This window comes from Pseudomonas sp. S60, assembly GCF_016647865.1.
Taxonomy (GTDB): domain Bacteria; phylum Pseudomonadota; class Gammaproteobacteria; order Pseudomonadales; family Pseudomonadaceae; genus Aquipseudomonas; species Aquipseudomonas parafulva.
In genome coordinates, this window is sequence record NZ_JACVVH010000011.1 from 1 (window position 1) to 54150 (window position 54150).

The window sequence follows — 54150 nt, forward strand, 5'->3', positions numbered from 1 at the left end:
ATCGCGAGCTTTGCTCGCTCCTACGCTTGTTTCGGGCCAGTAACGCCTGTGAGGGCGCGCGCGACCGCTCTGTTTGCACGGCAAGAGATCGCGCCATGCGCCAAGGCGTTCGCGCGGCTGGCCTCACACGTCCAACACCACCTCTCCCAAATGCCCCCCAAAGGGCCCGAAACTGCGCTCGACCATCCGCCGCCTGCCCTCGGCATCCACAATCAGCACTGTACTCGCCCGGGTGCCGTAGTTCTGGCTGGCGATGAACACGCTGGACAGCAACCTCTCTGTTGCCAGCCCCACGCCTGTCTCCGGTAATTCACCGTCAGCAGCAGGCTGGTTATCCGCCAGCAATGCCAGCAGCACTTCCGGCTCGGCCGTTTCCAAAAGATTTTCCAGCCGGCTGCGTGCCTTCACCAGCTTTGGCCACGGAGTATCCAGGCCCCCATTGGAAAGCCCGTAGACCCCGGCCCCCAGCAGACGCGGTGCAGCCTCCCGGGCATTCACATAGCCCAGCCGCTGCCCATCACCTACCAACAGGTTGAACCCGGAATACTGGCCGCTACGGCCGGCCACCTCGTCCAGGTATGCCTCAACCCCCAGTTCACCCTGCAGGTAAGCCGCAACCAGCTCGCCCCGTGATCGGGGGCCAAGGGGCTGGCCGGGGTCACGAATGTTGGTCAGCGCTGCGAACCGCCCCCGGGGCCCCACACCCAACCAGGTTCCACCCGCTTCCAGATCGCGGCCCGCATGTACGCCGGGGGCATCACCCCATGGGGCAAGGGCCTGGGTAGGGCGGGCATAGAACTCGTCGCGGTTGCCCGCTACGATCAGCGGCAGGGCATGCCCTGGCCGCCAGGCGAATACGATCAGGCACATGGGCCCGGCCTCCCTGTTTTCTGCCACTGTACCCAGGGTAACAATGCAGATCCATCGTGATGCAGAGTTCACTAGAGCGCCAAGGCCGGCTTCCGTTACCATGCCGGATTGATTTTTCGGGGGATGCCGAATGGAATTCGTGCTCTATCTGCTGTTGGGTGCATGCGCCGGGGTACTGGCCGGGCTGTTCGGCGTGGGGGGCGGGATCATCATCGTGCCCGTGCTGGTGTTCAGCTTCACCTTGCAGGGCTTCGATGCCTCGGTGCTGACACATCTGGCGGTCGGCACCTCACTGGCAACCATCGTCTTCACCTCGATCAACGCCGTGCTCGAACACCACCGCAAGCGCGCGGTGCAGTGGCCCATCTTCGCCTGGATGACATTGGGTATCCTGCTGGGCGCCGGTATCGGCGCCAAGACGGCCTCGTTGATCCAGGGGCCGATGCTGCAGAAGATCATCGGCGTATTCGCCCTGGTCATCGCTGTGCAGATGGCGCTGGACCTCAAGCCCAAGGCCAGCCGTGGTATCCCGGGCAAGCCTGGGCTGATCGCGGCCGGTGGCGTCATTGGCTGGGCCTCCGCCATCTTTGGCATCGGTGGGGGCTCACTGACCGTGCCGTTCCTCACCTGGCGCAGCCTGCCGATGCAGCAGGCGGTGGCCACATCCTCGGCCTGCGGCCTGCCCATTGCCGTGGCCAGTGCGCTCAGTTTCATGGTGTTGGGCTGGCACGAGGCAAACCTGCCGCCCAACAGCGTCGGGTATGTGTACCTGCCGGCACTGGTGGGTATCGCAGTCACCAGCATGTTTTTCGCACGTTTTGGCGCGCGCCTGGCTCATAGGCTGTCGCCACGCCTGCTCAAGCGCCTGTTTGCGGCACTGCTGTTCAGTGTCGGCCTGAGTTTTTTGATTTGAACCAAGAGGAAGTTACATGCTGCCTTACCCGCAGATAGATCCCGTGGCGGTGGCCCTGGGGCCATTGAAGATTCACTGGTACGGGCTGATGTACCTGGTTGGCATCGGCGGCGCCTGGCTGCTCGCCACGCGGCGCCTGAACCGCTTCGATCCCACCTGGACCCGGGAAAAGCTCTCCGACCTGGTGTTCTGGCTGTCGATGGGGGTAATTGTCGGTGGGCGGCTGGGCTATGTATTGTTCTACGACCTGCACGCCTACCTGTCCAACCCCACCCTGATCCTTGAGGTATGGAAGGGCGGCATGTCGTTCCACGGCGGCTTCATCGGCGTGATGCTGGCGGCGCTGTGGTTCGGCAAGCGCAACAACAAGTCGTTCTTCGAACTGATGGACTTCGTTGCCCCACTGGTACCCATCGGCCTGGGCGCAGGGCGCATTGGCAACTTCATCAACGCCGAGCTGTGGGGCAAGCCTACCGACGTGCCTTGGGCGATGATCTTCCCGCCGTTCAGCGACCCGGCGCAGCTGCCGCGCCACCCGTCGCAGCTGTATCAGTTCGCGCTGGAAGGCGTGGCGCTGTTCGCCATTCTCTGGCTGTTCTCGCGCAAGCCCCGGCCAACCATGGCGGTGTCCGGTATGTTCGCCTTGTTCTACGGCATCTTCCGCTTCATCGTGGAGTTCGTACGTGTGCCGGACGCCCAGCTGGGCTACATCGCCTGGGGTTGGCTGACCATGGGTCAGATTCTCTGCGTGCCCATGATCCTGGCTGGCCTTGGCCTGATCTGGTGGGCTTATAATCGCAAGCCCACGGCGACACCCGCCTGATTAATCCCACGGCAGGGGCGATCCCCCTGCCGTATTTGCTACAGGTAAGCCATGAAACAGTATCTGGACCTGGTCCGCGACGTCATCGACAACGGCACGCTGCAGGAAAACCGCACCGGCATCCGCACCATCAGCCTGCCAGGTGCCATGCTGCGCTTCGACCTGCAAAAAGGCTTCCCCGCCATCACCACCCGCAAGCTGGCGTTCAAGTCGGCCATAGGCGAAATGGTCGGGTTCTTGCGCGGCGTACGTAACGCGGGTGAATTCCGTGAACTGGGTTGCAAGGTCTGGGACCAGAACGCCAACGAAAATGCCCAGTGGCTGGCCAACCCGTTCCGGCAGGGGCATGACGACCTGGGCGAGATCTACGGCGTGCAATGGCGCCAATGGCCGGGCTACAAACGCATCCCGCTGAGCAACCCGGCGGCCATCGAGAAAGCCGAGCTGGCAGGTTTTCGCCGCATTGCTCAGGACGAAGAAAACGGCGTGGCGTTTGTCATCCTGTACAAGGCCATCGATCAGGTGCGTCAGTGCCTGGACACCATCGCCAACGACCCGGGCAGCCGGCGCATCCTGTTCCACGGCTGGAACTGCGCCCAGCTGGATGAAATGGCGCTGCCGCCGTGCCACCTGCTGTACCAGTTCCACCCTAACGTCGAAACCCGCGAGATTTCCCTGACGTTGTACATTCGCTCCAACGACCTGGGCCTGGGCACACCGTTCAACCTGACCGAGGGCGCGGCGTTGCTGTCGCTGTTCGGCCGACTGACCGGTTACACCCCGCGCTGGTTCACGTATTTCATTGGCGATGCCCATGTGTATGAAAACCACCTGGACATGCTCAACGAGCAGCTCAAGCGTGAGCCGCTGGAGGCGCCCAAGCTGGTGATCAGCGACCGCGTGCCGGCGTTTGCCGAGACTGGCAAGTACGAGCCGCAGTGGCTGGAGCAGATCGAGCCGGGCGATTTCTGGCTGGAAGGGTACGAGCACCATGCGCCGATGACAGCGCCGATGGCGGTCTAGCGTACAGAATCAGTGGCCGTGGCTTCGGCCGACATGTGAATGCTCCACATCAGGCACTGAAACCGCGCCATTGGTCTCCAGCTGTTGCAAGATCGCGCATTCTGCCCCCTGCCTGTTACAGCGGCGGCGCAGGTCCACCAGTTGCTCCTGCAACGCTACCAGGCCGTCGATGCGTGCCTGGACGTGCTCGATATGCTCGTCGATCAGCGCGTTCACGCTGCCACAGGAGGCCTGGGGGCTGTCGCGCAGTTGCAGCAGGCTGCGTATTTCTTCCAGGGTCATGTCGAGCGTGCGGCAGTTGCGGATGAACGTCAGGCGCTCCACGTGGGCCTGGGTGTATAGCCGGTAGTTGCCATCGGTGCGGGCGGGCTCCGGCAACAGTTGCTCGCGCTCGTAATAGCGGATGGTTTCTACCGCACACTCGGTTGCTTTGGCCAGTTCGCCGATTTTCATCACTCATCCCCCATAATGGCTTGACCCTATAGTGGCTACAGGGTGTTCACTTGGCAACAGGCCATTTAAGGACACCCCATGAACCAGCCTGTCAGCCACGACCACAAGCCTGATCACGACCATGGCGATCACGCCCATAGCCATGCCAGGCACAACCATGCCCCGCATGCGCACGCTTGCTGTGGCTCGCAAGCGGCGCCGGCCCTGGTACAGCTGACCGACAAGGCCAGCGACCAGGCGCAACTGAGCCGTTTCCGCATCGATGCCATGGACTGCCCGACCGAGCAGACGCTTATCCAGGACAAGCTGGGCCGCCTGGCCGGCATCGAGCAACTGGAGTTCAACCTCATCAACCGCGTGCTGGGTGTGCGTCATACCTTGCAGGGTACCGCCGAAATCGAGCGGGCCATCGACAGCCTGGGCATGAAAGCCGAGCCGCTGGGTGACGAGGATGACGGCGCTGCCACTGCCGCCCAGCCGGTGAAGAGCTGCTGGTGGCCGCTGGCCTTGTCAGGCGTGGCGGCGATCGCTGCCGAAATCGTGCACTTTGCTCAACTGGCCCCGCAATGGGTGGTGGCGGCATTGGCACTGGCGGCCATTCTGGGGTGCGGCCTTGGCACCTACAAAAAGGGCTGGATCGCCCTGAAAAACCGCAACCTCAACATCAACGCCCTGATGAGCATTGCCGTGACCGGCGCGTTGTTGATCGGCCAGTGGCCTGAAGCTGCCATGGTGATGGTGCTGTTCACCGTCGCCGAGTTGATCGAGGCACGCTCACTGGACCGCGCACGCAATGCCATCAGCGGGTTGATGCAACTGACGCCGGACATGGCCACCGTGCAACAGGCCGACGGCCAGTGGCGTGAGGTTGATGTGCGCGAAGTGGCCATCGGCGCGCTGGTCAGGGTGCGCCCTGGTGAGCGCATCGGCCTGGATGGCGAGGTCACCAGTGGGCAGTCGAGTGTCGACCAGGCGCCGATTACGGGCGAAAGCCTGCCTGTGGAAAAGGCCGTGGGCGACAAGCTGTTCGCCGGCACCATCAACCAGGCCGGGGCGCTGGAGTTCCGCGCCACGGCGGCCGCCGGCCAGTCGACCCTGGCACGCATCATCAAGGCTGTCGAACAGGCCCAGGGCGCACGTGCGCCTACCCAGCGCTTCGTCGACCGTTTCTCGCGCATCTACACCCCGGTGGTATTTGCCATCGCCCTGGCAGTGGCGGTTCTTCCGCCGCTGTTCACGGATGGCGCCTGGTTCGACTGGATCTACCGTGCGCTGGTGCTGCTGGTGGTGGCCTGCCCCTGTGCCCTGGTGATTTCCACCCCGGTGACCATCGTCAGCGGCCTGGCCGCTGCGGCCCGCAAGGGCATCCTGATCAAGGGTGGCGTGTACCTGGAAGGGGGGCGACACCTGGATTTCCTGGCGCTGGACAAGACCGGCACCATTACCCACGGCAAGCCAGTGCAAACCGACGCTACCGTGCTGCAGCCGCTGTTCGAAGGCCGTGCCCAGGCACTTGCCGCCAGCCTGGGCGGGCGCTCCGACCACCCGGTGTCGCGTGCCATTGCACAGTTTGGCCAGGCACAAGGCGTGGCCACCCAGGAGGTGCAGGACTTCGCCGCACTGGCTGGTCGTGGCGTGCGCGGTACCATCGAGGGCCAGGTGTATCACCTGGGCAATCACCGCCTGGTGGAAGAGCTGGGGTTGTGTTCGCCCGAGCTTGAAGCCCAGCTGGACGTGCTGGAGCGCCAGGGCAAGACCGTGGTGCTGTTACTGGACAGCTCTGGCCCGCTGGCACTGTTCGCGGTGGCCGATACCGTCAAGGAAACCAGCCGTCAGGCCATTGCCGAGCTGCATGAACTGGGCATCAAGACCGTGATGCTGACCGGTGACAACCCACATACTGCCCAGGCCATTGCTGCGGTAGTGGGGATCGACCGTGCCGAGGGTAATCTGCTGCCTGCCGACAAGCTCAAAAGCATCGAAGCGCTGTATGCAGAAGGCCATCGGGTGGGCATGGTCGGTGACGGGATCAATGATGCGCCGGCCCTGGCGCGGGCCGAGGTGGGCTTCGCCATGGCCGCAGCAGGCACCGATACCGCCATCGAAACCGCCGATGTGGCGCTGATGGACGACGATTTGCGCAAGATCCCGGCCTTCATCAGGCTTTCGCGGCAAAGCGCAGCCATCCTCATGCAGAACATCGTGCTGGCCCTTGGCATCAAGGCGATCTTCCTGGCCATTACCTTCGCGGGCATGGCCACCATGTGGATGGCCGTGTTCGCCGACATGGGCGTGAGTTTGCTGGTGGTGTTCAACGGCCTGCGCCTGTTGCGCAAGTAGAGGATACTAACGGCCTGGGGCGTTAAAGCTGCTGGGCCAGCGCGTCCAGTTGCGCTTGCCGTTGTGGCTGGTTCACTTTCGCCCCCGGGTTGAGGGTGGACCACTGCGGATGGGCACGGGCACTGACCAGCGCCTCTGGCAACTTGCCCTGCCGCCAGGCCTTTTCATCCAGCTCACCCAGAAGAATGCTGTGCTGGGCCGCATGCCCCCGGTTTTCCAGCGCCACCAGCAATTGCTGCTGACGCAGGGCCAATAAGCGCAGCACGGTATCGTCAACCGTCAGCTCACGCTTGCCCTTCAGTTTGCCCATCAGCCGTGAACCATAGCTGCGGGCTGTTTGCAGCGCGCCGCCGGCGATGGCCCCGGCCAACGCTGCAGCACCTAACGTCAGGCCGCCGACCAGCAGGTCGACCCCGGCGCCAGCTGCTGCCCCGGCCGCTACGCCACTGCCCAGGCGCACCCCCAGCAGCTTGAGGGTTTCGGGGTTGAACAGGTCGTCACCCCAGCGCCCATCGAGCAGCGGCAGGTCGTTGGCATGGGCATCCTCGCGGCGAAAGGCATACAGCTTCAACAGGGCCTCGACGCAGCGTTGTTCACGCTGGCGCACATCATCACGTAATGCCTCGATGGCCTGGGCTTCTGCCGCAGGCTCGGCCGCGACGCTGCGCCGGCATGCAGCGCAGTCCAGCAGCAGTTCGGCGATCAGGCGTTTGGCGCTTTGCCGGCGGGCCAGGCGCTGCGCCTGCTGGTCGTCGATCAGCCGCTGCAGGTTGGGGCGGGCGTTTTCCAGCAGCAGGGCCAGGCTTTCGTAGAGGCGCCGCTCACCATCCTCAGGCGGGGCCACGCTGTCGAACCGCACCAACGCGTGAAGCCCAAGCCTGGCAAGGGCTTCACGCCATTGGGGCTCGCGGTGTTGCTGGCTGGCGACAAAATTGAGCACCGGCAGCAGCGGCTTGCCGCAGCTGGCCAGTACCTCAAGCTCGTCTCGGTACTTGGCCAGCACCGGCTCGCGCGCATCAATGACGTACAGCCCGGCATCGCTTGCCAGTAATTGGCGCAGCACTTTGGCCTCCTGTTCGAAACGCTGGCGGGCTTCGCTGCCCTGCAAAAAGCGCTGCAGCCGTGCCGGGCCATCGAGCCGTTCACCGGGGCGCTCCAGGCGCTCGAGGTAGTCGAGCAGGGCGATGGCATCTTCCAGGCCGGGGGTGTCGTACAGCTCAAGCAGGGGTTCGCCGCCCACCGACAGGCGCGCCCCTTCCACGTGACGGGTGGTGCTGGGGCGGTGCGATACCTCGCCAAAGCCGACGTCACGGGTAAGCGTGCGCAGCAGCGAGGTCTTGCCGACGTTGGTGTGGCCAACCACGGCCAGTTTAAGTGGCTCAGTCATGGCCAAGCTCCAGCCAGGTCAATGGAGGCGCCTCGCCATGGTGCAGGCCAAGGCGATCAAGGGCTTCGTGCCAATCGCCCAGGCGTTGGGCGTCCACCGTCAGCCCAGGCGTTGCTGGCAGCAGCCAGACCCGCGTGCTACCGGCCGTGCGCGCCAGCTCGGCCAGCAGGGCCAGGCTACCGCGGTCAGGGGAGCGGCTTGGGTCGCAGGCGATGGCCAGGCGCGCCGGAGGGAAGCGGCCCAACTGTTCAAGCAGGTGGTTGCGCGACTCACGGCTGTCGAGCACGCCGGCGTCTGTTACGCCTGCGGGCAGCGCGGGTGGCCAGGGCCGCTGGTCGTCCAGCTCCAGGCCGACCAACAGGCCGCCGCTGCCGTCGCCCGGCATTTTGCCTGCCGTGAACGCCGGCAGGCTTTCAGGTGCGTCGTCCTGCACGCCCATGCGCTCGCTGTGGGGCATCAGTGCCTCGCGCAGTGACGCATAGCCGGGCAGGTTCAGGTCCAGCACCAGGCGGCTACGGCCTTGCCGCCAACGCCACAGGCACAGCCCGGCCAGCAGCAGGCGCGGGAGCAGCCCGAATACCAGCACCACACCCAGCAGCCAGCTGGCCCAGGCCTGGCGGGTCAAGGCCAGCGCCGGCAGCGTGTCGCCGCTGGCGCGGACCATGGCCGGGTCGGGTACTGCAAAGCCCAGTAGCCCAGGCAGCGCCCCCAGTGCCTGGGTCAGGGAGATGAACGGGTCGGCGGCCAGCAGGGTGGTTTCCCACACGAAGCCGTAGCGCCGGGTGGCAAGCAGTGCCAGCATCACCCCCATGGCGCTGAGCATCGCCACCAGCCACAGGCTGTTGACCAGCAGGCCCAGCACCCAGCGGTTCAGGCGCTGGCGTTGCAACAGCACCAGCAGAGCCGGCGCCAGCTGTGCGGCCTTGGCATCCCTGGCAAAGCGCTCACTCAACCACAGCCACAGCCGGCCAAGCACCGCACCCTGCTCGCCGCTGAGCATGAAGCCGGCGGCCCAGCCCAGCAACATCAGCAGGTTCAGGCCAAGCAGGCTGCCCAAGGCCCAGAACACGTTCACCGGGCGCTGCCCGTCGCCCAGGGCTGCCAGCGCCAACCCTGCACCACTGAGCAGCGCCATCAGCAGCAATGCCAGCAAGGCCAGACGGGCGCCTTGCTTCCAGTGGCGCAGCGCCGTGGTCATGCCATCGCGATCTGCCAGCAGCAACGCACGGGTTTCCACACGGGTCGCCAGCTCGCCGCCTTGCTGGCGGGCGCGGCGGTTTGCTTCCTGGTCTTCCAGCGGGCCGGCGTGTTCCTCGCGCAGGCGTACTGCTTCGGTAAGCCAGCGCTTGTCCAGGGGGGTGAGGGCAGTCACGAAGTCTTCCATTGCACAGGTCTGGGCAGAAGCATAACCCACCCGGCCGGTGCTATTCTCGCTGGCATGAATACATCACTGCCCCTCAGCCTGATCGCGGCGTATGCCGAAAACCGCGTGATAGGTATCGACAACTCCATGCCCTGGCACCTGCCGGGGGACTTCAGGTATTTCAAGGCCACCACCTTGGGCAAGCCGATCATCATGGGCCGCAAGACCTGGGATTCGCTGGGCCGGCCACTGCCAGGGCGGCTGAACATTGTGGTCAGCCGGCAACCGGGCCTGGCGCTGGCTGGCGCCGAAGTGTTCGGTTCGCTGGAGCAGGCGCTGGTGCGTGCCGAGCAGTGGGCGCGTGAGCAGGGCGTCGACGAGCTGATGCTGATCGGCGGTGCGCAGCTGTATGGGCAGGCACTGGAGAAAGGGTTGGTCAGCCGCATGTACCTGACCCGGGTGGCGTTGTCACCCGAGGGCGACGCCTGGTTCCCGGCGTTCGACCCGCAACAGTGGGCACTGGTGTCCAGCGAGGCCCAGGTGGAGGAGGGGAAGCCTGGGTATCAGTTTGAGGTGTGGGACAGGGTTTGACAGCGGGCGGTTGCGTGGGGGCCGGCGAGCCCGCCCCCACCTCTGTGAACCTCAGGTATGGCTCAGCTCGGCGTGCTCGTCGTCTGCCAGCACTGCCTTGTCGGTTTCTTTCAGCAACTGGCTGGTCACCACCCCTGCGGTCATCGAACCGTTGACGTTCAATGCCGTGCGCCCCATGTCGATCAGGGGTTCCACCGAAATCAGCAAGGCCACCAGCTCAACCGGCAAGCCCATGGCCGGCAGCACGATCAATGCGGCGAACGTGGCGCCGCCACCTACGCCTGCCACCCCCGCAGAACTCAGGGTGACGATGGCCACCAGGGTGGCGATCCACAGTGGGTCGAAGGTGTCGATGCCCACGGCCGGTGCCACCATTACCGCCAGCATGGCCGGGTATAAGCCGGCGCAGCCGTTCTGGCCAATGGTGGTACCGAACGATGCACTGAAACTGGCAATCGACTGCGGCACACCCAGGCGGCGTGTCTGCGCTTCGATGTTCAGCGGAATACTGGCTGCGCTGGAACGGCTGGTGAAGGCAAAGGTAAGCACCGGCCACACCTTGCGGAAGAAGCGCAGCGGGCTCACGCCGGTCGAGGCCAGGATGATGGCGTGCACCACGAACATCAGCCCCAGGCCCAGGTAGGACACCACCACGAAACTGCCCAGCTTCAGGATGTCTTCCAGGTTGGAGCTGGCTACCACCTTGGTCATCAGCGCCAGCACGCCGTAGGGCGTGAGCTTCATCACCACGCGCACCAGGCGCATTACCCAGGCCTGCAGGGTATCGATGGCCGACAGGGCGCGCTGGCCCTTTTCGGCGTCGTCCTTGATCAGTTGCAACGCTGCCAGGCCGATGAACACGGCAAAGATCACCACGCTGATGATCGACGTCGGTTTGGCCCGTGCCAAATCCCCAACCGGATTGCTGGGGATAAACGAGAGCAGCAGCTGCGGGATGTTGAGGTCGGCGACCTTGCCTGCATAGTCGCTGTGGATAACCTGCATGCGTGCGCTTTCCTGCGCGCCGGCCACCAGCCCCTCGGCGCTCAGGCCGAACAGGTTGGTCAACACGATGCCGATCAGTGCAGCGATGGCCGTGGTCAGCAGCAGCGTACCGATGCTGAGCACACTGATGCGCCCCAGGGACGATGCATTGTGAAGGCGCGCCACTGCGCTGAGGATGGAGGCGAAGATCAGCGGCATCACGATCATCTGCAGCAAGCCGACATAGCCATTGCCGACCAGGTCCAGCCAGCCGATAGTGGCCTTCAGCACCGGGTGGCCGGCACCATAGATGCTGTGCAGCACCAGGCCGAACGCCACGCCCATTGCCAGGCCCAGCAGTACTTTCTTGGCCAGGCTCCATTGCGTGCGGCGGGTTTGTGCCAGGCCCAGCAACAGGGCCAGGAATGCCAGCAGGTTGAGTGACAGCGGCAGGTTCATTGAAGCTCCAGCGAGAAAAGCGATAAGGGGCATCGCCTCTGTGAGCGATTGCGAACGGAAATGCTAACAGCCTGAAAACAAACGAATTTATACCTAAATGGAATGTGCATAGTCGTTTTTGGAATAACGGGTTGTCGTGCACAGTCATGCGCGCGGCGTTCGTGGCGGCTTTGGGGTCGTTATCCGGGGTTTGCCAATTGCAGCAGTTGCACTAGCGTTGCTGGGTCACTTCAGGAGATTCGTACATGACGTTCGCGCCGAAGACCCTCGCCTTTTTCCTCGCCTCGCTGGTGAGTATCGAAACCATGGCCACCGAGCTCACCCATTGGCCCCCTGAGGCGGCCAAGCAACTCGACAGCATGATTGCCGCCAATGCCAACAAAGGTAACTACGCGGTGTTCGACATGGACAACACCAGCTACCGCTACGACCTTGAGGAGGCGCTGCTGCCGTTCATGGAGAACAAGGGCCTGCTGACCCGTGAAAAGCTCGACCCCTCTTTGAAACTGATGCCGTTCAAGGATACCGCTGAGCACAAGGAGAGCCTGTACAGCTACTACAATCGGCTGTGCGAGGTGGACGATATGGTCTGCTACCCCTGGGTCGCCCAGGTGTTTTCAGGGTTCACCCTGCAGCAGTTGAAACAGCAGGTGGATGAGCTGATGGCCAGCACAGCGCCCATCCCCGCCACCTACTACGAGGGCGACCAGGTCAAGACCCTGGACGTGCAGCCGCCCAAGGTATTCAAGGGCCAGGCCGAGCTGTACAACAAGCTGATGGAAAACGGCATCGACGTGTACGTGATTTCCGCAGCGTCCGAGGAACTGGTGCGCATGGTCGCGTCCGACCCCAAGTACGGCTACAACGTCAAACCCCAGAACGTGATCGGCGTCAGCCTGCTGCTCAAGGACCCCGCCAGCGGCGCGCTCACCACCGCGCGCAAGCAGATCAGCGCCGGGCACTATGACCCCAAGGCCAACGAGCGTCTCGAACTCACCCCTTACCTGTGGACGCCGGCTACCTGGATGGCCGGCAAGCAGGCCGCCATCCTGACGTACATCGATGAGTGGAAGAAACCCGTGCTGGTAGGCGGCGACACGCCCACAAGCGACGGCTACATGCAGTTCCATGGGGTGGATGTTGGCAAGGGGGGTATCCACCTGTGGATAAACCGCAAGGCCAAGTACATGGACCAGCTGAACGGGATGATCGCCAAGCAGGCGGCAGCCCAGGCCAAGGAAGGGTTGCCGGTGACTGCAGACAAGAACTGGGTGATTGTGACGCCGGAGCAGATTCAGTAGGTCGGGCCGCAAAAAGGGGCCGCAAAGCGGCCCCTGTAACCAACCCGAGCAACTGCAGCTTCAAAGCCCGTCCAGCATCGCCTTGTTCCGCACTGCACCCTTGTCGGCACTGGTCGCCAAAAGGGCGTAGGCCTTGAGGGCGGTGGTTACCTTGCGTGGGCGCACTTCGGCGGGTTTCCAGCCTTTCTTGTCCTGCTCGATGCGGCGGTGTGCCAGTTCTTCATCGCTGACCTGCAGGTTGATCGAGCGGTTGGGGATGTCGATCAGCACCTTGTCGCCGTCGCGCACCAGGCCGATGGCACCGCCTGCTGCGGCCTCCGGTGAGGCATGGCCGATGGACAGGCCCGAGGTGCCGCCCGAGAAGCGGCCGTCGGTGAGTAGTGCGCAGGCTTTGCCCAGGCCCTTGGACTTCAGGTAGGAGGTGGGGTACAGCATTTCCTGCATGCCCGGGCCACCTTTGGGGCCTTCGTAGCGGATGATGACGATGTCGCCGGCCTTTACCTCGTCGGCGAGAATGCCACGCACGGCGCTGTCCTGGCTCTCGAAGATCTTCGCATTGCCCTCGAACACCAGGATCGACTCATCGACGCCGGCAGTTTTCACCACGCAACCGTCCTGGGCAATGTTGCCGTACAGCACGGCCAGCCCGCCCTCTTGCGAGTAGGCGTGCTCGGCGCTGCGGATACACCCCTCGGCGCGGTCCAGGTCCAGGCTTGGCCAGCGGGTGGACTGGCTGAACGCGGTTTGGGTCGGGATGCCGGCAGGGCCTGCCTTGAAGAACGTGTGCACTGCCTCATCGTCGGTCTGGGTGATGTCCCATTTGGCGATGGCTTCTTCCATGCTGCGGCTGTGAACGGTCGGAAGGTCGGTGTGCAGCAAGCCGCCACGTGCCAGCGAACCGAGGATGCTGAAGATGCCGCCCGCGCGGTGCACATCTTCCATGTGATACTTCTGGATGTTCGGCGCCACTTTGCACAGCTGCGGCACCTTGCGCGACAGGCGGTCGATGTCCCGCAGGTCGAAGGCCACTTCGGCCTCCTGGGCGGCTGCCAGCAAGTGCAGGATGGTGTTGGTCGAGCCACCCATGGCGATGTCGAGCATCATGGCGTTCTCGAACGCCTTGAAGTTGGCGATGTTGCGCGGCAGCACCGACTCGTCGTTCTCGCCGTAGTAGCGTTTGCACAGCTCGACGATGGTACGGCCAGCCGTGAGGAACAGCTGCTCGCGGTCGGAGTGGGTGGCCAGGGTCGAGCCATTGCCCGGCAGTGCCAGCCCCAGGGCCTCGGTCAGGCAGTTCATGGAGTTGGCCGTGAACATGCCGGAGCAGGAGCCGCACGTCGGGCAGGCGCTGCGCTCGTACTCGGCGACCTTCTCGTCGGACGCCGTGCTATCGGCGGCGATGACCATGGCGTCCACCAGGTCCAGGCCATGGTTGGCCAGCTTGGTCTTGCCGGCCTCCATCGGGCCGCCGGACACGAAGATCACCGGGATGTTCAGGCGCAGGGCAGCCATGAGCATGCCTGGGGTGATCTTGTCGCAGTTGGAGATGCACACGATGGCGTCAGCACAGTGGGCATTGACCATGTACTCCACGGCGTCGGCGATGATTTCGCGGCTTGGCAGCGAATACAGCATGCCGTCATGGCCCATGGCGATGCCGTCGTCGACCGCGATGGTGTTGAATTCCTTGGCCACGCCACCGGCGCGCTCGATTTCGCGGGCAACCAGCTGGCCCAGGTCCTTCAGGTGTACGTGACCTGGGACGAACTGGGTGAACGAGTTGGCGATGGCGATGATCGGCTTCTTGAAGTCGTCGTCTTTCATGCCGGTGGCGCGCCACAGGGCACGGGCGCCGGCCATGTTGCGGCCGTGGGTGGAAGTCTTGGAACGATAATCAGGCATGAAGCACTCCTGGCGGCTTAATCAGGTCACAAAAAGGGGAGTGAGCTTCTCTTGTCCTTTGTACCGCAGGCCGGTTGCCACAGGCACGGATGGGGCCGAAGACCGCGCGGGATCGCCGCGTGCTTGACCAGAGCTCATAAACCCGCCGGGGATGACTGGCGATGAATAGGCCGATTCTACACCGCTGAGGCGGGGAGGGAACGACGATGTGCCTGGACGGCGGTTTTGGGCTTGTTACCGGTGCCTGTAGGAAACGTCTGAAATGCCCTGCAAAGGGCTGACCTTGCTGCCACCTATCACTATCATCCGGCCGCCGCATGTGCGGTTACACGAGATACATCCTCAATGGACCTTCCCAGTTACCGGTTCCCAACGAACTGCAATCTGGCACTGAGCGCGCCGTCGCCAGGGCTGCCGAAGGCTTGAGCCCGTGTGGTTGAGGTCTGCAGGCGCCTGCATCGGCGCCTGGAGAACTTCATGCAACAGCAAATCGAAAAAAACACCCCAGGTTCGGACGTGAACGCGGCGCTCGAGGCGCAACGCCGCGAAGCCACCGAAGACTTCCACAAGGGTGCTTCCATCACCAACCACATAGGCAACCTGCGGCATGCCACGCTTGGCCTGCTGTACCGCAAGCGCGTGCTGTGGCTGGTGTTGCTGGTGTTCGGCAACCTGTTTTCGGGGGCCGGCATCGCAGCCTTTGAAGAAACCATCGCCGCCAACATCGCGTTGGTGTTCTTCCTGCCATTGCTGGTAGACAGCGGCGGCAATGCCGGCTCCCAGTCGGCAACGTTGATGGTGCGCGGGCTGGCCACCGGCGAAGTCATGCTGCGCGACTGGGCACGCATGCTGGGCCGGGAGTTCGGGGTAGCGTTGCTGCTGGGCTGCACCATGGCTGTTGCCGTCGCGGCGCTGGGGCTGCTGCGCGGTGGGCCGGAAATTGCACTGATCGTTGCCAGCAGCATGGTGGTGATCGTGATGGTGGGCAGCCTGATCGGCATGAGCCTGCCGTTTCTGCTCAGCCGCCTGCGGCTGGACCCTGCAACGGCCAGTGGCCCGTTGATCACCTCGATTGCCGATGCGGCGGGTGTGCTGGTGTATTTCGGCATCGCCACGCAGGTGCTGGCACTTTAACCTGCAAGGGCATGGATGAGGGGCCGCCAAGCGGCCCCTTGTCGCGCAGGTCAGCTGTTGGGCAGCAACCGGCAGGTGATGCTCTTGATGTAGCGGGTTTCGGCGATGGCCGGGTGCACCGGGTGGTCCGGGCCCTGGCCGCCGCGTTCCAGCAACTGCAGGTTGCGGTCCAGGTGGCGGGCGCTGGTCAGCAGGATGTTGTGCAGGTCATCTTCCGGCAGGTGCATCGAGCAGGAAGCGCTCACCAGAATGCCGTCCTTGCTCAGCATGCGCATGGCCTGCTCGTTCAGGCGCCGGTAGGCCGCTTCACCGTTTTTCAGGTCTTTCTTGCGTTTGATGAAGGCGGGCGGGTCGGCGATGATCACGTCAAAACGTTCTTCGGCCGCTTTCAGCTCTCGCAGGGCCTCGAATACGTCACCCTCGATGCAGGTCAGCTTTTCGCTGATGCCGTTCAGGGCCGCGTTACGTTCAACGCCGTCCAGGGCGAAGCCCGACGCATCCACGCAGAACACTTCGCTGGCACCAAAGGCACCTGCCTGTACACCCCAGCCGCCGATGTAGCTGAACAGGTCCAGTACGCGCTTGCCCTTCACGTAGGGCGCCAGGCGCGCACGGTTCATGCGGTGATCGTAGAACCAACCGGTTTTCTGGCCGTCGCGTACCGGGGCTTCGAAGCGAACGCCGTTTTCTTCCAGCGGCACCCAGTCGGGCACCTCCCCGTACACCGTGTCCACGTAACGCTGCAGGCCTTCTGCATCCCGTGCGGCCGAGTCATTCTTGAACAGAATGCCGCTAGGCTTGAGTACCTGCACCAGTGCGGCGACCACCTCATCCTTGTGGGCTTCCATGGTCGCGGAGGCCAGTTGCACCACCAGGATATCGAAGAAGCGGTCCACCACCAGGCCCGGCAGCAGGTCGGAATCGCCGTACACCAGGCGGTAGCAGGGTTGTTCGAACAAGCGCTCGCGCAGGGACAGGGCCACATTCAGGCGGTGCACCAGCAGCGATTTGTCCAGCGGCAGCTTGGCGTCACGGGACAGCAAGCGGGCGCAGATCAGGTTGTTGGGGCTGACGGCAACGATCCCCAGGGGCTTGCCGTTGGCAGCTTCCAGTACCGCCTGCTGGCCGGCCTGAAAGCCCTGCAGCGGGCTGGCGGCCACGTCGACCTCGTTGCTGTAGACCCACAGGTGGCCTGCGCGCAGGCGGCGGTCGGCGTTGGCTTTGAGGCGAAGGCTGGGCAGGGACATGACGTCGCTCCGGGAAAAAGAGCGGGAGTATAACGCCTGTCCGGCCTTCGCGCTGCCTGCCAGCTGTCAGGCCGACAGGGCCTTCACCAATTGCGCGTTGAAGGCGGGGATGTCATCTGGCTGACGGCTGCTGATCAGGTTGCCATCCACTACCACCTCTTCATCCACCCATTCGGCGCCAGCGTTGCGCAGGTCGTCCTGCAAGGTCTTGAAGCTGGTCATGCGCTTGCCCTTGGTCAGCCCGCTGGAAATCAGCAGCCAGCCGCCGTGGCAGATCACGGCCAGCGGCTTGCCGGCCGCATCGTGGCTTTTCACCAGTTGCTGCGCCCCGGCAATCAGCCGGATGGTGTCGGAGTTCTGCACGCCGCCTGGCAGCACCAGCGCATCGTAGACCGTCTGGCCGGCTGCATCGAAGGTGGCGTCGACCTGGAATTCATCCGCCGGTTTGTCGTGGTTCCAACCACGCACCTTGCCTTCTTTCTCACTGAGAATGTGCACCTGTGCGCCGGCCTTGGTCAGGGCCTCGCGAGGGCCGGTCAGCTCGACCTGTTCAAAACCGTCGGTAACCAGAATGGCCACGCGCTTGCCGTTCAATGCTGTGCTCATGGTCTTGCTCCCTTACTCGATGAATATGAGAAACAGGCCAGTGGGGCTAAAGGAAAGTTCCAACGCACCGATTCAATGGTTAGTTTCCTGGCCGCCCGCCGCGTTAGAATTGGCGGTCCCATACGAGTGTGCACGCATGTCCCAAGAACTCAGCGCCGAACAGATCCAGCAAGCCTTGCAAGGCATTACCATTCCGCCGCAGCCGCAGATCATGGTCGATCTGCAGTTCGAGCAGTACATGCCCGACCCGGACCTGGAAACCATCGCCAAGCTGATATCCCAGGACCCAGGGCTCTCCGGTGCCTTGCTCAAGCTCGTCAACTCGCCGCACTTCGGCCTGAGCAACAAGATCGGCTCGATCCAGCGCGCGGTGAACCTGTTGGGCAGCCGTTCGATCATCAACCTGATCAACGCCCAGTCGATCAAGGGCGAGATGAGCGACGAAACCATCGTCACCCTCAACCGCTTCTGGGACACCGCCCAGGATGTGGCGATGACCTGCCTGACCCTGGCCAAGCGCACGGGCATCCAGCCGGCGGACGAGGCCTACACCCTGGGGCTGTTCCATGACTGCGGCGTGCCGCTGATGCTCAAGCGCTTCCCCCACTACATGCAGGTGCTGGAAGACGCCTATGCCAAGGCCGACCAACACACCCGCGTGGTCGATACCGAAAACCGCACGCTCAATACCAACCATTCGGTGGTGGGGTATTTCACGGCCAAGTCCTGGCGCCTGCCCGAACACCTGACCGCGGCCATTGCCAACCACCACAATGCCCTCTCGGTGTTCCGCGACGACAGCTCAAGCAATAACCAGGGCCAGATGAAGAACCTGCTGGCGGTGCTGAAAATGGCGGAGCACATCTGCGCGTCGTTCCGTGTACTGGGCAACCAGGCGGTGGATCACGAATGGAACGCGGTCGGGCCGTTGGTGCTCGATTACATAGGCTTGTCGGAATACGACTTCGACAACCTCAAGCAGAATATCCAAGAGCTGGGTGGGCGCTGACACATGCCGGAACTTCCTGAAGTAGAAACCACCCGGCGCGGGATCGCGCCGCACCTGGAGGGCCAGCGGGTCAGCCGTGTGGTGGTGCGTGACCGGCGCCTGCGCTGGCCTGTGCCGGAAGACTTGGACGTACGCTTGTCCGGGCAACGTATCGTCACCGTCGAGCGGCGGGCGAAATACCTGCTGATCAATGCCGAGGTCGGCACGCTCATCAGCCACCTTGGCATGTCAGGCAACTTGCGGTTGGTCGAACTGGGTCTGCCGCCCGGCAAGCACGAACACGTGGATATCGAGCTGGAATCGGGCCTGATGCTGCGTTACACCGACCCCCGCCGCTTTGGCGCGATGCTCTGGAGCCAGGACCCGCTCAATCATGAGCTGTTGCTGCGCCTGGGGCCTGAACCACTGACCGACCTGTTCGATGGTGAGCGGTTGTTCCAGCTGTCGCGCGGGCGGTCGATGGCCGTCAAACCGTTCATCATGGACAACGCCGTGGTGGTGGGGGTAGGCAACATCTACGCCGCTGAGGCGCTGTTTGCCGCCGGCATCGACCCACGCCGGCCAGCCGGTGGCATTTCGCGGGCGCGTTATCTGAAACTGGCGATCGAGATCAAGCGGGTGCTGGCCGCCGCCATCGAACAGGGCGGAACGACCTTGCGTGATTTCATCGGCGGCGATGGCCAACCCGGGTATTTTCAGCAGACCCTGTTCGCTTACGGGCGCGGCGGCCAGCCGTGCAAGGTGTGCGGTACCGAACTGCGGGATGTGAAGCTGGGCCAGCGGGCCAGCGTGTTCTGCCCACGCTGCCAGCGCTGAGCACCCGCTGCTGCCCGCCGGGGCTCAGGCCTTGCCGGTAATCCTGAGGTACTTGGCCATCAGCTGTTCTTCGCTTTCCGGGTGGGCTTCATCCAGCGGGATGCAGTCTACCGGGCATACCTGCTGGCATTGAGGCTCATCGTAGTGCCCTACGCACTGGGTGCACAGGTTGGGGTCGATCACGTAGATCTCTTCGCCTTGGGAGATGGCCTCGTTCGGGCACTCGGGTTCGCAGACGTCGCAATTGATGCAATCGTCGGTGATGATCAAAGACATGGGGGCTCCGGCCGGGGCTCCTGGCCCGGGCATGTTCAACGCAAGGGCACAATTGTGCCGCATTCGCGCCCGCAGTGCACGCGGGCGCGACAAACTGGCAAGCGTGGCTACTGCTTGAAGCGCTCGGTCAGCGCGTCTGCCACCGCCGGGTGGACGAACTTGCTGATATCGCCGCCCAGCGCTGCGATTTCCCGCACCAGGGTCGAGGAAATGAACGAGTAGCGCTCGGAAGGCGTGAGGAACAGGCTTTCTACATCCGGCGCCAGTTGCCGGTTCATGTTCGCCAGCTGGAACTCGTACTCGAAATCGGACACCGCGCGCAGGCCACGAAGAAAGACGTTGGCGCCCTGTTCCTTGGCAAAGTGCGCCAGGAGCGAAGAAAAGCCGATGACTTCGACATTGGGCAGGTGCTTGGTGACCTCACGCGCCAGCGCTACCCGTTGCTCCAGTGGGAACAGCGGGTTTTTCTTGGGGCTGGCTGCCACCGCGATGATCACGGTGTCGAACAGCCGCGAGGCGCGCTCGACCAGATCGCCATGGCCTTTGGTAATGGGGTCGAAAGTACCCGGGTACAACACTCGGTTCATCGCGTCATCCTGGCTGGAGTGCGTTGGGGAGTCGGATGGTAGCGCAGCGACTGCGCCCGGCCAAGTCATGTGGCCGGCTGGGGCCACTATACTTCTCCCCATGCTGCGGCGCGAGGTTTGTGCGCCATCGCCAGGTATTTCATGTACCGTTCAACCAGGCCCTGCAGACCTGGCACGGCTTGGCGTCATCGACCAGGAGATTGTCATGCCACTTGCGCAACTGATCACCCCACAGCAATTGGCCGAGCGGCTGGACTCGCCCGGGCTGGTGATCCTCGACTGCCGCTTTGCCCTTGAGGATGGGGACTATGGCCAGCGTAGTTACGCTCAAGGGCATATCGCCGGGGCCCATTTCGCCGACCTGGAGCGTGACCTCAGCGGCCCGATCAGCAAAGGGGTGACCGGCAGGCACCCGTTGCCCGACCCGGCCAGGCTGGCCGAGCGGCTGCGCGACTGGGGTATCGACGACGATAGCCAGGTGGTGCTTTACGACGATGGCCCCGGGGCTTTCGCTGCCCGGGCCTGGTGGCTGCTGGCCTGGCTGGGCAAACGTAGTGGCGTGGCGATTCTGGACGGGGGGCTGAAGGCCTGGCACGCCGCCCATTTGCCATTAAGCCTCGACCCACCGCTCAAGCGTGAGGGAGCGTTTGTAGGCCAACCCGACGGCAAGCTGCTGATTGATGCCGAGCACCTGGCCAGGCGCCTGGGTGCGAGCGACCTGACCCTGCTCGATGCCCGCGCGCAGCCACGCTTTCGCGGTGAGGTAGAGCCGATAGACCCGGTGGCAGGGCACATCCCTGGCGCCCAATGTGCGGCCTTTACCGACAACCTGGGGCCTGATGGGCGTTTCCTGCCGCCGGAGCAGCTGCGGCAGCGGTTTGACCAGCAGTTGGCCGGGCGTGCGCCGGAGCAGGTTGTAGCGTACTGCGGCTCAGGTGTAACGGCGTGCCATAACCTGTTTGCCCTGGCGCTTGCCGGTTACCCGTTAGGCAAGCTGTATGCCGGCTCGTGGAGTGAGTGGATCAACGACCCGGCACGGGGTGTAGCGACTGGCAGCTGATCGCGGCTCATTGGCCCTGCATCAGCCACTGCGGTATCCGGCGTTCGAGGTAGTACCCCGGGCGCCGCAGGCTGCCCTCCACAAACCCCACATGGCCACCTCGACCGTGCAGTTCGAACCGGGTGTTCGAAGCCAGGTCCCCAGGGCCCGGCAGGCTCCGGGTCGAAACGAACGGGTCATCGCTGGCGTGGATAATCAACGTGGGCGTACAGTTCTGCTTGAGGAAGAAGTGGCTGGATGATCGACGGTAGTAATCGTGCACGTCGCTGAAGCCGTTGAGTGGCGCGGTGACCTTGGCGTCGAACTCCCAGAACGTGCGCAGGTTGCCCAGTGGCCCCAGTTGTTCCAGGGTTGCCAACCGGTCGTGATGGGCATTGTCATGGAAGTGACGTTGCTTGACCTGCACATAGGCCAGCATCTCGCGCATGAAGTGGGCCTGGTACACCTTGGAAAACCCCTGGGCGATGCGGTCGGCGCAGTGATCAAGACGAAACGGCACCGAAACCGCCACCGCGGCCTGCAACTGGCTGGCCGCGCCGCATTCGCCCAGGTACTTGAGCAGCACGTTGCCACCCAGCGAGTAACCTACCGCATACAGGGGCGCCAGTGGGCGCCGCGCCCTTACGTGGCTAACGACTTCAGCCAGGTCTTCGCTGGCACCGGAGTGATAGCTGCGTGGCAGCAGGTTGGGTTCACCCGAGCAACCTCGCCAGTTCACCGCTGCGCTGGCCCAACCACAGGCGTGCAAGGCTTGCTGCAGCCCTTTTACGTAATGTGACTGAGACGAGCCGGTGAGGCCGTGCAGCACCAGTACCAAGGGGGCGTCTGGCTGGTGCGGGCCGTACCAGTCCAGGTCGATGAAGTCGCCATCGGCCAGCCACATGCGCTCCCGCTCGCGCTGCATGTCAGGCATCTTGCGCCACAGCGGCCCCCACAATGTCTGCAGGTGCGGATTGGAAAGGCCGGTGGCGGGGCGAAAGGTGGCGTCAGGGTTGGGCATGCTGGGCGGCTCATGAGGTGCCCGCCTAGCATGCCACGAACCGCGCCGCCCTGCCTGGGCTAGCGCTCGTCTGGCGTAGGCTGCGAGAGCGGCAGTTGCTCGACGGCAGGGCCGCTGGTAACGAACACTTCTGGCGCCTGGCCCAGCCATACCTGAGCGGCTTCCAGCAGGTTGGCAGGTGTCAGCGCCGCCAGGGTGTCCACGTAGGTAGTCAGGTGGTCGGCTGGCAAGCCTTGGTGGCTGTAGGTGGCCAGTGCACTGGCCAGTTTGCCGTGGTCGGCCAGGTCATGGTGCAGCCGGGCGGCGATCTGGTTTACCGCCATGTCACACTCGGCCTGGCTGGGCCCATGCTCGCGCAGGCAGTTCAGCATGGCCGATACCAGCGCACCCGATGCATCGCGGTGCTGGGGCACTACATCCCAGTGAATCTGGAACAGGGTGGTTGCATCGAGCGGCCTGAGAAACGCCGACACGGCGTAGGTAAGGCTGCGCAGGTGGCGCAGTTCCTGGGTAAGGCGAGCCTCGTAACTGCCCCCCAGAATAGCGGTAAGCAGCACCAGTGCAGGGTAGGGCGGGTCCTTGGGGGCAACCCTGGCCGCGATGGTCAGCATCGCCTGGGTAGCGTTGCCAGCGAAATCCAGGTGTTGCACCAGGGGTAGAGGGTCGGCCGGGGCGGGCGGGGTTTGCGCCGCCCACTGCTGCGGTAGCGCCTGCACCAGCATATTTACCAACTGCTCGGCCTCAGCGCGGCTCACATCACCGACCAGGCCGATGTCCAGGTTGTTGGCTGAGTAGGCCTTCTGGTGGAAGGCGCGAACCTGCTCGGCACCCAGGTCATCAGCCGGTCGTGCGGCCGGCTGCGCAGCGTAGGGGTGGCCGTGGAACACATGGCTCATGGTGGCATTGGCCATTCGCAGAATGGGATGTCGGCTTTGCCGGGCCTGATTGAATGTTATGCGTTCGCGGATCTTCGCCACCTCAGCCTCGCGCAGTGCTGGCCGGGCCACCATTTGCGTCAGCAAGCCGATGGCTTGTGCCCGTAACGTGGGCATGCTCAGGCATCGCAGGGCGATGGAGGTGCTGTCCTCGCTGATTTTCCTGCTCAGGGTAGCACCCAGCCCTGCCAGCCGTTGGGCGAACTGTGCCGCGTCCAGGTCTTCGGTGCCTTGGTCGAGGCTGTACAGGGCAAGTGCTGCCAGGCCTGGGGTGTCACCGTCCAGCATGCTGCCGGCCCTGAAGCGCAGCACCAGGTCGATCATGGGGCGACCCTGCGCGGCAATGAAGCTGACGCGCGTTCCCTCGGCCGTGTGCCATTGCTCGGCCGTCGCCTGCACGGAGGGTGCCCTGCCGAGCTCGATAGCCTGCATGGACTCCAGGTTCGCCATCGCGGCCAATGCCGGGTCTGTGGTGGGGCCTTGGCAAAGCAGGGGTTGATGAGGTGGCAACTGTTCGTGCGTCATGCTTGCGCTCCTGGCCGAAGGAAGGTGATGGTCAGGCGCTCACGCCCCAGGTAGGTATTGGCCACTTGTTGCAGGGTGCTTGCGTCGATGGCCACCAGCCGAGCTGCTTCGCTGTCGACCAGGCTGGCGGGTTGACCGGCCGCAGCTACCGAGCCAATGCGCTCGGCCTGCGAGGCGGGGTCTTCAAGGGTGAATAGCCGCCTTGCCAGCAGGCCCAGCTTCAGGTGCTGCAATTCATTGTCGGGCAGCGTCAGGCTGCGTAGCTGGTCAATTTGCTGGTACACCGCCTCGGCGGCCTGCTCGGGGGTGGCGTGGGTGGTATTCACGTAGGCGGCAACGGTAAGCAGCGTGTCCCCGCGTACCAAGGGGTCATAATTCACTCTTACACCTGTAAGTACACGCTGGTCGCGCACCAGTTCGCTGTAGAGCCAAGAGCTGGCGCCTTGCCCAAGCAGCTCACCGATCAGTTCGAGGGCCGCGGTGGTAGTTTCGTCGGGTGCCGTGGCGCAGCCAGGAACGTTGAACGACATGAACAGACCATGGGCGAGCCCCGGCAAGCTGACGGTGTGCGTGCGCGCCTGTAGCGCGTCGTCGTGCCTGGGTGCCGGGCAGTCTGTGACAGGCCCACTGACCAGGGGTGAAAAGTACTTGTCCACAGGCCCGCGCAGGGTCGCCAGGTCGATATCGCCGACCACCACCAGGGTGGCATTGCTCGGGCGGTACCAGGTGCGGTACCAGGTACGCAGTTGCTGCAGGTCTAGGCTGCCCAGGTCGGCTGCGTTGCCGAAGCTTGGGGCTGCATAGGGGCTGTTACCGTGTGCCAGTGCCTGGTGGTGGTCGAGTGCTTGCTGGGCTGGCTGTGTATCGAGCTTGAGGCGGCGTTCGTCGACGATCGCCTTGGCAGCCCGGGCCAGGTCAGGGGCGTCGAAGGTGGCGCTGTGCATGGCATCGGCCATGATCTCCAGCGCCACTGGCAAGCGTGAGACGGGTAGCGAGATCTCGTAAGCGGTCGCATCCAGGCGGGTGCTGGCATTGGCCCGGCCGCCCAGCCGTGCGACGACGCGGGAATAATCCCCGGCCGCGAGCTTGCTGCTGCCTTCGAAGATCAGGTGTTCGAGCAGGTGTGACAGGTTGGTGTGGCCTGCCGGTTCGTGGCTGGTGCCCACGTGGTACCACAGTTGCACAGCGGCAAGCGAGGTTCCGTGCTGCTGGCGAAGGTAAACGGACAAGCCGTTTTCCAGTTTGAAATGCTGAAGGGGGGAAGGGGTGGCAGCTGCAAGAGACGCGAGTGCCTCGGGCACCCCTTCGAGAGGGGCCGGCGCAGGTGAGGGTAGTGGCATGGCTGAAGTGCTCGGGTGGTTGGAAACCCCAACAGCTTCAGCCAATGGCGCGCCCTGCCTGCGCTAGATAACTAGCCCCGCTGCCACAGTGCGTAATGCACCTGGCCGGTTTTTTTCTCACGGTGCAGGCGCCAGCTGGCAGGCAGTTGCAGGCTGGACGGCGCCGCTTCGCTCTCGGTGTACACCCATGCCTGCTCGCGCAACCACTGGTTCTGCTCCAGCAGGTTGCAGGTTTCAGCCAGCAGTTGCTGGTGGAACGGCGGGTCGAGGAACACCACATCGAACTGCTGTTTGGCCGGTGCCTGCAGGTAGCGCAGGGCGTCGGTCTGCAGGATCTGCCCCCGTGGGCAACGCAGAAGCTCCAGGTTGTTTTTCAGGTTGGCGATGGCGGCCGGGTTGCTGTCCAGCGCCACGGCATCCTCGGCCCCGCGTGACAAGGCCTCGAGCACCAGGGCGCCGCTGCCGGTGAAGGCATCCAGTACCCGGGCCCCTTCGATGTAGGGCGCCAGCCAGTTGAACAGGGTTTCACGTACCCGGTCGGGGGTTGGGCGCAGGCCTTCGCCGTCAGGCACCGCCAGGCGCCGGCTGCGCCAATGGCCGGCGATAATGCGCAGGTGGCCCGAGCCTTTGCTCTGGCCCGGCTGCGGGCGGGCGGGAGGGGTGGATCTTGGCATTAGTGCTCCGGTACCCCGAGGGCTGGCTCGGTGGGTTTGTCGGTGGGGGCAGGCAACGGCTTTTGCGGCACGTTCGGGCCGACGGTGACGATCACCAGCTTGTCAGCGGCCAGGTGCCGGTTCATGGCGGCCTTGACCTGCTCGACGGTCAGCGCCTGGGACTGCTGCATGAAGTCCTCCAGCCACGTCAGCGGCAGGTTGTAGAAGCCAATGGCGCCCAACTGCCCGACAATGCTTTCGTTGCTGGCATTGGACAGCGGGAAGCTGCCGGCCAGTTCGCGTTTGGCGTCGTCCAGCTCCTGCTGGGTCGGGCCCGTGCTGAGGTAATCGGCAAGAATACCCTGAACCAGCTTCAGCGTCCCTTCGCTAAGCTCGGCACGGGTTTGCAGGTTGATCATGAAGGGCCCGCGCACCTGCATCGGGCTGAACGCCGAATACACGCCGTAAGTCAGGCCGCGTTTTTCCCGCACTTCGCTCATCAGCCGCGTACCGAACGCGCCACCGCCCAGGATCTGGTTGCCCAGCGAAAGCGCTGGCCAGTCCTTGTCCTGGCGGTCGATGCCCAACTCGGCCAGCATCAGGTGGGTTTGCTTGGAGGGGAAGTCGATGTGGGTGAGCCCGGCCTTGGCGTCGGCTGGCTGGGCCGGGGCGGGCAATGCAGGGCCTTTCGGCAGGCCGGCGGACACCTGGGCGGCGATGGCTTCGGCTTCGCTGCGGCTCAGGTCGCCGACCAGGGCGATGACCGCGTTGCCTGGGGTATAGGCCTTGGCATGGAATGCACGCAATTGTGCAAGGCCAAGGCTGTTGATGCTCTCAGGGCTGCCGTCGCTCGGGTGCGCGTAGGGGTGGGTACCGTAGAGTTTTTCGAACAGCGCCTTGCCCGCGATTTTACCCGGGTTCTGCTTGTCGTACTCGAAGCCCGCCAGCATCTGATTCTTGATGCGTTTGAGGGCCTCTTCAGGGAAGGTGGGCTTGCCCGCGACCTCAGTGAACAGCTTCAGTGCAGGTTCGCGCTTGTCCTTGGCACTCAGGCTGCGCAGCGAGGCCACGGCCATGTCGCGGTAGGAACCATTGCCGAAGTCCGCGCCTAGGCCCTCGAAGCCCTGGGCGATGGCGGTCACGTCCTTGCCGGCCACGCCTTCATTGAGCATGGCGTTGGTCAGAGCTGCCACCCCGGGGGTGGCGCCATCCTGGCTGCTGCCGGCGGCAAAGGTTACGCGCAGGTCGAACATGGGCAGTTCGCGGGCTTCGACGAACAGCACGCGTGCGCCCTCGGCCGTATTCCAGTGCTGAATGTTCAGCTGACGACGGCTGGGGGCCTTGCCGTCGAGCTCAGCCAGCGATTGCAGCGTATTGGCCGGGCGGGCCGCCGCGGTATCGGGCTTGGCCGCCTGGTCGGCCAGGGCCGGTGCGGCCAGCACGGTCGCCAGTGCCAGGGCACGGATGCCCGTGGCCAGCAGGGTGGGGCGTGGTGCGCGGCGGTCACTCATGGGCGGACTCCTCGGGCAGTACATGGGCAACGCTCAGGCGTTCGCGGGTGAAATAGGTGCGCGCGGCGTTCTGGATGTCCTGCGGGGTGACGCGCTTGAGCTCGTCCAGCTCGCTGTCGATCAGCTTCCAGGACAGGCCGACGGTTTCCAGCTGGCCAATGGTGGTGGCCTGGCTGCTGATGGAGTCGCGGTCGTAGACCAGGCCGGCAATGACCTGGGCGCGTACCCGCTCCAGTTCCTCGGCGGTCGGCGGGGTGGTCTTGAGTTCATCCAGCAATTGCCAGATGCCTTTTTCGACGTCGGCCAGGGTCTTGTGCTTCTGCACGTTGGGGGTGGCCGAGATCAGGAACAGGCTGTCGCCGCGGGTGAAGGCGTTGTAGCTGGACGATGCGCCAGCCACCAGCTCCTGGCCGCGCTCCAGGCGGGCAGGCATGCGCGCACTGTAGCCACCGTCGAGCAGCGCCGAGATCAGGCGCAGGGCATGCACCGTGCGCGGGTCCTGCGCGGTGGGCAGGCCCGGCACGTTGAAGCCGTAGATCAGGCTGGGCAACTGGGTGCGCACATGCAGGGTCAGCTGGCGCTGGCCAGGTTCGGCCAGTTCCAGTGGCAGCTTGGCGGCGGGCACGGTGCGCTTGGGGATGGCGCCAAAGTACTTCTGCGCCAGGCCTTTCACCTCATCGGCGGTGACATCGCCCACCACCACCAGCGTAGCGTTGTTGGGGGCGTACCAGGACTCGTACCAGTGGCGCAGCTCTTCGACCTTCATGCGGTCAAGGTCGGCCATCCAGCCGATGGTGGGGGTGTGATAGCCGCTGGCAGGGTAGGCCATGGCGCGGAACAGCTCGAATGCCTTGGCATTGGGCTGGTCGTCGGTGCGCAGGCGGCGTTCTTCCTTGATGACCTCGATTTCACGGCTGAACTCGTCGGCCGGCAGGCGCAGGCTGGCCAGGCGGTCGGCTTCGAGTTCCAGGGCCACCGGCAGGCGGTCGCGGGCCAGCACCTGGTAATAAGCGGTGTAGTCGTCGCTGGTGAAGGCGTTTTCTTCGGCACCCAGGTCGCGCAGGATGCGCGAGGCTTCGCCCGGGCCGATTTTGGCACTGCCCTTGAACATCATGTGCTCAAGCGCGTGGGACAGGCCTGTCTGGCCGGGGGTTTCGTAGCTGGAGCCAACCTTGTACCAGATTTGCGAAACCACCACCGGGGCACGGTGGTCCTCACGCACGACCACTTTGAGGCCGTTGTCGAGGATGAATTCGTGGGTGGGTTGCACATCGGCGGCGAAGGCCGCGAGCGGCAGGCACAGTGTGCCGAGCAACAGGCCTGCGGCGCGGCGGGCTAGAGCATTCATACGGTGTTTAACCTGTTCGGCGGCCCGCTGGGTTTAGCGTCGGCAGGCCAGGAGGTGCTAGGATACTGATCCGGTTGCCTGGCGACCATGCCTGTCGCCGTTCTGGCTTGCAGGACATCAAGACAAAACGTTGCGCATGAACCAGCCGGCTTCAAGATAGTCTGTTCTGCGTAGAAAGAATTCCCGATGCGCCATAGCTGGCCCATCGCTACCCTGAGATAGCCGTCTCCATGTTTGGTTCCAACGACGACAAGAAAGCGCCGGCCGAGGCCAGCGAGAAGAAAGGCCTGTTCAGCTGGTTTCGCAAGAAGCCGCAGCCACCTGTCGCCGAACAGCCGCAAACCCCAGAACCGCCGTCCGCCGAGCCGCATGCTGGCGAACCGGTAGCGCCTGCCCCGGTTGCCGAGCAGCCGCAGGAAGCGCCGGCCGAGCCTGTTGCCCCGGCGCCGCAGCCTGCCACGCCCGAACCGCAACCTGTCACCCCCGCACCGGTCGTTTCACCGCCTGCGCCAGCGCCCGTGACTCCCCCCAGCGTGCCCGAGCCTGAGCAGGTTGAACCCGTTGTGCCTGCGCCGGTTGCCCAGCCAGTTGTCGAAGCGCCTGGCACGCAGCCCGTCGAGCAGGCCGCGCCTATCAGCAACCTGGTGTTGCCCGTGGCCGAAGAGCCTGTGGCGCTGGTGCCGGACCTCGAACCCAAGGCCCCGCCTGCCATCCCCGAGCGCCAGGCCCCCGAGCCTGCCGCCCCCGTTGCCGTCGAAGTGGCTGAAGCCCAGGTAGATGCGCCTGCCGAAGTGGCAGTGGCCGCCCAGGTGGAAGCCGCGAAGCCTGGCTTCTTCGCCCGCCTCAAACAGGGCCTGTCCAAGACCAGCGCCAGCATTGGCGAAGGCATGGCCAGCCTGTTCCTGGGCAAGAAGGTGATCGATGACGACCTGCTGGATGAAATCGAAACCCGCCTGCTAACGGCCGACGTGGGTGTGGAGGCCACCTCCACGATCGTGCAGAACCTGACCCAGAAGGTCGCCCGCAAGCAGCTGGCTGACGCCGATGCGCTGTACAAGTCGCTGCAGGAAGAGCTGGCTGCGCTGCTCAGGCCGGTTGAGCAGCCGCTGGTGGTGCAGGCGCAGAACAAGCCCTACGTGATCCTTGTGGTAGGTGTGAACGGCGCCGGCAAGACCACCACCATCGGCAAGCTGGCCAAGAAGCTGCAACTGGAAGGCAAAAAGGTCATGCTGGCGGCCGGTGACACCTTCCGTGCCGCTGCCGTGGAACAGTTGCAGGTGTGGGGTGAGCGCAACAAGATCCCGGTCATCGCCCAGCACACCGGCGCCGATTCAGCTTCGGTGATTTTCGATGCCGTGCAGGCTGCCAAGGCCCGTGGCGTCGACGTGCTGATCGCCGACACCGCCGGCCGCCTGCACACCAAAGACAACCTGATGGAAGAGCTGAAGAAAGTGCGCCGGGTCATCGGCAAGCTTGACCCCGAAGCGCCCCACGAGGTGCTGCTGGTGCTCGATGCCGGTACTGGCCAGAACGCCATCAGCCAGGCCAAGTACTTCAACCAGAGCGTCGAACTGACCGGCCTGGCGCTGACCAAGCTGGACGGCACGGCCAAGGGCGGCGTGATCTTCGCCCTGGCCAAGCAGTTCAAGCTGCCCATCCGCTTCATCGGTGTCGGTGAAGGTATCGATGACCTGCGCACCTTCGAAGCCGAGCCGTTCGTCAAGGCTCTGTTCGCCGAGCGAGACTGACCATGATCCGATTCGAACAGGTTGCCAAGCGCTATCCCAATGGTCATGTGGGGCTGCATGAGCTGAGTTTCCGGGCGCGCCGGGGCGAATTCCTGTTCGTCACCGGCCATTCGGGCGCCGGCAAGAGCACCTTGCTGCGCCTGCTGCTGGCCATGGAGCGCCCCACCAGCGGCAAGCTGATGCTGGCCGGCCAGGACCTGGGCCAGATCAGCAACTCGCAGATCCCGTTCCTGCGCCGCCAGATCGGCGTGGTGTTCCAGAACCACCAGTTGCTGTTCGACCGCACAGTCTTCAACAACATCGCCCTGCCGCTGCAGATTCTTGGCTTGTCCAAGCCCGAGATCGCCAAGCGTGTGGATTCCGCGCTGGAGCGTGTTTCGCTGTCCGACAAGGGCGAGCTGTACCCGGCGGACTTGTCCACGGGCCAGCAGCAGCGGGTAGGCATCGCCCGCGCCATCGTTCACCAGCCAGCCCTGCTGCTGGCCGACGAACCCACCGGTAACCTCGACCCGCGCCTGGCGGCAGAAATCATGGGCGTGTTCGAAGACATCAACCGGCTGGGCACTACTGTTTTGATCGCCAGCCACGACCTGGCACTGATTGCGCGCATGCGCCACCGCATGCTGACCCTGCAGCGCGGCCGCTTGATCGGCGATGGGGAGGCCGGGCAATGAGCACTACACGTACGCCGAAGGTGTCCGAACGGGTGGCGCCTAAACCGGCCGACCCGCAAGCGCCTAAAAAACGCACCGCCGACGATGACGGGCCAGACCTGCGCACGCTGATGCATGCCTGGCTGGAAAGCCACCGTGCCAGCCTGGCGGACAGCTTGCGCCGCCTGGGCAAGCAGCCGATTGGCAGCTTTTTCACCTGCATGGTGATGGCGGTGGCCCTGAGCATGCCCATGGGCCTGTCGTTGCTGCTCAAGAACGTGGAGCAACTGGGCGGCTCGTGGCAGCGCGCGGCGCAGATTTCCCTGTACCTCAAGCTCGATGCCAACAGCCGTGATGGCGAGGCGTTGCGCGATGAGATCAAGGGCATGCCCGGCGTAGCCGAAGCCCAATACGTCAGCCGCGAGCAGGCACTGCAGGAATTCCAGCAGCAGTCCGGGCTGGGTGAAGCCCTGCGCGAATTGCCCGATAACCCACTGCCCGGTGTGGTGGTGGTCACCCCTACCGAGGTCGACAAGCCAGCCCTCGAAGCGCTGCGCCAGCGCCTGTCTGAGCTGCCGCGCGTTGACGTGGCCCAGCTTGACCTGGTGTGGGTGGAGCGCCTGGCGGCCATCCTCAAGCTGGGCGACCGGTTCGTGTTCGGGCTGGCGGTGATGCTGATTTCTGCATTGTTGTTAGTAATCGGTAACACAATTCGTCTACATATCGAAAACCGCCGTATCGAGATCGAAGTCATCAAGCTGGTCGGCGGTACCGATGCCTACGTGCGCCGGCCCTTCCTGTACATGGGCGCCCTGTACGGGCTGGGCGCGGGCCTGCTGGCGTGGGCCATCCTGGCGTTTGGCCTGAGCTGGCTGAACGAGGCCGTGGTTGGCTTGTCCGGCCTGTACGGCAGTGACTTCGCCTTGGGCGGGGTACCGCCGTCCGATGGTCTGTCGCTCTTGATCGGAGCGGTGCTGTTGGGGTATATCGGTGCATGGATCGCAGTGGCCCGCCACCTGAACGAGCTGGCACCGCGATAGTTTTCTGTGCCTCATTGACGTGCTGTTCACGCAGGAACTTGTACCGTGGTTCCAGGTCAATGTAGGCAGCGCCCAAAAGGCGCGAGTTTAGTAAGTCGGAGGTTCTTGAATGACCACATCGTTGCAACCTGCCTATGCCCTGGTACCCGGTGCAAACCTGGAAGCCTACGTGCACACGGTCAACAGCATCCCGCTGCTGACGGTCGAGCAGGAGCGTGATCTGGCCGAGCGTCTCTACTATGAGCAGGATCTCGAGGCCGCTCGGCAGATGGTGATGGCCCACCTGCGTTTCGTCGTACACATTGCCCGTAGCTACGCAGGCTACGGGTTGGCCCAGGCTGACCTGGTGCAGGAAGGTAACGTCGGCCTGATGAAGGCCGTGAAGCGCTTCAACCCCGAAATGGGCGTGCGCCTGGTGTCGTTCGCCGTGCACTGGATCAAGGCTGAGATCCACGAGTTCATCTTGCGTAACTGGCGCATCGTCAAGGTGGCTACCACCAAGGCGCAGCGCAAGCTGTTCTTCAACCTGCGCAGCCAGAAGAAGCGTCTGGCGTGGCTGAACAACGACGAGGTGCATCGGGTGGCCGAAAGCCTCGGCGTAGAGCCGCGGGAGGTGCGCGAGATGGAAAGCCGCCTGAGCGGCCACGACATGGCGTTCGACCCGGCTTCTGAGGCGGATGACGACAGTGCCTTCCAGTCGCCTGCGCACTACCTGGAAGACCACCGTTACGACCCGGCCGTGCAATTGGAGGATGCTGACTGGAGCGACAACTCCACCAGCAACCTGCATCAGGCCCTGCAAGGCCTGGACGATCGTAGCCGCGATATCCTGTACCAGCGCTGGCTGGCCGAAGAGAAGGCCACCCTGCACGAGCTGGCAGACAAGTACAGCGTATCGGCCGAGCGTATTCGCCAGCTGGAGAAGAATGCGATGAACAAGGTCAAGGCGTTGATCGCTGCCTGACCCTGGTTCACGTCGCAAAAAAGCCGCTGCCCCGTAAGGGACAGCGGCTTTTTCATGGCTGTGTTCAGAGCTTGCGGGAAGTGTCCAGTTGCATCAGGTAGCTGGGGCCGCCCAGTTGGCTCATCTGCCGGCTGATCCAGCCGGCGCGGCTGGCCACATAGGCACTGGGCCGGCCCGCGTTCCATTTGATCGGGCTTGGCAGCACCGCCGCCAGCTGCGCGGCCTGCTGGCGGTTCAGGCGGCTTGCGTCCACACCGAAGTGATAGCGTGCTGCAGCCTGCGCGCCGAATACCCCTGGGCCCCACTCGGCGCTGTTCAGGTACACCTCAAGGATGCGCTCCTTGGACCACAACAGCTCCATCAGGGCCGTGAACCACGCTTCCAGCCCCTTGCGCAACCAGCTGCGCCCGGACCACAGGAACAGGTTCTTGGCTACCTGCTGTGTGAGGGTGCTGGCGCCACGGATGCCGCCCCCGCGTTCGTTGTAGGCCAGCGCAGCCTGGATGGCGGGTATGTCGAAGCCCCAGTGGGTGGCGAACTTCTGGTCCTCGCCGGCGATTACCGCCACTTTCAGGTCATCGGAAATGCGCTCCCACGGCACCCAGTCACGCTGCAGGTCGATGGGCTCGCCGTCTACCCAGGACTCCACCTTGCGCTCCACCATCAATGCCGTACCCGGTGGCGGTACCCAGCGGAACACCAGCACCAGCACGATACTGCCGGCGGCGAACCAGAGCAGGGCGCGGTACAGTCGGCGTAAGAGGTTTGGCAGCATGGGGATGGCTTGGCCGTACGGATGGAAGGGGCCATTATACAGACCCGATACGAGGAGTCGTCCCATGCTTCGCAGCTTCCTGATGCTTGCCGCCTTTTTCGGCTTTACCGGTGTCGCGCTGGGCGCCTTCGCCGCGCACGGCCTCAAGAACAGGCTCAGTGCCGATTACCTGGCGATTTTCCACACCGGTGTGACCTACCAGCTGGTGCACGCCCTGGCGCTGTTCGGGGTTGCGCTGCTGGCAGCGCACTTGCCCGGGCGGCTTGTCGGTTGGGCAGGCGGCCTGTTCGTGCTGGGTATCGTGCTGTTTTCCGGCAGCCTTTACCTGCTCACCCTCAGTGGCATCGGCAAGCTTGGCATCATCACCCCCATCGGCGGTGTGTGCTTCCTTGCCGGCTGGCTGTGCCTGGGGCTTGCCGCGTGGCGGCTGGGCTGACTGGGCGGCCCGCAATCGCGACTAATGGCGTGTGGCGGCCTTGGGTTGCAGGCCCTTTCGGGGCTAGAATGCGGGCCCCAAAGAACAATGGTGGCCGTGAGCATGCGCATTCAACTCAATGGTGAGCCGTACGAATTGCCGTCGGGCGAGAGCGTCGCGGCCCTGCTGGCTCGCCTGGACCTGGCTGGCCGCCGCGTGGCGGTAGAGCTCAACCAGGACATCGTGCCGCGCAGCCAGCACGACAGCACTGCGCTGCACGAGGGTGACCAGGTCGAAGTGGTGCACGCCATCGGCGGCGGCTGATCGCTGCCGGCGAACCCCCTGCAAGCCCAGCAACCTTTTCCCGAGGAACAACCATGAGCAACGTTCGCAGCGACAAGCCCTTCACCCTGGCCGGCCGTACGTTCCAGTCGCGCCTGCTGGTCGGTACCGGCAAGTACCGTGACATGGAAGAAACCCGCCTGGCCATCGAAGCCTCGGGTGCCGAAATCGTCACCGTTGCCGTGCGCCGCACCAACATCGGCCAGAACCCGGGTGAGCCGAACCTGCTCGATGTGCTGCCGCCAGATCGCTATACCATCCTGCCGAACACCGCAGGTTGCTATGACGCCGTCGAGGCCGTGCGCACCTGCCGCCTGGCCCGTGAGCTGCTCGATGGCCACAACCTGGTCAAGCTGGAAGTGCTGGCCGACCAGAAAACCCTGTTCCCCAACGTGATCGAAACCCTCAAGGCCGCCGAAGTGCTGGTCAAGGATGGTTTCGACGTGATGGTCTACACCAGCGACGACCCGATCATCGCCCGTCAGCTCGCCGAAGCCGGCTGCATTGCGGTCATGCCCCTGGCAGGCTTGATCGGCACCGGCCTGGGCATCTGCAACCCGTACAACCTGCAGATCATCCTTGAGGAATCGAAGGTGCCCGTGCTGGTCGACGCCGGTGTAGGCACCGCATCGGATGCCACCATCGCCATGGAAATGGGCTGCGAGGCAGTGCTGATGAACTCGGCCATTGCCCACGCCCAGCAGCCGGTGCTGATGGCGGAGGCCATGAAGCATGCCATTGTCGCTGGCCGCATGGCCTACCTGGCCGGCCGTATGCCCAAGAAACTCTATGCCAGCGCGTCTTCACCGCTGGAAGGTCTGATCAAGTAAGAGCCCCTGATGACTGAATCGCACGATACGCCGACCACCCCTGACGGCGACGCCCGCCCACACCGTCGCATCAAGAGCTTCGTGATGCGCGCCGGGCGCATGACCGAAGGCCAGCAGCGTGGCCTGGACCAAGGCGGCCCGCAGTTCATCCTGCCGCTGGCCGACAGCCCTGTGGACTACGACCAGGTGTTTGGCCGGTCGGCGCCGCGCACGCTGGAAATCGGTTTTGGCATGGGCCATTCCTTGCTGGAAATGGCGGCGGCCGCCCCAGATCAGGATTTTATCGGCGTAGAGGTTCATCGCCCGGGTGTGGGTGCGCTGCTCAACGGTGTGCTCACCCAGGGGCTGCAGAACCTGCGGGTGTATGACTGCGATGCCATCGAAGTGCTGAACCGCTGTGTGGCCGACAACAGCCTCGACCGCCTGATGCTGTTCTTCCCCGACCCCTGGCACAAGGCGCGTCACCATAAGCGCCGTATCGTGCAGCTGGAGTTTGCCGAGCTGGTGCGCCGCAAGCTCAAGCCCGGTGGGGTGTTCCACATGGCGACGGACTGGGAGCCCTACGCCGAGTACATGCTGGAAGTGATGAACGCCGCGCCGGGCTATCGCAACCGCGCGGCGGATGGCGCCTATGTGCCCCGCCCGGAAGAACGCCCGATCACCAAGTTCGAACGCCGCGGCGAGCGGCTGGGGCATGGGGTGTGGGACTTGAAGTTCGAGAAGGTCGACTGATCGGCTTTCGCAAGCTGTGGGAGCAACTGTCTTCCCCAAGATCTCAAAGCTGGCGCAATCACTGTGGGAGCGGGTTTACCCGCGAAGCAAACAGCGCGGTGTATGGCACCGGCTTTGCCGGTGTTCGCGGCTGAAGCCGCTCCCACAAGGTGGATTGCGCCAGCATTCAGACTTTGTGGAAGACAGTTGCTCCCACGGGTTGGTGCTGAATCACAAGATTATGTGCACTTGCGTGAGCATCAGCTTCGCGTGCCGACCAACTGCAGACCGCGCCTGACTGGTCAATCACCCGCGCCGATCAGCCACCACCCCAATCAGCACCAGCACCACCAGCAACACCGGCGCCAGCGCATAGTTGTTGAACTGGCCCAACCCTTTCACCACCCACGGCGTGGCATAGATCAGCGCCGCGCCGCTGCCGATCATCACCAGCAGGGCCATCAGGGGTACCCGCAGGGCGCCTGCCAGGCTGCCCAGGCGTTGCTCCACCCAGGTCTTGATGTCGGTGCCGAACAGCACCAGTAGGCAGCCCACCAAGGCGAGCGAAATTTCTGACAGGTTGCTGCGGCTCCAGCGGGAAACCGTCGCGAGCAGATCAAGTACCAGATCCATGGGTCATCCTTAGGTCAAGAAATACTGCAGCAGGTCGTTGAGGAACAACTGCCCCCGGGGCGTTGCGGCCAGCCGATCCGGTTCGACCTGCAAAAGGCCCTTTTGTTCGGCACTGCGGCGGGCCTCGGCCAGTTGCGCGAGGGGCAGCCCGGTGCGTTCGGTGAACAGCCGGGCTTCAACGCCATCCGTGAGCCGCAGGGCGTTCATCAGGAACTCGAACGGCAGTTCAGCGACCGGCAGCAGCTTTTCCCCCGCCTTGAACGGTTTGGCCAGGTTCAGGTAGTCCTTGGGCAGGCGCGTCTTCCAGGTACGCAGAATGCGGCCATCGGCAAAGGTGAGCTTGCCATGGGCGCCGGCGCCGATGCCGATGAAGTCGCCAAAACGCCAGTAGTTCAGGTTATGCCGGGCAGCGCGGCCAGGTTGGGCATAGGCGGACACTTCGTACTGGGCAAAGCCGTTGGCGGCCATGAGGTGCTGGCCGGCTTCCTGGATATCCCAGAGGATATCGTCCTCGGGCAGCGCTGGCGGCTGGTTCCAGAACACGGTGTTCGGTTCCACCGTCAGCTGGTACCACGACAGGTGCGTCGGGCCCAGGTCGATGGCCTGGCGCAGGTCGCCGAGCGCATCATCCAGCGACTGGTCGGGCAGCCCGTGCATCAGGTCCATGTTGAAATTGTCGAAGCCGGCGGCGCGTGCCATACCTGCTGCGCGTACCGCTTCGTCGCCGTTGTGGATACGCCCCAGCGCCTCCAGTTTGCCGGGCTGGAAGCTCTGCACGCCGATGGACAGGCGGTTGATGCCCGTTTGCCGGTAGGCCTTGAACTTGTCCTGTTCGAACGTACCCGGGTTGGCCTCCAGGGTTATCTCGATGTCCGGTGCAAACGCAATGCGTTGTTCCACACCGCGCAACAGCCGGCCCAAGGCGGCGGCACTGAACAGGCTGGGCGTGCCGCCCCCGAAGAAGATCGAGCTGATGGGGCGGCCCTGTACGGCGGCCAGCTCCTGGTCCAGGTCGGTGAGCAGTGCCGCGACATAGGCATCTTCGGGCAGCTCAGGCCCGGCCGCGTGCGAATTGAAGTCGCAGTACGGGCATTTGCGTACGCACCAGGGGATGTGGATGTACAGCGACAGCGGCGGCAGTTGCTGGAAGCCTGCCGCCGAGGGGGTGGACTGCGGTGGGATCATGCCAGGCCCAGACGTTGACGCAACAGGGCCATGGCGCGGGCGCGGTGGCTAAGCTGGTTCTTGTCCGCGGGCGCCAGGTCGGCGCTGGAGCAGTCACGTTCGGGCACCCAGAACAGCGGATCGTAGCCAAAACCATGGTCACCGCTGGCCTGGAACAGAATACGGCCGTGCCACAACCCTTCGCACAGGATCGGCAGTGGGTCGTCTGCATGACGCACCAGCGCCAGCACGCAGACGAACTGGGCGCCGCGCTCGGCCTCAGGCACGTCTTTCAGTGCTTCGAGCAGCTTGGCGTTGTTCGCCGCGTCACCCTGGCCATTGGCATAACGCGCCGAATAAATCCCCGGAGCCCCTCCAAGGAAGTCCACGGCCAGGCCCGAGTCATCGGCCAGCGCCGGCAAGCCGGAGATGCGCGCGGCATTACGGGCCTTGAGGATGGCGTTTTCAACGAACGACAGGCCGGTTTCTTCCGGTTCGACCTGGCTGAACTCGCCAATGGACCGCAATTGCACGCTCTGGCCGAGCATGGCTTGCAGTTCCTTGAGTTTGCCGGCGTTGTGGCTGGCCAATACCAGTTGCTGGAAATTCATCATTCGCCTGGGAACACTTCCTGGTTGAAACTGAAGGAGTTGCCGATGCCGCCGGTTTCGACATTCAGGTCGAACGTGACGGTTTCGGGCTGTTCGATCTTGAACTGGGCCACGTACGACACCGTGCCCTGGTCGGTAACCTGCCTGAACGACAGGGGGCTGCTGCGCCCGGTGAGGTCCTTGACCGTACCGCTGACCACTGCCGTTGCCGGTTTGCCGGCCTTGAGCGCAGTCAGGGTGAGTACCCCCAGGTTCTTGCTGCGTACCAGGCCCGTGGCCGCAGCTACCTGGGGCGTGAGCATGCTCGAGGTGAAGGCGCTGTAGTGCACCGTCACGTTGCCGAATACCTCTTTGCGATCGGCGCGGGCAGTATCGGCGGCCACCGCCGGCAAGGCCAGACACAAACTGACGAGAAACAGTGCAAGGCGACGCATGGTGCGATCCCTCCGAAAAATCAGACTGCGAGCTGGTGTTCCTGCAGGCCGGGGCTGCTGACCCGGTAGATGCCGATTTCACCCAGAAGATTAGGCCAAAGCCGGCCACCCCACCCATTGCGGTGCAGGTTATCGACAGCCAGGCGGTCCAGCACCTTGGCCTTGCGCTCGTGCACCAGCTCTTCGAAGTCTGCGAAGGTGCAGAAGTGGATGTTCGGCGTGTTGTACCAGGTATACGGCATGAAGTCCGACACCGGCATGCGGCCTTTGGTCGCCAGGTACCAGCGGCAGCGCCAATGGCCGAAGTTGGGGAAGGTGATGATGCACTGGCGGCCCACGCGCAGCATCTCGTCCAGGATACGGTCGGGGTATTCCACGGCCTGCAAGGCCTGGGTCATGATCACCACGTCGAAACTGTTGCTGGCGAAGTTGCCCAGGCCTTTGTCCAGGTCTTGCTCGATGACATTCACGCCCTTGGCGACGCACGCAGCGATATTATCGGCGTCGATTTCCAGGCCGTAACCGGTGACCTGCTTGCGATCGCGCAGCGAAGCCAGCAGTTCGCCGCTACCGCAGCCCAGGTCGAGGACCCGGCTACCGGCGGGGATCCAGTCGTGGATGATTTCCAGATCGGCTCTCATGCTGTCCTCAGATGGCAATGCGGTTCATGTAGTTCGAGAAACCCTGCATGTAGCGAGGTGTGGGGATCAGGAAAGCATCGTGCCCATAGGGCGAGTCGATTTCCAGGTAGCAGACGTTCTTGCGGGCGGCCATCAGCGCGTCGACGATTTCCCGCGAGCGGGCAGGGGAAAAACGCCAGTCGGTGGTGAACGACATGATGCAATAGTTGGCCTTGACGTCGGCCAGGGTTGCCGCCAGGTCGCCGCCGTGGGTGGCTGCAGGGTCGAAATAATCCAGCGCCTTGGTCATCAGCAGGTAGGTATTGGCATCGAAGCGACCGGAAAACTCTTCGCCCTGATAGCGCAGGTAGCTTTCTACCTGGAACTCGACACTGTGGAAGTCGTAGTTGAGTTTGTCGCTTTTCAGCTCACGGCCGAATTTCTCACCCATCGAGTCGTCGGACAGGTAGGTGATATGGCCGACCATGCGTGCCAGCATCAGGCCGCGTTTGGGGATCACCCCCTGGTCCTGGAACGAACCGCCATGGAACTCGGGGTCGGTCAGAATCGCCTGGCGCGCCACTTCGTTGAAGGCAATGTTCTGCGCCGACAGCTTGGGCGCCGATGCGATGTCGACGCAGTGGCGCACCCGCTCGGGGTAGGTGATGGTCCACTGCAGTGCCTGCATGCCGCCCAGGCTGCCACCGACCACTGCCGCCCACTGCTCGATGCCCAGGCGCTGGGCCAGGCGCACCTGGCTGTGCACCCAGTCTTCCACCGTGAGCACCGGGAAATCGGCACCGTAGGGCTTGCCGGTGGCGGGGTTGAGGCTGCTGGGCCCGGTGCTGCCGTTGCAGCCGCCCAGGTTGTTCAGGCTGACCACGAAGAAGCGGTTGGTGTCGATTGGCTTGCCTGGGCCGATGCAGCTGTCCCACCAACCCGGCTTGCGGTCGCTGGCGTCATGGTAGCCGGCAGCGTGATGGTGGCCGGACAAGGCATGGCAGATAAGCACAGCGTTGCTCGCGCTGGCGTTCAGGGTGCCGTAGGTTTCGTAGACCAGCTCGTAGCTGATCAGGGAGCGGCCGCAGGCCAGGGCCAGCGGTTCATCGAACCTGGCGGTTTGCGGTACTACCAGACCGACGGAATCTTCGGGAAAGACAGTGGACATCGACCCTGCTCACGCTTGACGGAGGCGTAAGTCTAAAGAGCGCTACCCCCAGCGGCAAGCAAAGGCTTGCTGCCGGGGGTGGGCCGGGTCAGATCATGCGCCACAGCTCTTGCGGCATGCCGGCATAGGCGGCCAGCGGTGGCATGACGAACGACTGGATCACCTGGATCGCCAGGAAGGCGAAGATCGGCGAAATATCCATGCCGCCCAGGTTGGGCACGATGCGGCGGAAGGGCGCCAGTACCGGCTCGCTGATCTGGTAGGCAAGCTCTGCCGCCGGGTTGTTCGAGTTGGGGGCCACCCACGACACGATCACCATCACGATCATCGCTACCCAGAAGATCTTCAGGAACAGCGAGGTGATGCCGATGATGGCCCACATCAACAGGTGCAGCACGTCACCGAAGGTGTCGTAGGTGACCATCAGCACAAAGCCCATCAGCAGCGCCTGGATGACCACCGCCAGCAGCAGCGACGAGGTATCCAGCCCGGCAATGCTGGGGATGACCCGGCGAATCGGTTTGAGCAGTGGCTGGGTGGCGCGCACGGTGAACTGGGACAACGGGTTGTAGAAATTGGCCTTTACCAGTTGCAGCACGAAACGCAGCAGCACGATCACCAGATACAGGCTGACCAGGGTTTGCACCACGAAGATCGCGGCGCCGGACAGTGCATTCATCTAAAACTCCTTATTGGCCCAGTTGTTCGGCCAGCTCTGCGGAACGCTTGGCGGCGGCCTGCAGTGCCTGCTCGACGATGGCTTCGAAACCGCTGGCCTGGAACGACGTGATGGCGGCCTCGGTGGTGCCCGCGGGCGAGGTGACGCGACGGCGCAGTTCGGCTGCATCTACTTCGCTGGCCACCGCCATGCGGGCGGCACCCAGTGCGGTGTGCAGAGTCAGCTGAGAGGCGGTTTCACGGGGCAGGCCGAGTTTCTCGCCTGCAGCCGTCATGGCCTCGATCAGCAGGAAGAAGTACGCCGGGCCACTGCCGGAGACAGCCGTTACTGCGTCCAGTTGCTGCTCCTGCTCAAGCCACAGCGCGGTACCCACTGCCGACAGCAGCTGCTCGGCCTGCTGACGCTGCTCGGCAGAGACCTCGTGGGTGGCATACAGGCCGCTGACGCCCTGGCGCAGCAGGGCCGGGGTGTTGGGCATGCAGCGCACCACCGGCCGGGCACCGAGCCAGCTTTGCAGGCTTGCGCAGGTAATGCCCGCAGCAATGGACACAATCAACTGACCACCCTGCAGGTTGGGTTGCAGGGCCTGGCAAACGGCTTTCATCACTTGTGGCTTGACCGCCAGCACGATCACGTCGGCGTCAGCGATGGCCTGGGCGTTGTCTTCGAAGGTTTCGACGCCGTGATCGGCCTGGATGCGGGTGCGGGTGTCGGCGCCAGGGTCGCTGGCGCGGATCTGCGAAGCCTCCAGGCCCTGGGCACGCAGACCACCGATCAGGCTGGCGGCCATGTTGCCGGCGCCAATAAAGGCAATACGTGTCTGGCTCATGTCAGGTCCTTGTGGGGAAGAGTGAGTAAAGCATGGAATCAGGCGTTGCCGTAATCGCGTGCACCGAACAGGGCGGTGCCAATGCGCACCCAGGTCGCTCCCTGGGCAATGGCGGCTTCCAGGTCGTGGCTCATGCCCATGGACAAGGTGTCCAGGCCAAGCCCCAGGCCTTCCTGCAACTGGCGCAACCTTGCAAAGGCGGCCTCTTGGGCGGTGCGGTCTTCGGTGGGCTCGGGGATTGCCATCAATCCGCGTAGCTGCAAGTTGGGCAGTGCCGCAATCGCTTCGGCCAACGCTGGCAGGTCGGTGGGGGCACAGCCGGCCTTGCTGTCTTCGCCACTCACGTTCACCTGCAGGCAGATATTGAGTGGCGCCAGCCCGGCGGGGCGTTGCTCCGACAGGCGTTGGGCGATTTTCAGGCGGTCCACGGAATGTACCCAGTCGAAGTGCTCGGCGATGGCTTTGGTCTTGTTCGACTGAATGGGGCCGATGAAGTGCCAGATCAAGGGCAGGTCGCCCAGTTGCTGCTGCTTTGTCAGCGCCTCTTGTAGGTAGTTTTCCCCAAAGTCGCGCACACCTGCAGCGTGAACCTCGCGGATCGCGCTGGCCGGCTTGGTTTTGCTCACGGCCAGCAGATGCACGCTGGCGGGGTCGCGCCCGGCGGCCTGGGCACCCTCGGTGATGCGGGCGCAAATCGTGGAAAGGTTGTCTGCTAGGGTGGACATTGATTCGATGCCGGCAACGGAGAGGTTGCCGCATTTTACCTGGTTGAACGCCGAAGGGGAGTCTCATGGACGTGACTGACCTGCTGGGCAGGGCCGTGGCAGCGGGGGCGTGCGACCTGCACCTGGCTGCGGGCCAGGTACCCATGCTGCGCAAGGACGGCCAATTGCAGCGCTTGCCGGGCACCGCCTTGCAGGGGGCCGAGCTGGCTGAGGGTATGGCCTGCATGCTGAGCGAGGCCCAGCTGCACCAGTGGCAACACGGCGATGAACTGGACATGGCATTGGCACTGCCGGCGCTGGGGCGTTTCCGGTTGAACCTGTTCAGGCAATTGAACGGCCTTGCACTCACGTTCCGCCTGATACCCGGGCGTATTGCCGGGTTGGACGAGCTCGACCTGGCAGGCATTTTCAACACCATCGCAGGCTGCGACGATGGGCTGGTGCTGGTCGGCGGCCCTACCGGCTGCGGCAAGTCCAGCACCCTGGCCACGCTGGTGGATCAGTTGAACCGCGAACGGTCCTTGCACATCATCACCCTCGAAGACCCGGTGGAAGTTATCCACAGCAGCCAGCGCAGCCTGGTGAACCAGCGTGAAGTTGGCCGGCACTGCACCGGCTTCGCCCAAGGTTTGCGCAGTGCCCTGCGCCAGGACCCGGACGTGATCATGATCGGCGAGTTGCGCGACCTGGCCACCATCCGCCTGGCGCTGCGTGCGGCCGAGACCGGTCACCTGGTACTGGCCACGGTGCACACGCGCTCTGCAGTGAACAGTATCGACAGGTTGGTGGAGGTGTTTGCTGCCGAAGAAAAACCCCTCGTACGCGCCATGCTCGCGCAATCGTTGCAGGTAGTGGTGGTGCAGCGGCTGGTCAGGCGGGCAGGCGTGGGCAGGGTGGCTGCGCGGGAAGTGCTGGTGGCCACCCCGGCTGTGCGCAACCTGATCCGCGAGGGGCGCATGGCGCAGTTGCATTCGGTGATGCAAGCCGGTGCGGCAGAGGGGATGCAGACGATGGAGGGGGCAATGCGCAGGCTGCGGGACAGGGGGTTGGTTGAGGCGGATTAGTCGAGGCGGGGTGACGCCCGTGCTGCCCGTTGCGTAGGGATGACGCCAGGCAGGCAGCACGTAAGTGCAGCCGTGGTTTCAGCGCTTGGCCAGGTTCAGCTGTTGCTGCTCCTTGGGCAATACACGCTTGGCGACAACGTAATGCTTTTGCCAGTAAGGCTTGCTCAGGTTGTCGATGCTAACCCGCTTGCCCCGGCGAGGCGCATGGATGAAGCGGTCGTTGCCCAGGTAGATCGCAACGTGGTTCACCCGGCGGCTCTTGATGTTGAAGAAAATCAGGTCGCCCGGCTTCAGGTCACCCTTGGCCACCTTCGTGCCGTGGCCCTGGGCCATGGCGCTGGAGGTGCGCGGCAGGTTCACGTCGGCAACGTCGTTGAAGGCGTATTGCACCAGCCCGCTGCAATCGAAACCTTTTTTGGGGTTGCTGCCGCCCCAAACATAAGGGGTACCCAGCACGTTGACGGCCCGGCTGAGCACGTCGCTGCTCTGCTTGGCAGACATGGCGACAGCGGGCCTGCCATGTTTGCTGCTGGCGGCATTGCCAGGGCGAGCATGCAGGGTGGCCTGTTTGACAGGGGCACGCTTCACTGCGGCATTGGTGGTATAGCCGGTGAAACCGTTGGGAAGACGTTGCTCACGGTTGGTGGCGTGGGCGGCCAGGGGCAATAATAGGCAGAGGGTCAGCCATGTCTTGATCAAAGGCGGCATAGATGAAGCTCTTATGAATAGTTGTGTGTTGGGCGCGCAACTTTATAACAGCTTTTTGATCAATCTTTGATCCGTTGGTCGATTCTTCACGTACCGTATGTCGGCCCGGGCGAAAAAAGTCACAACTTTTTTTAGAAAAATTTCATCCGCAGCGCACGAGGTTTATGCATGAACAGTTATCAACAGGGCGCACCCCTGCACGACACCCACAGCAAGGTGATCGGCTACCTGCTGTGGATCCTGGGCTTTACCGGGTCCCATCGCTTCTACTACGGCAAGCCCATCACCGGCACCCTCTGGTTTTTCACCTTCGGTTTGTTCGGCATCGGTTGGCTGATCGACCTGTTCCTGATTCCGTCCATGGACCGTGAGGCGGACCTGCGTTTCGAGTCCGGGCGTATCGATTACAACATCGCCTGGATCCTGCTGACCTTCCTCGGCGTGTTTGGCCTGCACCGCCTTTACCAGGGCAAATGGGTCACCGCGATCATCTACTTCCTGACCGGTGGCCTGTTCCTGTTGGGTGTGCTGTACGACTTCTGGACCCTGAACACCCAGGTGTCCGAGCGCAATGCGGGGCGGGGTTGAGGCGCGGCCCGGGTGGGAGCACCTGTGCAAGGTTGCTCACACCCGGGCCTGAAAGGCCGCTTACTGGCGGGTTTGGCGCTGTTGCAGCAACAGGTTGCTGAAGCCCGCGCCGGCCAGTTGCTTCTGCGCGACGGTCAGTTGTTCGCGGTTGCTGAAGGGGCCGACCAGTACCCGGTACCAGGTTTCTTCCTTGACCGTGCCCGATTCAACCTTCACCGCCTGGCCCAGCAGAATGATCTGCGCGCGCACCTTGTCGGCGTCCGCCTGCTTACGGAATGAACCCGCCTGCAGGAAGAACTGCGTGGTCGCTGCCGGTTTGATGACGGGCGGTGCCGGTGGCGGCGTTTGCCCCAGCAGTGCAGCCTGGGCACGGGCCGTGTCGATCTTCGCGGCTTCGGCCGGTGTCACCGGGGTGACCGGCTGGGCCGGTACTGGTGGCGTCTTCTCCGGCACCGCTTCGGGCGGCACGATCACTTCCGATTCGGGCAGCAGGGTATAGAAGTCATACTTCGGCTTTACCGGCTGCTGCACGGTGGGGGCCTGGGTCGACTTGCCGGCTTCGGCCGCTTTCTCGGTTTTCTGCTGCTCGGGCTTGGTGCGCTTGATATCCGCACCGCCGGGTTCGAGCTTCATCAGGAACACGATGAATGCGCCCACGGTAAGGCCGACCGCCAGCCATACCCAACCCGGGATAGGTTTTTTGGCCGGCGCTGTCTGGCGGCTGGCGCCGCGCTTGGGGGCAGGTTTCTTCTTGGCAGCCAACTTACATGCGCTCCAGGGTTTCCAGGCCGAGCAGTTCCAGACCTTGTTTGAGGGTGCGGCCGGTCAGGGCAGCCAGGCGCAGGCGGCTTTGCTGCTGCTGCGGGGTTTCGGCGGCCAGAATCGGGCAGTTCTCGTAGAAGCTGGAGAACAGCCCGGCCAGGTCGTACAGGTAGCTGCACAGCACGTGCGGCGTGCCTTTCTCGGCCACGTTGTTGAGGATTTCCCCGAACTGCGCCAGGCGTGCGGCCAGGTCCTGCTCATGGGCGGCTTCCAGTACGATGCTGCCCTCGACTTCCTCGAAGCCCTTGCCCAGCTTGCGGAACACGCCGGCCACGCGGGTATAGGCGTACAGCAGGTACGGCGCAGTGTTGCCTTCGAAGTTGAGCATCTGTTCGAAGTTGAAGCTGTAGTCGCTGGTGCGGTGCTTGGACAGGTCCGCGTACTTCACCGCACCAATGCCCACCACTTCACCGATGTGGCGCAGGTCGTCGTCGGCCAGGGTCGGGTTCTTTTCCTTCACCAGCGCGTAGGCGCGGTCCTTGGCTTCGGTCAGCAGGTCGATCAGCTTGACGGTGCCACCGTCGCGGGTCTTGAACGGGCGGCCGTCGGCGCCGTTCATGGTGCCGAAGCCCATGTGCTCCATTTGCATCGGGTGGCCGACGAAGCCGGCACGGCGCGCTACCTCGAACACCTGGTTGAAGTGCAGGGCCTGGCGCTGGTCGACAAAGTACAGGGCGCGGTCAGCCTGCAGCACGTTGCTGCGGTAGCGCACGGCAGCCAGGTCGGTGGTGGCGTACAGGTAACCGCCATCGGCCTTCTGCACGATCACTGGCAGTGGTTCGCCTTCGCTGTTCTTGAATGCTTCGAGGAATACGCACTGGGCGCCCTGGTCCTCGACCAGCAGGCCTTTGGCCTTCAGCTCGCGGACGACATTGGCCAGGTCGTCGTTGTAGGCACTCTCGCCCATGACGTCGGCCATGGTCAGCTTGACGTTCAGCAGCTCGTAGGTTTTCTGGCAGTGCGACAGGGAGATGTCCTTGAAGCGTGTCCACAGGGCCATGCACTCCGGGTCACCCGCCTGCAGCTTCACCACCAGGCCTCGCGCTCGGGTAGCGAAGGCCTCGGATTCGTCGAAGCGCTTTTTGGCGGCGCGGTAGAAGTTCTCCAGGTCCGACAGCTCGTCGCTGGTGATCGGGTTTTCTTCAAGGTACGCCAGCAGCATGCCGAACTGGGTGCCCCAGTCGCCCACGTGGTTCTGGCGAATCACCTGGTCGCCGAGAAACTCCAGCACACGCGCCACGCTGTCACCAATGATGGTGGAACGCAGGTGGCCGACGTGCATTTCCTTGGCGAGGTTCGGCGCCGACAGGTCGACGACCACTTTCTGCGCAGGGCCGGCCTTGCGTGCGCCCAGGCGGGCATCGCCCAGGGCGGCATCCAGGCGGCTGGCCAGGGCTGCGGTGTTCTGGAAGAAATTCAGAAAGCCCGGGCCGGCGATTTCGACCTTGGTGATGTCGGCACTGGCCGGCAGGGCATCGATCAGCTTCTCGGCCAGGTCGCGCGGCTTCATGCCGGCAGGCTTGGCCAGCATCATGGCGATGTTGCTGGCGAAGTCACCGTGGGTCTTGTCCCGGGCGTTTTCCACCTGAATCGCCGGCGACAGGCCGTCAGGCAGCACACCGTCGTTGACGAGTTGGGTGAGGGCTTGCTGGATCAGCTGGCGAATGGTGTCTTTCATGGAAATCTCTTTTCGACCGCAAGCGCGGTGAGCGCCTGGATGCGCAGGTGGAAAAACTGGGCATTATCCGTGGCTGGGAGCAGGTTGCCAACCTTTGAGCTGCAAGCGGCAAGCTGCAAGCTGCAAGAAAAAGCGATATCGCGCTGGCGCTGGTTTTTCTTGCAGCTTGTAGCTCGTGGTTTGCTTTGAGCCACAAGCCACAAGCTGTAAGAAGAAGCCATGCCACACGCGCACTGCTCTTTCTTGCAGCTTACAGCTTGCAGCTTGCAGCTCAGTACAGGTCGAGGGGGTCGACGTCCAGGGACCAGCGTACCTGGCGGCCGCTCGGCATCTGCTCCAGTACCAGCAACCAGGCGCTGATCAGCCGGTGCAGGGGCGCACGGGTGGCGGCCTGTAGCAGCAGCTGGGCACGGAAGCGCCCGGCGCGGCGTTCCATGGGGGCGGGCACTGGGCCGAGCAGTTCGATGCCCGGCAGGCCTTGCTCTGCCACCAGGCGCTCGGCGGCTGCGCACGCCTCATCGAGAAACGCTTCGGCCTGGCCGGGCTTGTGCGCCTCGGCCCGCAGCAACGCCAAGTGGGAAAAGGGGGGCAGCCCGGCGGCGCGGCGCTCGTCCAGCGCCTGCTTGGCGAAGGCGAAGTAGCCCTGTTCGGTCAGTTGTACCAGCAGCGGATGGTCTGCCAAGTGCGTCTGGATGATCACCTTGCCAGGGTCCTCTGCACGCCCTGCGCGCCCGGCCACCTGCACGATCAACTGGGCCATGCGCTCGCTGGCGCGGAAATCGCCAGAGAACAACCCGCCGTCGGCATCGAGGATGGCCACCAGGGTCACCCGGGGAAAATGGTGCCCCTTGGCCAGCATCTGGGTGCCGACCAGGATGCTCGGCTGGCCACGCTGGATGGTGTTGAACAGCTGCTGCATCGCGTCTTTGCGCGAGGTACTGTCGCGGTCCACGCGCAGCACCGGGTAGTCCGGGAACAATACCTTCAGGCGCTCTTCGGCACGCTCTGTACCGGCCCCCACCGGGCGCAGGTCCACGTGGTTGCACTGTGGGCAATGGTGCGGCAGGCGCTCGTCATAGCCGCAGTGGTGGCAGCGCAGCACCCCGGAGCGCTGGTGCACCGTCATGCGCGCATCGCAACGCGGGCACTCGGACAACCACCCGCAGTCGTGGCACAGCAAGGTTGGCGCGAACCCGCGGCGGTTGAGAAACACCAATACCTGCTGGCCGGCTTCCAGTGTCTGGCGGATGGCCTGCTGCAACGGGCCGCTGATACCGCTGTCCAGCGGCAGGCTCTTCACATCCAGGCGCAGCATGCGCGGCGGGCGGGCACCACCGGCACGCTGGTTCATGCGCAGCAGGCGATAGCGCCCGGTCAGGGCATTGTGCAGGGTTTCCAGCGAAGGCGTGGCCGAACCGAGCACAATGGGCACGTTGTCCTGGTGGGCGCGAACCAGGGCAAGGTCGCGGGCGTGGTAGCGCAGGCCTTCCTGCTGTTTATAGGAGCCGTCGTGCTCCTCGTCGATGATGATCAGCCCAGGGTTTTTCATGGGTGTGAACAGCGCCGAACGGGTGCCGATGATGATATCTGCCTCGCCGTCGCGTGCAGCCAGCCAGGCGTCGAGGCGCTCTCGGTCGCTCACCGCCGAGTGCAGCAACGCAATGCGGGCGTTGAAGCGTTGTTCGAAGCGCGCCAGGGTCTGCGGGCCGAGGTTGATTTCAGGGATCAGCACCAGGGCCTGCTTGCCGGCCTCCAGGGTTTCGCGGATCAGTTGCAGGTACACCTCGGTCTTGCCGCTGCCGGTCACGCCTGCCAGCAGAAACGCGCCAAAGTGGCCAAAGCCTTCCAGTACGGCATCGAAGGCATCGCGTTGTTCGTCGTTGAGCGGCAGTTCCGACTGGGCCAGCCAATGCTCGCGGCGTTCCTGGGGCAGGTGGCGGCGAACCTCGAGCTGCACCAGGTCCTTGGCCAGCAGCAGGTCAAGGCTGTCCTTGTTCAGGTTGAGCTTGCTCAGCAGGCTGTGGGGCACGCCGTGGGGGTGCTGGGCCAGGGTCTTGAGCGCGTCACGCTGGCGCGGCGCGCGGGCAATGCGCGGGTCTTCCAGGCGTGCGCCGGGGGCTACATGCCAGAAGCGCTCCTGGCGCATCTCTGCCGGCTCGCCCTGGCGCAACAGGGTAGGCAGCGCCCAGCTCAGGGTGTCGCCCAGGCTGTGCTGGTAATAGTGCGCCGTCCACAAGCACAGCTTGAACAGCGATGGCGGTATCGGCGATACCGGGTCGAGCAAGGCGCTGGCAGGCTTGAGCTTGTCGGCGGGCACCTCGCTCTCGGCGCAGACGTCTACCAGCACGCCGATCATTTCCCGGCGACCGAACGGCACGCGTATGCGCATGCCTGGGCTCAAGGCCTGGCGTGCGATGCTGGCCGGTGCCTTGTAGTCGAACAGCCGACGCAGCGGGGAGGGCAGGGCAAGGCGCAGGATGACGTCGGGCACGCGGAAAGTCTCGGAGGGCGTTTCAAGAACTGGCGAGCCTAGCAGACGACGGTCGGTACACGCGACAACTTGCACTGGCGCAGCGCTCTGGTATTATTCGCCGCCTAATTACGTGCGGTATTCAACAATTGGTGTTGGGTGGCGGCACGCAGCTCGAGGAAGTGACCATGAAAGCAGATATTCATCCAAACTACGAAGTAGTTGCAGTCACCTGCAGCTGCGGCGCCAAATTCGAGACCCGTTCGACCCTGGCCAAGCCGCTGGCGATCGACGTGTGCTCGCTGTGCCACCCGTTCTACACTGGCAAGCAGAAAGTCCTGGACACCGGTGGCCGCGTACAGAAGTTCGCCGATCGCTTCGGCATGTTCGGTACCAAGAAGTAATCATGCGCAAGGCGAACCCTTCGGGTTTCGCAGTGCTGCTGAAAAAGGCGCCCCTTGTGGGCGCTTTTTTTATGGCCCTGTTTTGGTACCTCCCGGCACAGGCATTCTGCCCGCTGCCGCAGCGCCCACAGCAGGTCGCGGTGCGGTACGTGGTGGATGGCGATACCGTGCGCCTGGTCGACGGCCGCAGTGTGCGCATGATCGGCATCAATGCCCCGGAAATTGGCCGCAAGGGCCAGGCCAGCGAGCCTTATGCCGAGGCCGCCCGGCGTCGCCTGCAGGCCTTGGTCAAGGCCAGTGACGGGCGGCTCGGCCTAGTACCTGGCGTGGAAAAGAAAGACAGATACGGCCGCACTTTGGCGCATCTGTACAGCCGTACCGGCAACAATCTGGAAGCACAACTGCTCAGCGAGGGCCTGGGCTATCGCATTGCGTTCGCCCCCAATGTGCGCCTCAACGCCTGCCAGCAGCGCGCTGAGCAGGTTGCACGCAAGGCGGGTGCCGGCCTTTGGAAAACGTCGCCGGTGGTGTCTGCACGCGCGCTCAGGCAACCCGGGTTCGCGGTTGTCAGTGGGCGTATCAAGGCCGTACAGCGCCACCGGGGCGGTATATGGCTGAACCTGGACGACGCAGTCACGCTGCAGGTGCCCGCTCGTCTGCAACGTACTGTGCCTGCCAGCTTCTTCGATAACCTGAAAGGGCAGCGAGTCGAGGCGCGCGGCTGGGTGAGGGATCGGTCCCGTAAAGACTCGGGCAGGCCCGGGCCCCGACGCTGGTTCATGCAGTTGACCGATCCGAGCATGTTGGAGCGGGTTGGGGGTCAAAAGATGTAGACATTTCGCTATTGGATTGTACACACTGTAAGGCGTATGCCCCGTGGGTTATAGCGTAAAGTCTTAGGCTAAAGGCCTTGACACTAGTGACCGACCAGTCTTGTGACTCCCCGGCTCTTTGCGTATCCTCGGCGGTCCGTCAGAACAGCCAATAGCGGAATGCCCACCATGTCAGACCTGAAAACCGCCGCTCTCGAATACCACGCCAAGCCTCGTCCGGGGAAACTGAGCGTGGAACTCTCCAAGCCCACCGCCACCGCCCGTGACCTCGCCCTGGCCTACAGCCCAGGTGTAGCAGAGCCTGTGCGGGAAATCGGCCGTGATGCAGAGCTGGCCTACAAGTACACCGGTAAAGGCAACCTGGTTGCGGTGATTTCCGACGGTACTGCCATCCTCGGTCTGGGTGATCTCGGCCCGCTGGCCTCCAAGCCTGTCATGGAAGGCAAGGGTGTTCTGTTCAAACGTTTCGCCGGCATCGACGTGTTCGACATCGAAGTCGAGTCGGAAAGCCCGCAAGCGTTCATCGACACCGTACGCCGCATCTCGATCACCTTCGGTGGCATCAACCTCGAAGACATCAAGGCCCCCGAGTGCTTTGAAATCGAGCGCACCCTGATCGAGCAGTGCGATATCCCGGTCTTCCACGACGACCAGCACGGCACCGCCATCGTGACGGCTGCTGGCATGATCAACGCCCTGGAAATCGCGGGCAAGAAGCTCGAAGACGCCAAGATCGTGTGCCTGGGTGCCGGTGCTGCCGCCATCTCCTGCATGAAGCTGCTGGTGAGCATGGGTGGCAAGGTCGAGAACATCTACATGATCGACCGTAACGGGGTGATCCACGCTGGCCGTGACGACCTGAACCAGTACAAGGCGCAGTTCGCCCACGCCACCGACAAGCGCACCCTGGCCGATGCCCTCGACGGCGCCGACGTGTTCGTTGGCCTGTCCGGCCCGAACCTGCTCAGTGCAGAAGGCCTGAAGTCGATGGCTGCCAACCCGATCGTGTTCGCCTGCTCCAACCCGGACCCGGAAATCGCCCCGGAACTGGCTCACGCCACCCGCAACGACGTGATCATGGCCACCGGTCGCTCCGACTACCCGAACCAGGTGAACAACGTACTGGGCTTCCCATTCATCTTCCGCGGCGCCCTGGACGTACGTGCCAAGCGCATCAACGAAGAAATGAAGATCGCCGCGGCCATCGCCCTGAAAGACCTGGCCAAGCAGCCGGTGCCCAAGGAAGTTTGTGAAGCCTACGGCGTGGAAGGCCTGGAATTCGGCCGTGAGTACATCATTCCGAAGCCACTGGACGCTCGCCTGATCACCGTCGTGTCCGACGCCGTGGCCAAGGCAGCCATCGAGTCCGGCGTAGCCACCCTGCCGTATCCGAAGCACTACCCGCTGACCAGCGTGGATGACGTGTTCAACGGCTGATTGCCGCTGTCGCGACATTAAAAAGCCCCGGCTCGTGTGAGCCGGGGCTTTTTGTTGGGCGGTATCTTGTGGCGCCTGGGCGGCGCTCGATCAGCGTGCCCAGGCAACACCTCTATCAGCCACCCTGCCTCAGAACAGATCCATCGGCGCGGCTTCGTCTGCTGGCAGTGGGCTGCCAGGCGCCACACCATTGCCCAGCTCGTCGTTGGACGGTGGCGAGTCCTCGGCCTTGAACAGCTCGAAGTAGGCATTTGGCGTGCTTGGCGTGGCAGCGCGGCCACTGACCGGGTCCACGCGCAGGCTGAGGATGCCTTCGGGCTCTGCAGGGGGGTGTTCCGGCATGCCCTTGAGGGCCGCGCCCATGAAGCCCATCCAGATCGGCAGGGCAGCAGTGCCGCCGTATTCCCGGCGGCCCAGGGTTTCGGGCTGGTCGAAGCCTACCCAGACCGTGGTCACGTAATCGGCGTTATAGCCGGAGAACCAGGCGTCCTTGGATTCGTTGGTAGTACCGGTCTTGCCGGCCAGGTCGGTGCGGCCGAGGGCCAGCGCACGGCGCCCGGTGCCGCGCTTGATCACATCCTGCAGCATGCTGGTGAGGATGTAGGTGGTGCGGCCATCAATGATCTTTTCTGCCACGGCTGGCACCTGCGCAGCCTGCTCCGGCGCCGTAGCGCCTTCACCCGGCATCTGCGTGGTGATCGGCTGCTCGGGGGCGGCCAGGCCAGCCTGGTCTTGGGCACCTTGGGGTACGCGGGCCGGGTTAGCGGTGAACAGCGTTTCGCCGCTGCGGCTCTCGATGCGGTCGATCAGGTACGGGGTGATCTTGTAGCCGCCGTTGGCGAACGTGCTCCAGCCGGTGGCGATCTCCATGGGCGTGAGCGTCGCAGTGCCCAGCGCCAGCGACAGGTTGCGCGGCAGGTCCTGCTTGTTGAAGCCGAACTTGGCGATGTAATCGATGGTGCGGTCGACACCCATGGCCTGCAGCAGGCGGATCGATACCAGGTTACGCGACTTGTACAAGGCTTCGCGCATGCGGATAGGGCCGAGGAAGGTGTTGGTGTCGTTCTTCGGCCGCCACACTTTGTCCACCGACTCGTCGACGAACACGATCGGCGCATCGTTCACCAGGCTTGAAGCGGTGTAGCCGCTGTCCAGCGCGGCGCTGTAGATGAAAGGCTTGAAGCTTGAGCCTGGCTGGCGTTTGGCCTGCATGGCACGGTTGTAGTTGCTTTGCTCGAACGAGAACCCCCCCACCAGCGCACGGATCGCACCGCTGGTCGGGTCCAGCGTAACCAGTGCGCTCTGCGCCCCTGGCACCTGGCTGAACTTGAGTGCCCCATCGTTCAGGC

55 protein-coding genes (1 of these 55 only partly in view) are annotated in these 54150 nt (G+C 63.9%); 23 read left to right on the forward strand and 32 right to left on the reverse strand.

The window, feature by feature from the left end; all coding sequences use genetic code 11:
* Nucleotides 1-123 precede the first annotated feature (123 nt).
* Nucleotides 124-870, reverse strand: coding sequence for an NRDE family protein (locus IAE33_RS07500; protein WP_201163004.1), 747 nt, complete (start codon nucleotides 868-870; stop codon nucleotides 124-126).
* 130 nt (nucleotides 871-1000) lie between these two features.
* Between IAE33_RS07500 and IAE33_RS07505 the strand changes: the two genes are divergently transcribed.
* From IAE33_RS07505 to IAE33_RS07515, 3 genes are read left to right on the forward strand one after another with little or no spacing between them, the layout of a single operon-like run.
* Entirely contained in the window at nucleotides 1001-1783 is a 783-nt protein-coding gene (locus IAE33_RS07505) for a sulfite exporter TauE/SafE family protein (RefSeq protein ID WP_201163005.1), read from the forward strand.
* A 16-nt stretch (nucleotides 1784-1799) separates the two neighbouring features.
* Nucleotides 1800-2606, forward strand: coding sequence for a prolipoprotein diacylglyceryl transferase (gene lgt / locus IAE33_RS07510; protein ID WP_201163006.1), 807 nt, complete (start codon nucleotides 1800-1802; stop codon nucleotides 2604-2606).
* Between the two features lie 51 nt (nucleotides 2607-2657).
* Nucleotides 2658-3629, forward strand: a complete 972-nt coding sequence (locus IAE33_RS07515) for a thymidylate synthase (RefSeq protein ID WP_201163007.1) — start codon at nucleotides 2658-2660, stop codon at nucleotides 3627-3629.
* Nucleotides 3630-3638: 9 nt separating this feature from the next.
* On the opposite strand, the gene cadR is transcribed toward IAE33_RS07515, so the two are convergent.
* Nucleotides 3639-4082 carry a cadmium resistance transcriptional regulator CadR gene (cadR, locus tag IAE33_RS07520; protein WP_028632081.1) on the reverse strand — a complete coding sequence of 148 codons (444 nt, stop codon included), beginning with the start codon at nucleotides 4080-4082 and terminating at the stop codon, nucleotides 3639-3641.
* Nucleotides 4083-4160: 78 nt separating this feature from the next.
* On the opposite strand from cadR, the gene IAE33_RS07525 reads away from it, so the two are divergent.
* On the forward strand, nucleotides 4161-6422 hold the full coding sequence (locus tag IAE33_RS07525) for a heavy metal translocating P-type ATPase (protein WP_201163008.1): 2262 nt from the start codon (nucleotides 4161-4163) through the stop codon (nucleotides 6420-6422).
* A 22-nt stretch (nucleotides 6423-6444) separates the two neighbouring features.
* Here the strand turns inward: IAE33_RS07525 and IAE33_RS07530 are convergent, their stop codons facing one another.
* Together IAE33_RS07530 and IAE33_RS07535 are read right to left on the reverse strand one after the other, a co-directional pair.
* Nucleotides 6445-7809, reverse strand: a complete 1365-nt coding sequence (locus IAE33_RS07530) for a GTPase/DUF3482 domain-containing protein (protein ID WP_201163009.1) — start codon at nucleotides 7807-7809, stop codon at nucleotides 6445-6447.
* The gene (locus IAE33_RS07535; RefSeq protein WP_201163010.1) at nucleotides 7802-9193 is read right to left on the reverse strand and encodes a DUF2868 domain-containing protein; all 1392 of its coding nucleotides are present in this window, start codon (nucleotides 9191-9193) and stop codon (nucleotides 7802-7804) included. The genes IAE33_RS07530 and IAE33_RS07535 overlap by 8 nt, the downstream gene beginning before the upstream one ends.
* 54 nt (nucleotides 9194-9247) lie before the next feature.
* On the opposite strand from IAE33_RS07535, the gene IAE33_RS07540 reads away from it, so the two are divergent.
* On the forward strand, nucleotides 9248-9763 hold the full coding sequence (locus tag IAE33_RS07540) for a dihydrofolate reductase (protein ID WP_028632077.1): 516 nt from the start codon (nucleotides 9248-9250) through the stop codon (nucleotides 9761-9763).
* 51 nt (nucleotides 9764-9814) lie between these two features.
* On the opposite strand, the gene IAE33_RS07545 is transcribed toward IAE33_RS07540, so the two are convergent.
* Entirely contained in the window at nucleotides 9815-11206 is a 1392-nt protein-coding gene (locus IAE33_RS07545; RefSeq protein WP_201163011.1) for an L-cystine transporter, read from the reverse strand.
* Between the two features lie 245 nt (nucleotides 11207-11451).
* Here IAE33_RS07545 and IAE33_RS07550 point away from each other — a divergent pair, with 245 nt between their 5' ends.
* Nucleotides 11452-12507 (forward strand): haloacid dehalogenase-like hydrolase, encoded by a 1056-nt coding sequence (locus IAE33_RS07550; protein WP_201163012.1) that lies wholly within the window; start codon nucleotides 11452-11454, stop codon nucleotides 12505-12507.
* Between the two features lie 60 nt (nucleotides 12508-12567).
* Here IAE33_RS07550 and ilvD read toward each other — a convergent pair whose 3' ends face one another.
* Complete coding sequence (gene ilvD, locus IAE33_RS07555) at nucleotides 12568-14409, reverse strand: dihydroxy-acid dehydratase (RefSeq protein ID WP_201163013.1); 1842 nt, start codon at nucleotides 14407-14409, stop codon at nucleotides 12568-12570.
* Nucleotides 14410-14886: 477 nt separating this feature from the next.
* On the opposite strand from ilvD, the gene IAE33_RS07560 reads away from it, so the two are divergent.
* Nucleotides 14887-15543 carry a magnesium transporter gene (locus tag IAE33_RS07560; protein ID WP_080667808.1) on the forward strand — a complete coding sequence of 219 codons (657 nt, stop codon included), beginning with the start codon at nucleotides 14887-14889 and terminating at the stop codon, nucleotides 15541-15543.
* Nucleotides 15544-15593: 50 nt separating this feature from the next.
* Here IAE33_RS07560 and IAE33_RS07565 read toward each other — a convergent pair whose 3' ends face one another.
* Nucleotides 15594-16790 (reverse strand): class I SAM-dependent rRNA methyltransferase, encoded by a 1197-nt coding sequence (locus tag IAE33_RS07565; protein ID WP_201163014.1) that lies wholly within the window; start codon nucleotides 16788-16790, stop codon nucleotides 15594-15596.
* Between the two features lie 66 nt (nucleotides 16791-16856).
* Nucleotides 16857-17396, reverse strand: a complete 540-nt coding sequence (locus IAE33_RS07570; RefSeq protein WP_060480828.1) for a type 1 glutamine amidotransferase domain-containing protein — start codon at nucleotides 17394-17396, stop codon at nucleotides 16857-16859.
* A gap of 190 nt (nucleotides 17397-17586) precedes the next feature.
* On the opposite strand from IAE33_RS07570, the gene IAE33_RS07575 reads away from it, so the two are divergent.
* On the forward strand, nucleotides 17587-18405 hold the full coding sequence (locus IAE33_RS07575; RefSeq protein WP_201163067.1) for an HDOD domain-containing protein: 819 nt from the start codon (nucleotides 17587-17589) through the stop codon (nucleotides 18403-18405).
* Nucleotides 18406-18408: 3 nt separating this feature from the next.
* On the forward strand, nucleotides 18409-19221 hold the full coding sequence (mutM, locus tag IAE33_RS07580; RefSeq protein WP_201163015.1) for a bifunctional DNA-formamidopyrimidine glycosylase/DNA-(apurinic or apyrimidinic site) lyase: 813 nt from the start codon (nucleotides 18409-18411) through the stop codon (nucleotides 19219-19221).
* A gap of 24 nt (nucleotides 19222-19245) precedes the next feature.
* Here the strand turns inward: mutM and IAE33_RS07585 are convergent, their stop codons facing one another.
* Nucleotides 19246-19497, reverse strand: a complete 252-nt coding sequence (locus IAE33_RS07585; protein WP_028632069.1) for a YfhL family 4Fe-4S dicluster ferredoxin — start codon at nucleotides 19495-19497, stop codon at nucleotides 19246-19248.
* 107 nt (nucleotides 19498-19604) lie between these two features.
* Complete coding sequence (gene coaD, locus IAE33_RS07590; RefSeq protein ID WP_028632068.1) at nucleotides 19605-20084, reverse strand: pantetheine-phosphate adenylyltransferase; 480 nt, start codon at nucleotides 20082-20084, stop codon at nucleotides 19605-19607.
* A gap of 205 nt (nucleotides 20085-20289) precedes the next feature.
* On the opposite strand from coaD, the gene IAE33_RS07595 reads away from it, so the two are divergent.
* Nucleotides 20290-21144, forward strand: a complete 855-nt coding sequence (locus tag IAE33_RS07595; protein ID WP_201163016.1) for a sulfurtransferase — start codon at nucleotides 20290-20292, stop codon at nucleotides 21142-21144.
* A 7-nt stretch (nucleotides 21145-21151) separates the two neighbouring features.
* Here the strand turns inward: IAE33_RS07595 and IAE33_RS07600 are convergent, their stop codons facing one another.
* The 6 genes from IAE33_RS07600 to IAE33_RS07625 all read right to left on the reverse strand — a co-directional run bounded on the left by IAE33_RS07600 (nucleotide 21152) and on the right by IAE33_RS07625 (nucleotide 28456).
* Nucleotides 21152-22144 (reverse strand): hydrolase, encoded by a 993-nt coding sequence (locus tag IAE33_RS07600; protein WP_201163017.1) that lies wholly within the window; start codon nucleotides 22142-22144, stop codon nucleotides 21152-21154.
* A gap of 59 nt (nucleotides 22145-22203) precedes the next feature.
* Nucleotides 22204-23604: a M16 family metallopeptidase gene (locus tag IAE33_RS07605; RefSeq protein ID WP_201163018.1), complete on the reverse strand. Its 1401-nt coding sequence runs from the start codon at nucleotides 23602-23604 to the stop codon at nucleotides 22204-22206.
* Entirely contained in the window at nucleotides 23601-24833 is a 1233-nt protein-coding gene (locus IAE33_RS07610) for a M16 family metallopeptidase (protein ID WP_201163019.1), read from the reverse strand. The genes IAE33_RS07605 and IAE33_RS07610 overlap by 4 nt, the downstream gene beginning before the upstream one ends.
* Nucleotides 24834-25015: 182 nt before the next feature.
* Nucleotides 25016-25618 carry a 16S rRNA (guanine(966)-N(2))-methyltransferase RsmD gene (rsmD, locus tag IAE33_RS07615; RefSeq protein WP_201163020.1) on the reverse strand — a complete coding sequence of 201 codons (603 nt, stop codon included), beginning with the start codon at nucleotides 25616-25618 and terminating at the stop codon, nucleotides 25016-25018.
* Nucleotides 25618-27108: a M16 family metallopeptidase gene (locus tag IAE33_RS07620; RefSeq protein ID WP_201163021.1), complete on the reverse strand. Its 1491-nt coding sequence runs from the start codon at nucleotides 27106-27108 to the stop codon at nucleotides 25618-25620. Before IAE33_RS07620 ends, rsmD begins: the two co-directional genes overlap by 1 nt.
* Nucleotides 27101-28456 carry a M16 family metallopeptidase gene (locus IAE33_RS07625; protein WP_028632061.1) on the reverse strand — a complete coding sequence of 452 codons (1356 nt, stop codon included), beginning with the start codon at nucleotides 28454-28456 and terminating at the stop codon, nucleotides 27101-27103. Before IAE33_RS07625 ends, IAE33_RS07620 begins: the two co-directional genes overlap by 8 nt.
* Nucleotides 28457-28686: 230 nt before the next feature.
* Here IAE33_RS07625 and ftsY point away from each other — a divergent pair, with 230 nt between their 5' ends.
* The 4 genes from ftsY to rpoH all read left to right on the forward strand — a co-directional run bounded on the left by ftsY (nucleotide 28687) and on the right by rpoH (nucleotide 32861).
* A complete protein-coding gene (ftsY, locus tag IAE33_RS07630; protein ID WP_201163022.1) occupies nucleotides 28687-30204 on the forward strand; it encodes a signal recognition particle-docking protein FtsY in 1518 nt (505 codons plus the stop codon).
* A gap of 2 nt (nucleotides 30205-30206) precedes the next feature.
* Nucleotides 30207-30878, forward strand: coding sequence for a cell division ATP-binding protein FtsE (gene ftsE / locus IAE33_RS07635; protein WP_028632059.1), 672 nt, complete (start codon nucleotides 30207-30209; stop codon nucleotides 30876-30878).
* Entirely contained in the window at nucleotides 30875-31897 is a 1023-nt protein-coding gene (gene ftsX / locus IAE33_RS07640; RefSeq protein ID WP_028632058.1) for a permease-like cell division protein FtsX, read from the forward strand. The genes ftsE and ftsX overlap by 4 nt, the downstream gene beginning before the upstream one ends.
* 109 nt (nucleotides 31898-32006) lie before the next feature.
* Entirely contained in the window at nucleotides 32007-32861 is an 855-nt protein-coding gene (gene rpoH / locus IAE33_RS07645; protein WP_028632057.1) for an RNA polymerase sigma factor RpoH, read from the forward strand.
* A gap of 64 nt (nucleotides 32862-32925) precedes the next feature.
* Here the strand turns inward: rpoH and mtgA are convergent, their stop codons facing one another.
* Nucleotides 32926-33636 (reverse strand): monofunctional biosynthetic peptidoglycan transglycosylase, encoded by a 711-nt coding sequence (mtgA, locus tag IAE33_RS07650; RefSeq protein ID WP_201163068.1) that lies wholly within the window; start codon nucleotides 33634-33636, stop codon nucleotides 32926-32928.
* 64 nt (nucleotides 33637-33700) lie between these two features.
* On the opposite strand from mtgA, the gene IAE33_RS07655 reads away from it, so the two are divergent.
* The 4 genes from IAE33_RS07655 (at nucleotide 33701) to trmB (ending at nucleotide 35955) form a co-directional block, all read left to right on the forward strand.
* Entirely contained in the window at nucleotides 33701-34072 is a 372-nt protein-coding gene (locus tag IAE33_RS07655; protein ID WP_060480819.1) for a DUF423 domain-containing protein, read from the forward strand.
* Between the two features lie 102 nt (nucleotides 34073-34174).
* Nucleotides 34175-34375, forward strand: coding sequence for a sulfur carrier protein ThiS (thiS, locus tag IAE33_RS07660; RefSeq protein WP_028632054.1), 201 nt, complete (start codon nucleotides 34175-34177; stop codon nucleotides 34373-34375).
* A gap of 53 nt (nucleotides 34376-34428) precedes the next feature.
* Complete coding sequence (locus IAE33_RS07665; RefSeq protein ID WP_043208630.1) at nucleotides 34429-35223, forward strand: thiazole synthase; 795 nt, start codon at nucleotides 34429-34431, stop codon at nucleotides 35221-35223.
* 9 nt (nucleotides 35224-35232) lie between these two features.
* Nucleotides 35233-35955 (forward strand): tRNA (guanosine(46)-N7)-methyltransferase TrmB, encoded by a 723-nt coding sequence (trmB, locus tag IAE33_RS07670; protein ID WP_028632052.1) that lies wholly within the window; start codon nucleotides 35233-35235, stop codon nucleotides 35953-35955.
* 285 nt (nucleotides 35956-36240) lie between these two features.
* Here trmB and IAE33_RS07675 read toward each other — a convergent pair whose 3' ends face one another.
* The 9 genes from IAE33_RS07675 to IAE33_RS07715 all read right to left on the reverse strand — a co-directional run bounded on the left by IAE33_RS07675 (nucleotide 36241) and on the right by IAE33_RS07715 (nucleotide 42797).
* A complete protein-coding gene (locus tag IAE33_RS07675) occupies nucleotides 36241-36567 on the reverse strand; it encodes a DUF3392 family protein (RefSeq protein ID WP_060480817.1) in 327 nt (108 codons plus the stop codon).
* 9 nt (nucleotides 36568-36576) lie between these two features.
* Nucleotides 36577-37752, reverse strand: a complete 1176-nt coding sequence (gene hemW / locus IAE33_RS07680) for a radical SAM family heme chaperone HemW (protein WP_201163023.1) — start codon at nucleotides 37750-37752, stop codon at nucleotides 36577-36579.
* Nucleotides 37749-38345, reverse strand: coding sequence for an RdgB/HAM1 family non-canonical purine NTP pyrophosphatase (gene rdgB / locus IAE33_RS07685; protein WP_028632049.1), 597 nt, complete (start codon nucleotides 38343-38345; stop codon nucleotides 37749-37751). The genes hemW and rdgB overlap by 4 nt, the downstream gene beginning before the upstream one ends.
* Nucleotides 38342-38776, reverse strand: a complete 435-nt coding sequence (locus tag IAE33_RS07690) for a DUF4426 domain-containing protein (protein WP_028632048.1) — start codon at nucleotides 38774-38776, stop codon at nucleotides 38342-38344. Before IAE33_RS07690 ends, rdgB begins: the two co-directional genes overlap by 4 nt.
* 20 nt (nucleotides 38777-38796) lie before the next feature.
* Entirely contained in the window at nucleotides 38797-39417 is a 621-nt protein-coding gene (gene metW, locus IAE33_RS07695; RefSeq protein WP_028632047.1) for a methionine biosynthesis protein MetW, read from the reverse strand.
* Nucleotides 39418-39424: 7 nt separating this feature from the next.
* Nucleotides 39425-40564, reverse strand: coding sequence for a homoserine O-succinyltransferase MetX (gene metX / locus IAE33_RS07700; protein WP_060480815.1), 1140 nt, complete (start codon nucleotides 40562-40564; stop codon nucleotides 39425-39427).
* An 88-nt stretch (nucleotides 40565-40652) separates the two neighbouring features.
* The gene (locus IAE33_RS07705) at nucleotides 40653-41243 is read right to left on the reverse strand and encodes a YggT family protein (RefSeq protein WP_201163024.1); all 591 of its coding nucleotides are present in this window, start codon (nucleotides 41241-41243) and stop codon (nucleotides 40653-40655) included.
* A 10-nt stretch (nucleotides 41244-41253) separates the two neighbouring features.
* Complete coding sequence (gene proC, locus IAE33_RS07710; RefSeq protein WP_201163025.1) at nucleotides 41254-42072, reverse strand: pyrroline-5-carboxylate reductase; 819 nt, start codon at nucleotides 42070-42072, stop codon at nucleotides 41254-41256.
* 38 nt (nucleotides 42073-42110) lie between these two features.
* Nucleotides 42111-42797 carry a YggS family pyridoxal phosphate-dependent enzyme gene (locus IAE33_RS07715; RefSeq protein ID WP_201163026.1) on the reverse strand — a complete coding sequence of 229 codons (687 nt, stop codon included), beginning with the start codon at nucleotides 42795-42797 and terminating at the stop codon, nucleotides 42111-42113.
* Nucleotides 42798-42862: 65 nt separating this feature from the next.
* Here IAE33_RS07715 and IAE33_RS07720 point away from each other — a divergent pair, with 65 nt between their 5' ends.
* A complete protein-coding gene (locus tag IAE33_RS07720; RefSeq protein ID WP_201163027.1) occupies nucleotides 42863-43861 on the forward strand; it encodes a type IV pilus twitching motility protein PilT in 999 nt (332 codons plus the stop codon).
* A 78-nt stretch (nucleotides 43862-43939) separates the two neighbouring features.
* Here IAE33_RS07720 and IAE33_RS07725 read toward each other — a convergent pair whose 3' ends face one another.
* Nucleotides 43940-44569 carry a C40 family peptidase gene (locus IAE33_RS07725; protein ID WP_201163028.1) on the reverse strand — a complete coding sequence of 210 codons (630 nt, stop codon included), beginning with the start codon at nucleotides 44567-44569 and terminating at the stop codon, nucleotides 43940-43942.
* A 168-nt stretch (nucleotides 44570-44737) separates the two neighbouring features.
* On the opposite strand from IAE33_RS07725, the gene IAE33_RS07730 reads away from it, so the two are divergent.
* Entirely contained in the window at nucleotides 44738-45157 is a 420-nt protein-coding gene (locus IAE33_RS07730; protein ID WP_028632040.1) for an NINE protein, read from the forward strand.
* Nucleotides 45158-45217: 60 nt separating this feature from the next.
* Here IAE33_RS07730 and IAE33_RS07735 read toward each other — a convergent pair whose 3' ends face one another.
* Genes IAE33_RS07735 through IAE33_RS07750 form a run of 4 tightly spaced genes read right to left on the reverse strand, consistent with a single transcriptional unit; the run spans nucleotide 45218 to nucleotide 50148 of the window.
* The gene (locus tag IAE33_RS07735) at nucleotides 45218-45919 is read right to left on the reverse strand and encodes an SPOR domain-containing protein (RefSeq protein WP_028632039.1); all 702 of its coding nucleotides are present in this window, start codon (nucleotides 45917-45919) and stop codon (nucleotides 45218-45220) included.
* A 1-nt stretch (nucleotide 45920) separates the two neighbouring features.
* The gene (gene argS, locus IAE33_RS07740) at nucleotides 45921-47657 is read right to left on the reverse strand and encodes an arginine--tRNA ligase (protein WP_201163029.1); all 1737 of its coding nucleotides are present in this window, start codon (nucleotides 47655-47657) and stop codon (nucleotides 45921-45923) included.
* Entirely contained in the window at nucleotides 47654-47878 is a 225-nt protein-coding gene (locus IAE33_RS07745; protein ID WP_201163030.1) for a hypothetical protein, read from the reverse strand. The genes argS and IAE33_RS07745 overlap by 4 nt, the downstream gene beginning before the upstream one ends.
* A 50-nt stretch (nucleotides 47879-47928) precedes the next feature.
* Entirely contained in the window at nucleotides 47929-50148 is a 2220-nt protein-coding gene (locus IAE33_RS07750; RefSeq protein WP_201163031.1) for a primosomal protein N', read from the reverse strand.
* Between the two features lie 167 nt (nucleotides 50149-50315).
* Here IAE33_RS07750 and rpmE point away from each other — a divergent pair, with 167 nt between their 5' ends.
* From rpmE to IAE33_RS07765, 3 genes are all read left to right on the forward strand, one after another.
* Nucleotides 50316-50531 (forward strand): 50S ribosomal protein L31, encoded by a 216-nt coding sequence (gene rpmE, locus IAE33_RS07755; RefSeq protein WP_028632036.1) that lies wholly within the window; start codon nucleotides 50316-50318, stop codon nucleotides 50529-50531.
* A gap of 2 nt (nucleotides 50532-50533) precedes the next feature.
* Nucleotides 50534-51364 carry a thermonuclease family protein gene (locus IAE33_RS07760; protein WP_201163032.1) on the forward strand — a complete coding sequence of 277 codons (831 nt, stop codon included), beginning with the start codon at nucleotides 50534-50536 and terminating at the stop codon, nucleotides 51362-51364.
* Nucleotides 51365-51532: 168 nt separating this feature from the next.
* Complete coding sequence (locus IAE33_RS07765; protein WP_028632034.1) at nucleotides 51533-52801, forward strand: malic enzyme-like NAD(P)-binding protein; 1269 nt, start codon at nucleotides 51533-51535, stop codon at nucleotides 52799-52801.
* A gap of 129 nt (nucleotides 52802-52930) precedes the next feature.
* Here IAE33_RS07765 and IAE33_RS07770 read toward each other — a convergent pair whose 3' ends face one another.
* A protein-coding gene (locus tag IAE33_RS07770; protein ID WP_201163033.1) for a penicillin-binding protein 1A crosses the window boundary here: on the reverse strand, nucleotides 52931-54150 show its 3' portion. It continues 1222 nt past the right edge of the window; the window shows 1220 of its 2442 coding nt (coding positions 1223-2442); the start codon falls outside the window, past its right edge; its stop codon occupies nucleotides 52931-52933.

What these genes read in the sequence shown, in the direction of transcription:
- IAE33_RS07500 (WP_201163004.1), bottom strand. Translation starts at nt 870, where the DNA reads ATGTGCCTGATCGTATTCGCCTGGCGGCCAGGGCATGCCCTGCCGCTG.
- IAE33_RS07505 (WP_201163005.1), top strand. Translation starts at nt 1,001, where the DNA reads ATGGAATTCGTGCTCTATCTGCTGTTGGGTGCATGCGCCGGGGTACTG.
- lgt (WP_201163006.1), top strand. Translation starts at nt 1,800, where the DNA reads ATGCTGCCTTACCCGCAGATAGATCCCGTGGCGGTGGCCCTGGGGCCA.
- IAE33_RS07515 (WP_201163007.1), top strand. Translation starts at nt 2,658, where the DNA reads ATGAAACAGTATCTGGACCTGGTCCGCGACGTCATCGACAACGGCACG.
- cadR (WP_028632081.1), bottom strand. Translation starts at nt 4,082, where the DNA reads ATGAAAATCGGCGAACTGGCCAAAGCAACCGAGTGTGCGGTAGAAACC.
- IAE33_RS07525 (WP_201163008.1), top strand. Translation starts at nt 4,161, where the DNA reads ATGAACCAGCCTGTCAGCCACGACCACAAGCCTGATCACGACCATGGC.
- IAE33_RS07530 (WP_201163009.1), bottom strand. Translation starts at nt 7,809, where the DNA reads ATGACTGAGCCACTTAAACTGGCCGTGGTTGGCCACACCAACGTCGGC.
- IAE33_RS07535 (WP_201163010.1), bottom strand. Translation starts at nt 9,193, where the DNA reads ATGGAAGACTTCGTGACTGCCCTCACCCCCCTGGACAAGCGCTGGCTT.
- IAE33_RS07540 (WP_028632077.1), top strand. Translation starts at nt 9,248, where the DNA reads ATGAATACATCACTGCCCCTCAGCCTGATCGCGGCGTATGCCGAAAAC.
- IAE33_RS07545 (WP_201163011.1), bottom strand. Translation starts at nt 11,206, where the DNA reads ATGAACCTGCCGCTGTCACTCAACCTGCTGGCATTCCTGGCCCTGTTG.
- IAE33_RS07550 (WP_201163012.1), top strand. Translation starts at nt 11,452, where the DNA reads ATGACGTTCGCGCCGAAGACCCTCGCCTTTTTCCTCGCCTCGCTGGTG.
- ilvD (WP_201163013.1), bottom strand. Translation starts at nt 14,409, where the DNA reads ATGCCTGATTATCGTTCCAAGACTTCCACCCACGGCCGCAACATGGCC.
- IAE33_RS07560 (WP_080667808.1), top strand. Translation starts at nt 14,887, where the DNA reads ATGCAACAGCAAATCGAAAAAAACACCCCAGGTTCGGACGTGAACGCG.
- IAE33_RS07565 (WP_201163014.1), bottom strand. Translation starts at nt 16,790, where the DNA reads ATGTCCCTGCCCAGCCTTCGCCTCAAAGCCAACGCCGACCGCCGCCTG.
- IAE33_RS07570 (WP_060480828.1), bottom strand. Translation starts at nt 17,396, where the DNA reads ATGAGCACAGCATTGAACGGCAAGCGCGTGGCCATTCTGGTTACCGAC.
- mutM (WP_201163015.1), top strand. Translation starts at nt 18,409, where the DNA reads ATGCCGGAACTTCCTGAAGTAGAAACCACCCGGCGCGGGATCGCGCCG.
- IAE33_RS07585 (WP_028632069.1), bottom strand. Translation starts at nt 19,497, where the DNA reads ATGTCTTTGATCATCACCGACGATTGCATCAATTGCGACGTCTGCGAA.
- coaD (WP_028632068.1), bottom strand. Translation starts at nt 20,084, where the DNA reads ATGAACCGAGTGTTGTACCCGGGTACTTTCGACCCCATTACCAAAGGC.
- IAE33_RS07595 (WP_201163016.1), top strand. Translation starts at nt 20,290, where the DNA reads ATGCCACTTGCGCAACTGATCACCCCACAGCAATTGGCCGAGCGGCTG.
- IAE33_RS07600 (WP_201163017.1), bottom strand. Translation starts at nt 22,144, where the DNA reads ATGCCCAACCCTGACGCCACCTTTCGCCCCGCCACCGGCCTTTCCAAT.
- IAE33_RS07605 (WP_201163018.1), bottom strand. Translation starts at nt 23,604, where the DNA reads ATGACGCACGAACAGTTGCCACCTCATCAACCCCTGCTTTGCCAAGGC.
- rsmD (WP_201163020.1), bottom strand. Translation starts at nt 25,618, where the DNA reads ATGCCAAGATCCACCCCTCCCGCCCGCCCGCAGCCGGGCCAGAGCAAA.
- IAE33_RS07620 (WP_201163021.1), bottom strand. Translation starts at nt 27,108, where the DNA reads ATGAGTGACCGCCGCGCACCACGCCCCACCCTGCTGGCCACGGGCATC.
- IAE33_RS07625 (WP_028632061.1), bottom strand. Translation starts at nt 28,456, where the DNA reads ATGAATGCTCTAGCCCGCCGCGCCGCAGGCCTGTTGCTCGGCACACTG.
- ftsY (WP_201163022.1), top strand. Translation starts at nt 28,687, where the DNA reads ATGTTTGGTTCCAACGACGACAAGAAAGCGCCGGCCGAGGCCAGCGAG.
- ftsE (WP_028632059.1), top strand. Translation starts at nt 30,207, where the DNA reads ATGATCCGATTCGAACAGGTTGCCAAGCGCTATCCCAATGGTCATGTG.
- ftsX (WP_028632058.1), top strand. Translation starts at nt 30,875, where the DNA reads ATGAGCACTACACGTACGCCGAAGGTGTCCGAACGGGTGGCGCCTAAA.
- rpoH (WP_028632057.1), top strand. Translation starts at nt 32,007, where the DNA reads ATGACCACATCGTTGCAACCTGCCTATGCCCTGGTACCCGGTGCAAAC.
- mtgA (WP_201163068.1), bottom strand. Translation starts at nt 33,636, where the DNA reads ATGCTGCCAAACCTCTTACGCCGACTGTACCGCGCCCTGCTCTGGTTC.
- IAE33_RS07655 (WP_060480819.1), top strand. Translation starts at nt 33,701, where the DNA reads ATGCTTCGCAGCTTCCTGATGCTTGCCGCCTTTTTCGGCTTTACCGGT.
- thiS (WP_028632054.1), top strand. Translation starts at nt 34,175, where the DNA reads ATGCGCATTCAACTCAATGGTGAGCCGTACGAATTGCCGTCGGGCGAG.
- IAE33_RS07665 (WP_043208630.1), top strand. Translation starts at nt 34,429, where the DNA reads ATGAGCAACGTTCGCAGCGACAAGCCCTTCACCCTGGCCGGCCGTACG.
- trmB (WP_028632052.1), top strand. Translation starts at nt 35,233, where the DNA reads ATGACTGAATCGCACGATACGCCGACCACCCCTGACGGCGACGCCCGC.
- IAE33_RS07675 (WP_060480817.1), bottom strand. Translation starts at nt 36,567, where the DNA reads ATGGATCTGGTACTTGATCTGCTCGCGACGGTTTCCCGCTGGAGCCGC.
- hemW (WP_201163023.1), bottom strand. Translation starts at nt 37,752, where the DNA reads ATGATCCCACCGCAGTCCACCCCCTCGGCGGCAGGCTTCCAGCAACTG.
- rdgB (WP_028632049.1), bottom strand. Translation starts at nt 38,345, where the DNA reads ATGATGAATTTCCAGCAACTGGTATTGGCCAGCCACAACGCCGGCAAA.
- IAE33_RS07690 (WP_028632048.1), bottom strand. Translation starts at nt 38,776, where the DNA reads ATGCGTCGCCTTGCACTGTTTCTCGTCAGTTTGTGTCTGGCCTTGCCG.
- metW (WP_028632047.1), bottom strand. Translation starts at nt 39,417, where the DNA reads ATGAGAGCCGATCTGGAAATCATCCACGACTGGATCCCCGCCGGTAGC.
- metX (WP_060480815.1), bottom strand. Translation starts at nt 40,564, where the DNA reads ATGTCCACTGTCTTTCCCGAAGATTCCGTCGGTCTGGTAGTACCGCAA.
- IAE33_RS07705 (WP_201163024.1), bottom strand. Translation starts at nt 41,243, where the DNA reads ATGAATGCACTGTCCGGCGCCGCGATCTTCGTGGTGCAAACCCTGGTC.
- proC (WP_201163025.1), bottom strand. Translation starts at nt 42,072, where the DNA reads ATGAGCCAGACACGTATTGCCTTTATTGGCGCCGGCAACATGGCCGCC.
- IAE33_RS07715 (WP_201163026.1), bottom strand. Translation starts at nt 42,797, where the DNA reads ATGTCCACCCTAGCAGACAACCTTTCCACGATTTGCGCCCGCATCACC.
- IAE33_RS07720 (WP_201163027.1), top strand. Translation starts at nt 42,863, where the DNA reads ATGGACGTGACTGACCTGCTGGGCAGGGCCGTGGCAGCGGGGGCGTGC.
- IAE33_RS07725 (WP_201163028.1), bottom strand. Translation starts at nt 44,569, where the DNA reads ATGCCGCCTTTGATCAAGACATGGCTGACCCTCTGCCTATTATTGCCC.
- IAE33_RS07730 (WP_028632040.1), top strand. Translation starts at nt 44,738, where the DNA reads ATGAACAGTTATCAACAGGGCGCACCCCTGCACGACACCCACAGCAAG.
- argS (WP_201163029.1), bottom strand. Translation starts at nt 47,657, where the DNA reads ATGAAAGACACCATTCGCCAGCTGATCCAGCAAGCCCTCACCCAACTC.
- IAE33_RS07745 (WP_201163030.1), bottom strand. Translation starts at nt 47,878, where the DNA reads ATGGCTTCTTCTTACAGCTTGTGGCTTGTGGCTCAAAGCAAACCACGA.
- rpmE (WP_028632036.1), top strand. Translation starts at nt 50,316, where the DNA reads ATGAAAGCAGATATTCATCCAAACTACGAAGTAGTTGCAGTCACCTGC.
- IAE33_RS07760 (WP_201163032.1), top strand. Translation starts at nt 50,534, where the DNA reads ATGCGCAAGGCGAACCCTTCGGGTTTCGCAGTGCTGCTGAAAAAGGCG.
- IAE33_RS07765 (WP_028632034.1), top strand. Translation starts at nt 51,533, where the DNA reads ATGTCAGACCTGAAAACCGCCGCTCTCGAATACCACGCCAAGCCTCGT.